We start from the raw sequence: 57671 nt of genomic DNA, 5'->3' as shown, positions 1-57671 counted from the left end.
CTGCTGGCCCCCTTGCTGGCGGCATTGCAGGCGGCGCCGGAGGACAACCGCACGCTGGTGGAGTGGGCCAGGGCGCTGCACACCACGGAGCGCACCCTGGCGCGGCGCTGCCAGAAGGAGCTTGGCATGAGCCTGGGCCAGTGGCGCACCCGGCTGCGGCTGGTGAAGGCGCTGGACTGGCTGCGGGGCGAGATGCCGGTGCAGGAGATCGCCTGGCGCCTCGGTTACGCCTCCACCTCGGCTTTCATCGCCATGTTCCAGCGCGAACAGGGCTGCGCCCCCCAGCGCTATCGCCAGCAGCTGGGCCAACCCGTGGCCTGAACCGCATGAAAAAGGGCGCCTGCAGGCGCCCTTGTGGATCACGGGATGGGCTTAGAAGAAGCCGAGGGGGTTGATGTCGTGGCTCACCAGCAGGTTCTTGGTGTTCTGGTAGTGGTCCAGCATCATCTTGTGGGTCTCGCGACCGATCCCCGACTTCTTGTAGCCGCCAAAGGCCGCATGGGCCGGGTAGGCGTGGTAGCAGTTGACCCAGACCCGGCCGGCCTGGATGCCGCGCCCCATGCGCCAGGCCAGGTTGCTGTCCCGGGTCCACAGGCCCGCCCCCAGCCCGTACTGGGTGTCGTTGGCAATGGCCAGGGCATCCGCCTCGTCCTTGAAGGTGGTGACCCCGAGCGCCGGCCCGAAGATCTCCTCCTGGAACACCCGCATCTTGTTCTGGCCCGAGAAGATGGTGGGCTGGATGTAGAAGCCCCCCTCCAGCCCGCTCACCTTGGCCGGGCCGCCGCCCAGCAGCATCTTGGCCCCTTCGCCGCGGCCGATCTCCATGTAGCTCAGGATCTTGTCGAACTGCTCGCGGGACGCCTGGGCCCCCACCTGGGTCGTGGTGTCGAGGGGGTTGCCCTGCACTATGGTGCGGGCGCGGGCCAGCACCCGGTCCATGAAGTCGTCATAGATGCTGGCCTGCACCAGGGCGCGGGAGGGGCAGGTGCACACCTCCCCCTGGTTGAAGAAGGTCATCAGCATCCCTTCCACCGCCTTGTCGATGTAGCTGCTCTCGTGCTGCATCACATCGGCGAAGTAGATGTTGGGGGACTTGCCGCCGAGCTCCACGGTGGAGGGGATCAGCTTGTCAGCGGCGCAGCGCAGGATATGGGCGCCCACCTCGGTGGAGCCGGTAAACGCCAGCTTCTGGATCCGGTTGCTGGTGGCGAGCGCCTGGCCCGCCTCGGCGCCGAAGCCGTTGACCACGTTGACCACGCCGGGGGGCAGGATGTCCTTGATGAGATCCATCATCAGCATGATGGTGACCGGGGTCTGCTCGGCGGGCTTGAGCACGCTGCAGCAGCCCGCCGCCAGTACCGGGGCCAGCTTCCAGGCGGCCATCAGCAGGGGGAAGTTCCACGGGATGATCTGGCCGACCACGCCGATGGGCTCCTTGAAGTGGTAGCTGACGGTGTTCTGGTCCAGCTCGGCGGCGGAGCCCTCCTGGGCGCGGATGCAGCCGGCGAAGTAGCGGAAGTGATCCACCACCAGGGGCAGGTCGGCGGCCAGGGTCTCGCGCACCGCCTTGCCGTTCTCCCAGGTCTCTGCGACGGCGAGCACTTCAATGTTCTGTTCGATGCGATCGGCGATGCGCAGCAGCAGGTTGCTGCGCTCGGTGACGCTGGTCTTGCTCCAGCTGGCGAACGCCTTGTGGGCCGCGTCCAGGGCGAGCTCGATGTCGGCTGCGTCGGAGCGGGCCACCTCGCAGAACACCCGGCCATCCACCGGCGAGATGTTCTCGAAATAGCGGCCGGCGCGCGGCGCCACCCAGTCGCCACCGATGAAGTTGTCATAACGGGATTTGAAGCTGACCAGGGCACCTGCCTGACCGGGAGCGGTATAAATCATCTCATCATCCTTATGTGTGTGTGGTCCTGACCGGCCTGGCGGGCAGTCCGGTTGCTTCCTGTCATCGCAAGGGGCGTGCCAGCGGGCGGCGCTCTACACAAAAAGGTTGCAAAAACGTTATCAAACGGGGTGCCAAGGGGTATCTTGGTTAACCAGTGCCCCCCAGGACGGCCCCCGAACTGTGCCGTTTCTGAACATCGGGTGTGACACTGTGCCGTTTGTGAACAGGAGACGTGATGAAGGCGCTCCCCCAAGGCGGCCCTATTCGCGAGTGTGTAGAAGGAGGTGTGATGAGCGAGTTGCCTCAATCCGGTGCCAGCCCAATCCAGCGCTCCTGGGAGCGCTGCCTGCATCAGGGGCTGAGCCGCCAGCAGAGCGCCGAGCTGGACTTGCTGCCCCAGGGGGAGCTGTCGGCTCGCCAGGAGCAGCACAGGACGCTCATCGCCTGCTTCCAGCGCTTCGTGCTGCCGCTCTTTGGCCAGTTGCTGGCGGGCAGACCCTGTCGTCTGCTGCTGTGTGACGGCGAGGGGGCCATCCTCGCGGTGAGCGGAGACGACCGGTTTGCCCGCCATGCCGAGCGGATCTTCCTGCGCAGCGGCGCCCGCTGGGGGGAGGCGAGCAAGGGCACCAACGCCATCGGCACCGCGCTGGCCGAGCAGAGCGAGGTGCAGGTGCTGGGGGCGCAGCACTTCTTCGCCCAGCACAGTTTTCTCAGTTGCAGCGCCTGCCCCCTGCTTGGGCCTGACGGGCAACTGCTCGGCGTGCTCGACATCTCCACCGATGCGGCCCATCACGGCGGCGACATGCTGGGCACCGTGCGCCTCCTGGCCATGACCCTGGAAAACGCCCTGCTGGCCCGCCAGCCGGGCTGGCTGGTGGATCTCGATCCCCAGAGTCTCTGGTCTGCCCGCCTGCTGCTGGGGGAGGGGGGCGAGCTGCTCGGGGCCAACCGGGCCGGTCGGCTCTGGCTCGGCCAGCACCCCTTCGACGGTCAGCAGTTGTTGCGTGAGCGCCGCGGCCTGCGGCTGGTGCCGGAGGCGGGGGAGCGCGCCGCCAGGCTCCCCCTGCCGAACGCGGTTGAGGAGGGGGGATCGCAGGCGCAGCAGGTGCCGCTCAAGATGCTGGAGCGGGGCATCTCATTGCTCATCGAGGGGGAGACCGGCAGCGGCAAGGAGCACCTGGTGCGCACCCTGCACGCCAGATCGAGCCGTCGGGAGCGGCCTCTGGTGTGCGTCAACTGCGGCGCCCTGCCGGCGGAGCTGGTGGAGGCCGAGCTGTTCGGCTACGTGGGAGGCGCCTTCAGCGGTGCCCGCAGCCAGGGCAGCCAGGGCTATCTGCGCGCCGCCCACGGCGGCATCCTGATGCTGGATGAAATTGGCGAGCTGCCGCTCCAGGCCCAGACCCGGCTGCTGCGGGTGTTGCAGGAGCGCGTCGTCACCCCGGTGGGCAGCCACAGACCCGAGGCGGTGGATTTCTGGCTGGTCAGCGCCAGCCATCGGGATCTGGCGGCCATGGTGGCGGCCGGCACCTTTCGCGAAGATCTCTACTACCGCATCTGCGGCTGGCGCCAGCAACTGGCACCCCTGCGGGCCTGGTCGGTGCCCGAGCGTCAGGGGCTGATCCTGAACCTGCTCGCCCAGATGGACCCGGCGCTACAACTGAGCCGGGAGGCGGAGCAGCGGTTGCTGGCCCACCCTCTGCCCGGCAACGTACGCCAGCTCAAACAGGCGCTGGAGGTGGCCTGTGTACTGGCAGAGGGGCAGGGCTGGATTGAACCTGCCCATCTGCATCTGCCCGCCGTGGCGGGGGGAACGAGCTCACCTTTGGGAGGGAGTACCCTGCGCGAGCAGAGTCGGCAGCGGGTGCAGCAGACCCTGGCAGAGTGCAGCGGCAACGTGAGCGAGGCGGCGCGCCGTCTTGGCATCAGTCGCACCACCCTCTATCGGGCGCTGCGGGAGGAGGGGTGAAGGGTGTCGCGCCGTCCAGCGCTTGTGTAGACTGCGGTGGCAAGGACGTTTTTTCGTTATGTTTCCATCGCAGGGAGTGCGCAATGACCCATCTTACGACCGACGAGGCCCCCCGCCTCTCTCCCGGCTGCTGGCCGATGCCGCTTGCGCCCCATGGGGCCCGTGCCGGCTAGTCGGCACTCGTCTGCGCCCGGTGCGGCGCGTGTAATAACCTTGGATCTGGATCAGCGCGGTCCGGCGCTTCAAGGTGTAGGGTAAAAGCCCTTTTTCAGGTGTGATACCGATGATCCCTTCCTATTCCCGCATGACGACGCTGTTGTTCTGGTGCCTGCTGGCGGCGAGCCTGCTGGCCATGGTGTTATTCGAATTCGGACCCGAGCGGCGGCTCGACATCCTGAGCCAGGCCGGTTTGTCCGTGCGTGCCCAGGATGACAGGGCCCACAAGGGCTCCTCCGTCGCCACCCTGAGTCAGGGGGGCGACAGACCCGCCATCCAGTGCACCCTGCGAAGCCAATATGCCTATCCTTTTTGCGAGCTGGTTCTGACCCTGACCGACCCCGAGCGGGGGCTGGATCTCTCCGGCTTCACCGGGGTGCGGGTGAGGCTGGATGTAGAAGGGCAGGGGGGACAGGCCTGGCGCCTTTATCTGCGCAACTACGATCCCGTCTACTCGACGCGGGAAGACGAGAGTTCCCACAAGTTCAACGAAGTGCTCTTCACCGCCAGGGATTTTGGCCGCGAGCAGGATGTCCCCCTGAACGTCTTCGCCCCCAGCTCCTGGTGGGTGCAGCAGTACGACATTCCGCTGGTCCAGCAGGGGCCGGATCTGCACCATGTCTACGCCATCGAGATCGCCTCCGATGACAAGATGCTGCCGGGGGAGTACCGGTTGCGGCTCGAGCGGCTGGAGTTCTATGGCCGCTGGTGCAAGCCGGGGGACTTCTATCGCTATCTGCTGCTGGGGTGGCTTGCCTACGGCGTGCTGCTCTTCCTGGTCCAGAATCTGATGTTCGGGGATCGGCTGCGCAAGGCCAGGGAGGCGCGCCTCGCGGCTGAAGCCCTGAGTGCGAGCCTGTGCGAGCAGAACCGGCGCACCGAGGAGGAGGCCCGCTACGATCCCCTGACCGGGGCCCTCAACCGGCTCGGCGGCGAAAAGCTGCTCGGGGAGCTCGGCGAGATGCCGCTCTCCTTCATCTATATCGACATCGATCACTTCAAGGGGGTCAACGACGGTCACGGTCACCCGGTGGGGGACGAGGTGCTCAAGCACATGGTGAGCGAGCTGCTGCGCCATTGTGACAGCCTGTGCCGACTGGTGCGCTGGGGCGGGGAGGAGTTCGTGCTGGTCTGCCTCCATTACGACGAGGGACGGGCCGCCGCCCTGGCGGAGCGGCTGAGAGGGGCGCTGGAGGGGTACAGGCACTGGCCGCTGGGGCTCGGTATCACCGCCTCCTTCGGGGTGGCCGAGCGGCGCAAGGATAGCCTGGAGCAGGCGCTCAAGCGGGCCGACGAGGCGCTCTATCAGGCCAAGCAGAATGGTCGCAACCGGGTGGAGGTGGCGCCCGACTGATCCGGCGCTGGAGCCCATGGCCGGGCGGGGCTATCATGCGCCCCATCATTTATCTGAGGAGAGATGCCATGGCACAACACATTGGCGCCCTGACGCTGCTGGTGGCGGATTACGACGAGGCCATCGCCTTCTTCACCCGGGGAATGGGCTTCGAGCTATTGGAAGACACCCCCCTCGACGAGCCGGGCAAACCGGGCAAACGCTGGGTGCGGGTCGCTCCCAAGGGGGCTCCCGGCTCCGCCCTGCTGCTGGCCCGCGCGGCCAACGAGGAGCAGCGCGCCGCCATCGGTCGCCAGGGGGGCGGTCGGGTCTTCCTGTTCCTTGAGACCGACGACTTCTGGGGCGATTACGAGCGGATGCAGGCCTATGGCGTTCATTTTTGTGAACAGCCGCGCCTCGAACCCTACGGCACCGTGGTGGTGTTCGAGGACATCAGTGGCAATCGCTGGGACCTGCTGCAACTCGCTGCTGCCAACTGAATCTGAAAACGTTTATCATCCCGCCCGTCATAAAGTCATAAAAGTGTCACAGAAAGTTCTAATAATTGGCGCACCCATCTTCACAGAGGAGAGAGAAGGGATATGGCTAAGCGAATTCTGGTGGTCGAGGACGAGGCACCGATCCGCGAAATGCTCTGCTTCGTGCTTGAGCAGAAGGGATATGAAACAGTAGAAGCAGAAGATTACGCCGATGGACTGGCAAAGGTGCGCGAACCCTACCCCGAACTCATCGTGCTGGACTGGATGATGCCAGGTGGCAGTGGTATCCAGTTCCTCAAGCAGCTCAAGCAGGATGAGATGACTCGCCAGATCCCGGTGGTGATGCTGACCGCCCGGGGCGAGGAAGAGGACAAGGTGCGCGGGCTCGAGGCCGGTGCCGACGACTACATCACCAAGCCCTTCTCCCCCAAGGAGCTCACCGCCCGCCTGCACGCCGTGATGCGCCGTGTCTCTCCCACCTCGGTGGACGAGGTGATCGAGGTGCAGGGGCTAAAGCTGGATCCCGTTTCCCACCGGGTCAGTGCCGAGGAGAAGGCCCTCGACATGGGGCCGACCGAATTCAAGCTGCTGCACTTCTTCATGACCCACCCCGAGCGGGTCTACAGCCGCGAACAGTTGCTCAACAACGTCTGGGGTACCAACGTGTATGTCGAGGACAGGACGGTGGACGTGCACATTCGCCGCCTGCGCAAGGCCATCGAAGAGACGGGGCACGACAGATTGATCCAGACGGTGCGCGGGGCCGGCTACCGCTTCTCGACCCGTCTCTAGGTCAGGGCCAGTGCCGCCAGCACCTGCCGGCGGGCATTGGACCCGGCTCTTTGCTGTCTCTAGGAGATCTTAATGTTGCAACCTTACGCCTGGCGGCGACAGTTGTGGCGAATGGCGTTCTTCTACAGCCCCTTCGTCTTGGTAGGTTGGTTAATCGATCATCTCGTTCTCTGCCTGCTGGTGGCCACGGTGCTGCACCTGGTCTGGCACTACCGCTTCCAGAAGCGGCTGTCGGACTGGCTGTGGCACGATCGCAGCCTGGTGCCGCCCCACGGCAGCGGCAGCTGGGAGCACATCTTCAACGGCATCTACAAGTTGCAGCAGCGTCACCGGGCCCGGCGCCGGGAGCTGGCAGGCCTCATCCGCCGCTTTCGGGAAGGGGCGGAGGCGCTGCCCGATGCGGCCGTGGTGTTTCGCACCGACGGCAGCATCCTCTGGTGCAATCGGCTGGCGGAGCAACTGCTCGGCTTTCGCTGGCCCGAGGATGCCGGCCAGCACATCGGCAATCTGATCCGTCACCCCGCCTTCGTCGCCTATCTGGGCAAAGGGCAGTATGACGAGCCATTCGAGATGCACTCCCCCATCAACGAGGAGAAGTTCCTCGAATTTCGCATCATGCCCTATGCGGAGGACCAGGCCATGCTGGTAGTGCGGGATGTGACCCGGCTGCGCAGCCTGGAGAAGACGCGCAAGCACTTCGTCTCCAACGTTTCTCACGAGCTGCGCACCCCCCTCACCGTGCTCAAGGGGTATCTGGAGATGACCGAGGAGCCGCCGCCCCCCGCCATGTGGGCCAAGGCGCACAAGGTGATGATGGAGCAGACGATCCGCATGGACAATCTGGTCAACCAGCTGCTCACCCTGTCGCGCATCGAGGCGGCGCCCACCGTGGATCTCTCCCATCTGGTGGACATGCCCGCCATGTTGGGGCTGCTGGAACAGGAGGCGCGGGCGCTCTCCGGCGAGCGGGCCCACGAGATCGTCTTCATGGTTCAGCCCAATCTGCTGGTGCGCGGGGATCAGGATCAACTGCGCAGCGCCGTCTCCAACCTGGTCTACAACGCCATCCACTACACCCCGGCGGGGCGCAAGATCACCGTGGAGTGGCGCAAGCAGGGGAGCATGGCGCTGTTTGCGGTCCAGGATGAGGGGGAGGGGATCCCCCCCGAGCATCTGGCGCGGCTCACCGAGCGGTTCTATCGGGTCGACAAGGCCCGCTCGCGCCACACCGGAGGGTCCGGGCTCGGCCTTGCCATCGTCAAGCATGCCCTGAGTCATCACGATGCCCATCTCGATATCGAGAGCCGGGTCGGTGCGGGCAGCCGCTTCAGCTTTCTTATTCCCGCCCGCATGGTGCTGGTGAAATAATATTTTGTGTCAATGTGTTAGCAACGAGAGAAGGGCTGCATCGCAGCCCTTTTTTCATCCGGGCCACTCTCGGCCCATGTCATCAAAGTGTCATATAAATTCCATAAATTTGTCACTGCCAGGCCAGATACTGGCGCCGTCTTAAAGAACGGACCTTCTGTAACACTGGAGAAGGAGTGGTGCTGGCCCGCGGATCATTGCGATCGGGTGTCAACCACGTTTATACGTCAACCTGACGATTGCCTTCTGCAACCTTGGACTTGGAGAGATTGGATGAAACTCAACAAACTGGCTGGTGTCATCGGATTCACCGCAGCAACCCTGTTTTCTGTCAGCGCTCTGGCTGCCGGTGTGGATAAAGACCTGCCGGAATACACACCGACCAGCGGCATCTCGGGCAACCTGTCCTCTGTCGGCTCGGACACCCTGGCCAACATGATGACCCTGTGGGCCGAAGAATTTAAGCGCATGTATCCCAACGTCAACGTGCAGATCCAGGCCGCCGGTTCTTCCACCGCACCGACTGCCCTGACCGAGGGCGTCGCCCAGTTTGGCCCCATGAGCCGCGCCATGAAGGCCGGTGAAGAGGAGGCATTCGAGAAGCGCTACGGCTACAAGCCGACCGCCATCCGCGTCGCCGTCGATGCCCTGGCCGTGTTCGTCAACAAGGACAACCCCATCAAGGGGCTGACCATGTCGCAGATCGACGCCATCTTCTCCAGCACCCTCAAGTGCGGCGAAGCCAAGGCGGCCACCAAGTGGTCTGATCTGGGTCTGGACGGCAGCTGGTCCGGCAAGGATCTGCAACTGTTCGGTCGCAACTCCGTGTCCGGTACCTACGGTTACTTCAAGGAACACGCCCTGTGCAACGGTGACTTCAAGAGCGGCGTGAACGAGCAGCCGGGCTCCGCCTCCGTGGTACAGTCCGTCTCCTCCTCCCTGAACGGCATCGGCTACTCCGGTATCGGCTACGTCACCTCCGGGGTGCGCGCCGTTCCGCTCTCCAAGGATGGCAAGACCTTCATCGAGGCGAACTCCGACAACGCCATCACCGGCAAGTACCCGCTGTCGCGCTTCCTGTACGTCTACGTGAACAAGCATCCGAACAAGCCGCTCTCCCCGATGGAGCAGGAGTTTGTGAAGATGATGCTCTCCAAGGCGGGCCAGACCATCGTTGCCAAGGACGGCTATGTGCCGGTCCCGGCCAAGGTGGTTCAGGCCGACCTGAAGAAGCTGGGCATCATGTAACAGAACATGCCCTTGCAGAAAAACGAGCCCCATGCGGGCTCGTTTTCATTGGTGCGCCCCAGGATCTTTTTGGTCGCAGGGCGCAGCGCCCGGCTTGCGCCGGGCGGCGGCATTTCCGAGAATAGGGCAACTTCACGGCAAAGGACCCTCTCATGCGCGCATCTTCCCTCTCCAGACTGGCCCTGACGGCCTTGTGCAGCGCCCTGCTGGCCGGCTGCGCCCAGTCACCGACCGGTCGCAACCAGATGCTGCTCTTCTCCCCCCAGCAGATGAACCAGCTGGGCGCCGACTCCTTCACCCAGATGAAGCAGCAGGAGAAGGTGAGCACGGATGCCAGGATGAATGCCTATGTGGGCTGCGTGGCCAAGGCGGTGACCGCCCAGGTGCCTGCCAGCTATGGCATCACCAGCTGGGAAGTGGTGGTGTTCGACTCCAAGGAGATCAACGCCTTCGCCCTGCCCGGCGGCAAGATAGGCGTTTACAGCGGCCTGCTGAAAGTCGCCAAGAATCAGGACCAGCTCGCCACCGTCATCGGTCACGAGCTGACCCACGTGCTGGCCCAGCACTCCAACGAGCGCCTCTCCCGGGATCAATTGACCGGTATCGGGCTGGCGGTGGCGGACGCCGCCATCGGCAGCAGCGACAGCCTCGGGGGCGCTGCCACCATGGCCGCCCTGGGCCTCGGGGTCCAGGTGGGGATAGCCCTGCCTTATGGCAGAACCCAGGAGAGCGAGGCGGACCGGCTCGGTCTCGAGCTGATGGCCCGCGCCGGGTTCAACCCGGCCGAAGCCGTCACCCTGTGGCAGAACATGAGCGCCGCCTCCGGTGGCAAGGCACCGCCCCAGTTGCTCTCCACCCACCCCAGCGACCAGAGCCGGATCGCCAACCTGCAGGCCCAGCAGGCCGAAGTGCAGCCCCTGTACCAGCAGGCGAAAGCATCAGGGCTGGTTCCCCAGTGCAAGGCGTAAGCCTGCGCCTGGCGCGTCCCGCCGATGCCGCCGCCATGACGGTGATGCAGCGGGCGAGCTGGCTGGCGGCCTACGGGGAGGTGCTGGGGGCCGACATGCTGGCCCAGCTGGCGGTGACCGACCACTTGCAGATCTGGCGACACCGGCTCGCCGAGCCAGGTCCCGTTCCCATGCTGGTCTGCCAGGACGACGTGGTCATCGGCCTGCTCTACTGGCAGCCCTCCCTGGAGGAAGGCTTGATGACGGCGCGGATCCGGGCGCTCTACCTTCATCCCGATCACTGGCGTCAGGGTCATGGCAAACGGCTGTGGCAGGCGGTGGCGGTGCAGATGCGCCGGGCCGGTTGCGAGTGCGTCAGGCTCTGGCTGCTGGATGGCAATCACATCGGCGAGGGATTCTACCTGCGCCGCGGCTTCATGTTCGACGGTCAGGAGCGCACCCTGATGAGCCTCGGACAACCTTGCCAACAACGACAAATGTTCCGTTTGCTTTGAGCTGGCTCCCGTTTTTCGCCCTCGGTCACTTTATTTTTTTTGCGAATTAATACAATGTGCCCCATCTGGACAGACTGAGGTGGCCGGGTCCACCGCAAGGGAGTGTGGCATGTACTACGGATTTGACATTGGCGGCACCAAGATAGCGTTCGCTGTGTATGACGGCGCCTTGAATCTCTGTCACGAGGAGCGCATGAGCACTCCCGGCAATGATTACGAAGGGTTGCAGCAGCTGATCCGCGAGCGGGTCGAGGCGGCGGATGCGCGCTTCGGGGTGAAAGGGGTTGTCGGCATCGGGTTTCCGGGGATCCTCAATCGCCTCGACGGGAGCATAGTGGCGGCCAACCTGCCCGCCATCCATGGCCGCCATCTGGGGGCGGATCTGGCCGAACTGCTGGGCCGACCGGTCAAGGTCGACAATGACGCCAACTGTTTCCTCTGGTCGGAAGTGCATCAGGGGGCCGCAGACGGTGCTGGCAGCGCCCTCGGCGTCACCATAGGCACCGGCATCGGCGGCGCCGTCTACCTGGCGGGCAAGCTCATCCAGGGGCGCAACTGGCTGGCGGGGGAGATAGGTCACTACCCGCTGCCCGCCACCATCCTGATGAAATACCCGGATTTGCCCCGTCCCCGCTGTGGCTGCGGGCGCCTGGTCTGTTTCGAAACCTATGCGTCGGGCACGGGCCTGGAGCGGCTATACCACCATGTTCATGGGGAACGGGTGAGCGGCCACCAGATTGTCGCCCGTGCCGATGCCCGTGAGGCGGCGGCCCTCTCGACCATCGACTGCTGGCTCGAGATCATCGCCGCCGGCCTCGCCACCGCCATCTCGGTGATTGATCCCGATGTGGTGGTGCTGGGGGGCGGCCTGAGCGCCCTGCCAGCCCTCTATGAGGAGCTGCCCAAACGTCTGCCCGGTCACCTGCTGCCCGGTGTCGCCCTGCCGGCGATCCGCGAGGCCCGATTCGGTGGTGCCGGCGGTGTGCGCGGTGCAGCCCTGCTCAATCTGTGAGATCGGACAGAGGGTCTGATCTCCCCGAACAAGGAGTCATCATGACCCGTCTTGAAATCTGTATCGACAACCTCGAATCCCTGTTCACCGCCCAGGCGGCCGGCGCCGATCGCATCGAGCTCTGCTCTGCGCTGGGGCTGGGCGGTCTCACTCCCTCCTATGGTTTCATGCAGCAGGTGGCGCGCCACGCCACCATCCCCGTCTACGCCATGATCCGGCCCCGTGCCGGGGATTTCTGTTTTGGCGAGGGGGAGTTCGACATCATGTTGCAGGATATCGCCGCCGTCCGTGCCGCCGGCCTGCAAGGGGTGGTGGTCGGTCTGCTGGATGAAGATGGACGGGTACCCGAAGGCAAGCTCCGGCAACTGGTCGAGGCGGCGGGGCCGCTTGGCGTCACCTTCCACCGGGCCATCGATCTCTCCTCCGACTGGCGGTTGGATCTCGAGACGATCGTCGCGGCGGGTTGCGAGCGCATTCTGAGCTCCGGCCATGCGCCGACCGCGCTGGCGGGGCTCGAAACCCTGCAGGCCATGCACCAGGCGATGGCGGGACGGGCCAGCCTGATGTCGGGGGCCGGGGTCAACGCCGACAACGTGCGCACCATCATCGAATTCACCGGCGTCAATGAAGTACACATGTCCGGCATGGGCTGGCGCGGCGGCATGGTGCCCCATGGTGTCAACATGGGCACCTCGGACGACGGCCGGGTCAACATCACCGACGGCGCCAAGGTCGCGGCGGTGCGGGCTCTGTTGGATAGGGCCTGATACAAACCGTGCGACTCCATGGTGCTGCTCTCTGTGACGTCAATATGGGCATCTCGGACGATGGCCGGGTCAATATCACAGACGGCGCCAAGGTCGCGGCGGTGATGGCGTTGCTGGACAGGGCCTGATACAGGCCGTGCGGCGCCATGGTGCCTCTCTCTTTGACGTCAACATGGGCACCTCGGACGATGGCCGGGTCAACATCACCGACGGCGCCAAGGTCGCAGCGGTGCGGGCGTTGCTGGACAGGGCCTGATACAGGCCGTGCGGCGCCATGGTGCCTCTCTCTGTGACGACAACATGGGCACCTCGGACGATGGCCGGGTCAACATCACCGACGGCGCCAAGGTCGCAGCGGTGCGGGCGTTGCTGGACAGGACCTGATACAGGCCGTGCGGCGGTATGGTGCTCTGTTTTGCTCCCTTCTCCCCTTGCGGGAGAAGGGGCGGGGATGAGGGGGCCGATGTGAGGCGTCTCCCACCGGCGGGCAATTGAGGGGCGTCTTGGCAGCACGGTGCAAAAAAGTCTGTTATCATCCCGTCTCTTTTACCATCAGGACCCGGAGCAACCTCTCAATGTCCCAATACGATTCTATCGAACAGAAGGCCAGCTACGGCATCGGCCGCAACATGGGCGACCAACTGGCTCAGCAAGCCTTCGCCGGTCTGGATATCCCGGCCCTGCAACAAGGTCTGGCAGATGCCCTGAACGGCCTGGAGTTCGCGGTCAGCCGTGACGATATCAACGATGCCTTCCAGGTCATCACCGCCCGCATGCAGGAAGAGCAGGAAGCTGCCGCCAAGGCAGCTGCCGCCGAAGGCGAAGCCTTCCTGGCCGACAACGCCAAGCGCGCCGAAGTGAAGACCACCGACTCCGGTCTGCAATATGAAGTCATGGTCGAAGGCAATGGCGCCGTGCCGGTTGCCGGTCAGTCCGTGCGCGTGCACTACCACGGTACATTCACCCACGGTGGCGTGTTCGACAGCTCCGTTGCGCGCGGCCAACCGGCCGAGTTCCCGGTGACCGGCGTGATCGCCGGTTGGGTGGAAGCGCTGCAGATGATGCCGGTTGGCTCCAAGTGGAAGCTCTACATTCCGCAGGATCTGGCCTACGGTGCCCGTGGCGCCGGCTCCATCCCGCCGTACTCCGCTCTGGTATTCGAAGTGGAGCTGCTGGACATCCTGTGATCCGGCTGGCGTGATGCAAACGGCGACCCTGAGGTCGCCGTTTGTTTTTGGACCGCCCAAACGGGCCATGTGCCTTCGGCGGGGATTTGGATATAGTCAGAGCGTCGTCCATTCCGGCCATGTGAGGGAGACACGCCATGGCAGCCATCATCGAGGTCGTCGATCTCGTCAAGCACTTCCCCGGCGTCAAAGCGGTGGACGGGCTCAGCTTTGCCATTCCCGCCGGCAGTTGTTTCGGCCTGCTCGGCCCGAACGGGGCGGGCAAGACCACGACCATCGAGCTGCTGGAGGGGATCCTCACCCCGGACAGCGGCCAGATCCTGTTTCACGGCGCCCCGCGCGGCCCGGATTATCGCTCCCGCATCGGCATCCAGTTCCAGCACACGGCGCTGCAGGATTTCCTGACGGTGCGCGATACCCTGCGCCTGTTCGCCAGCCTCTACCCCAATCCCTTGCCACGGGAGCTGCTCATCGATCTGTGCGCCTTGGGCGAGTTCATCGACAGGGACAGTCGCAAGCTCTCGGGGGGCCAGCGTCAGCGCCTGCTGCTGGCTCTGGCCCTGCTCGGGGATCCCGAACTGCTGTTTCTGGATGAGCCCACCACAGGACTGGATCCCCAGGCGCGCCACCACTTCTGGCAGCGAATAGAGGCGATCAAGGCCCAGGGCAAGACGGTGGTGCTCACCACCCACTACATGGACGAAGCGCAGCAACTGTGCGATTTGATTGCCATCGTCGATCACGGCCACCTGCTCAGTCTGGATACGCCGGCGGCCTTGCTGGCGCAACACTTCGATGGCGTGCTGGTGCGCCTTGGGGGGCACCCGGCCCTGGCTGGGCTCGGCTATCCCCTGCGTCCGGTAGGCGATCAGGTGGAGCTCTGTTGCCCCGACGTGGCGACCCTGCTGCCAGCCTTGCTGGATCTTGGTGTGCCGCTCACCGGCATGCAGGTGCGCTCCCCCAATCTGGAAGATCTCTTCCTGAACCTGACCGGCCACAGCCTGCGGAGCGGCGCATGAGAGGGATGACCGAGTTCTGTCTGACCGTGGCCTCCGGGCTGTGGTACGCCTTGCCGACATGTAATCCCGGGAGTGGACGATGAAGGGATCCCTCAAGCGCATCGGGGCGCTCTTCTATGCCCGCACCCTCGAGTTCGTACGCGATCGCGCGGCCCTGGTGTGGAACCTGCTTTTCCCGCTCCTGCTGGTCATCGGCTTCTCCCTCATCTTCTCCGGCCCGCCCAAACCGCTGGTGCAGATCGGGGTGGTGGGGGAACTGCCCGCAACCTATGCCCCGCTGCGCGCCGTGCCGCTGCTCAAGATCATCCCCTATGACGAGGCGTCGAGAGGCCAGCTCAAGGTCCGTCACCATCAGCTGGACCTGCTGCTCTCACCCGCCGGGGGGCGTTACTGGATAAACCCGGACGCCCCTCAGGGGGCCATGGCCGAGTATCTGCTGCGCCAGGCGGTGCAGGAGCCCTTGCAAAGAGAGTCCCTGAGCGGGCGCGCCATCCGCTACGGCGACTGGCTGCTGCCCGGGGTGATCGGCATGAACCTGATGTTCTCCGGCCTGTTCGGGGTCGGGTTTGTCATCGTGCGTTATCGCAAGAACGGGGTGCTGAAACGGCTGCGAGCCACGCCGCTCGGCGCGCTGGAGTTTCTCTTCGCCCAGTTGCTGTCACGGGTGCTGATCACCCTGGTGGTGAGCCTGCTGGTCTTCTGCGCGGCCTACTGGCTGCTGGATGTGCCCCTCATCGGGTCGGGGTGGCTGCTGCTGGTGATCGCCCTGGCGGGAGGAACGGCCATGGCCTCCCTTGGCCTGCTCATCGCCGCTCGCCTGCAGAACGAGGAGCTGGCGAGCGGTTTGCTCAATCTCATCAGCTTGCCCATGATGTTTTTATCCGGTGTCTGGTTCTCGCTGGAAGGCGCGCCCGCCTGGCTGCAGCAGCTTGCGGCCAGGCTGCCCCTCAGCCAGATCATCGAAGCAGCCCGCGCCGTGATGCTGGAAGGGGCGGGATGGCTGGAGGTGGCAGGCCCTCTGGGCCAGGTCATGGTGTTCGCCCTGGTGTGCATCTCGCTGGGAACCATGCTGTTCAAATGGAGTGCAAAATGAAACCTGTTCTGTGGTTGTTGCTGGTGGCGGCCTTGCCTGTGCAGGCAGGTACCCTGCGTTGCAAGAACGCCTTGCTGACCGAGGGAGACACCACGGCAGAGCTGCTGGTTCGCTGCGGCCAGCCGATGCTCAAGGAAGATCTCACCCGCTTCGAGGAGAACGGCTTCGGGGCGAGAGTGACGGTCAAGTATGCCGAACGCTGGACCTACAACTTCGGCAAGCGGGAATTCATGCAGTTTGTCACCGTCGAAAACGGCGTCATCACCGACATTGCGGATGGTCCACGGGGAGGATGACCTCCTGGTTTTCTGAAGCCCAGCCTGCGGGAGATAAGGTCGCTATTTCCCCGCCTTTTACCTCCTTTCTGTTGCTTTTCCCTGCCTGTTATCGCCATTTTTCCATATGGGGTCATGCTGCCTCACTCTGGTGCTTTTGGCATAAAACCGAATCTGATGAGTCAGTTGTCAGCAGAAATGGCTGCCCCAATGCGGTGCAGCCGATTTATTTTCGAAAAATAATCCTCATGCCAAGAAGGGTTTTAAGCAGCAGGCTATTTGGCAAATAAGGGTCTACTTTTGATTCTGAGAGTGCATATTCCCCCGTTTAGATATTTTGTTCTGTTGCACCATGGTTGGGCCGGATTGCACCGATTGACAGGTTTTTCTGCGGCTGGATAAGCTGCCAAAAAGCAGGGAAACGATGGCATCTCGCTAGATTTTGATGCCTGTTCGAATCAAACCACAGGGAAGAGTGACATGAAGCAGATACACAAGGCAGGTATGGTGATGGCGCTGTCGCTGATGGCAGCCAATGCGTGGGCGGACGGTACGCTGGATGCCGTCAAGAAGAAGGGATTCGTTCAGTGCGGGGTCGGTGACGGCCTGCCCGGGTTCTCCAACCCGGATGCCAAGGGAACCTGGACCGGGCTCGACGTGGACGTGTGCCGCGCCGTGGCCGCCGCGGTACTGGGGGACGCCAGCAAGGTCAAGTACGTCTCCCTCACCGCCAAGGAGCGCTTTACCGCCCTGCAGTCCGGGGAAGTGGATCTGCTCTCGCGCAATACCACCTGGACCCTGACCCGGGATGGGTCGCTGGGCCTCACGTTCGCCGGGGTGAACTACTACGACGGGCAGGGGTTCCTGGTCAAGCAGTCCCTCGGGGTCAAGAGCGCCAAGGAGCTTGACGGTGCCGCCGTCTGTATCCAGTCCGGCACCACCACCGAGCTCAACCTGGCTGACTATTTCCGCGCCAATGGCGGCATGAAGTACACCCCAGTGGTGTTCGATACCTCGGATCAAACCGTCAAGGGCTTCGAAGCCGGCCGCTGTGACGTGCTGACCTCGGATCAGTCCCAGCTCTATGCCCTCAAGATCAAGCTCACCAAGCCAGAGGAAGCCGTGGTGCTGCCGGAGGTCATCTCCAAGGAGCCGCTGGGCCCAGCCGTGCGTCAGGGTGACGATCAGTGGTTCAAGGTGGTGCGCTGGAGCCTCAACGCCATGCTCAATGCCGAGGAGGCCGGGGTCACCAGTGCCAACGTGGACGAGATGCTCAAGTCCACCAATCCTGACATCCGTCGCCTGCTGGGGCTGGAAGAGCCCAAAGGGACTGTGCTGGGGCTGGATGACAAATGGGCCTACAACATCGTCAAACAGGTCGGCAACTACGGTGAATCCTTCGATCGCAACGTCGGTGCCGGCTCCCCCCTCAAGATTGATCGCGGCATCAATGCCCTCTGGAACAAGGGCGGTCTGATGTACGCGCCACCCATCCGCTGAGTCGACAGTCACCGGGGGGCCTGGCCCCCCATGTTATCCCTGGCTTTGTCGGAGTCATCCTCATGGCGTTACACGCATCAAACCATAGGAAAGAACAGGGCCGCTGGTGGTATGACGCCAAGGTGCGGGCGCTGCTCTTCCAGTGCCTGGCCATCGCGGCGGTTATCGGGTTTCTGTTCTACATCGTCAACAATGCCCTGACCAATCTGGCCACCCGTGGCATCACCACAGGCTTTGATTTTCTGGGCAACACGGCCGGTTTCGGCATCTTGCAGAGCCTCATCCCCTACGACGAGACCTACACCTTCGGTCGCACCTTCGTGGTGGGCTTGCTCAACACCCTGCTGGTCTCCGTGCTCGGCATCCTGTTTGCCACCCTGCTCGGGTTCGCACTCGGGGTCGCGCGCCTGTCGCGCAACTGGCTGGTGGCCAAGATAGCGGCCGTCTACATAGAGACGTTTCGCAACATCCCGCTGCTGCTGCAGATCTTCTTCTGGTACTTCTCGGTGCTGCGTACCCTGCCTTCCCCGCGTCAGAGCGTGGATATAGGCGGGCTCGCCTTCCTCAACGTGCGGGGCTTCTATCTGCCCAAGCCCCTGTTCGAAGAGGGATTCGGCTACGTGCTCTGGGCACTGGTGCTCGCGGTGCTGCTGAGCTGGGGGCTGGGCCGCTGGGCTCGCCGCCGTCAGGCCCTGACCGGCAGGATCTTCCCGTTCTGGCGCTGTGTGGCCGCCCTGGTCATGCTGCTCCCGGGGATCACCTTCCTGCTGGCGGGCAGCCCGCTCAGCTGGAGCGTGCCTGCGCTGCAAGGGTTCAACTTCCGGGGGGGGCTGACGGTGCTGCCGGAGCTCGCGGCCCTCTTGCTGGCGCTCACCATCTATACGGCGGCCTTCATCGCCGAGATAGTGCGATCCGGCATCCTGGCCATCAGCAAGGGGCAGACGGAGGCGGCTTCCGCCCTCGGGCTCTCGCCCACCAAGACGCTGCGGCTGGTGATCATTCCCCAGGCCATGCGGGTCATCATTCCTCCCTTGACCAGTCAGTATCTGAACCTCACCAAGAACTCCTCCCTGGCGACCGCCATCGGCTACCCGGATCTGGTCTCGGTGTTCATGGGGACGACTCTCAACCAGACAGGGCAGGCCATCGAGGTCATCGCCATGACCATGGGGGTCTATCTCGTCATCAGTATCACCACCTCGGTGCTGATGAACATCTACAACCGCAGAATGACGCTGGTTGAGCGCTAGGGAGCTGTCATGTTCGTGAATGAATTGCAGGAGGCGCTGCCGCCTCCCAACCACCGTCGGGGGCCGCTCGCCTGGATCAGGCAGAACCTTTTCCCCAACTGGTGGAACGGCCTGCTGACCCTGGTGCTGGCCTATCTGTTGCTGCCACTCATCTGGTCTGCACTGGACTGGGCGCTGTTCTCGGCCACCTGGCAGGGGAGCAGCCGCGAGGCCTGCGTCCAGGGCGGTGCCTGCTGGATCTTCATCGAGAGCCGGCTGGGGCAGTATCTCTATGGCTTCTACCCGGCTGATCAGTACTGGCGCATCAACCTGACCTTCGCCGGTCTGGCGGCGCTGCTGGCCCTGCTCATCTGGCCAAAGACCCCGCGCAAGGGGTGGCTGGCGCTCTTCACCCTGCTGGTGTTCCCTGTCATCGCCTTCTTCCTCATCCATGGGGGAGCGGGGCTGGAGGTGGTGGAAACGAACCGCTGGGGCGGGCTGATGCTCACCCTGGTGCTGGCGGTGGTGGGCATAGTCGTAGCACTGCCGTTCGGCATCCTGCTGGCACTGGGGCGTCGCTCCCACATGCCGGTCATCTCCAGCCTCTGTACCGTCTACATCGAGTTCTGGCGGGCGGTGCCGCTCATTACTGTGCTCTTCATGGCGTCCGTCATGCTGCCACTGTTCATGAGTACCGAGGTGGAGCTCGACAAGCTGCTGCGGGCGCTCATCGGCATCATCCTGTTCCAGGCGGCCTATGTGGCCGAGGTGGTGAGAGGGGGGCTGCAGGCGATCCCCAAGGGGCAATATGAGGCGGGGGATGCCCTCGGGCTCTCCTACTGGAAGGTGATGGGCCTCATCATCATGCCCCAGGCCCTCAAGATCACCATTCCTTCCCTGGTGAACACCTTTATTTCCCTGTTCAAGGACACCAGCCTGGTGCTGATCATCGGGCTGTTCGATCTGCTGGCCATCTCCAAGGTGGCCCTGGCGGATCCGGCCTGGCTGGGGTATTCCACCGAAGCTTATGTCTTTATCGCCATGATCTTCTGGATGTTCTGTTTTGGCATGTCCCGCTACTCCATCTATCTGGAGCGCAAACTCAACACGGGCCACAAGCATTAGGAGTCGTTCTGATATGAAAACGGACGCAGTTGTCGAACTGAAAGAGGTCAACAAGTGGTACGGTGAGTTTCACGTGCTGCGCAACATCAACCTGCAGGTGGGCAGAGGGGAGAAGATCGTCATCTGCGGACCATCGGGGTCGGGCAAGTCCACCATGATCCGCTGCATCAACCGGCTGGAAGAGCACCAGAGCGGAGACATCCTGGTCAAGGGCACGGCCCTGACCTCGGATCTCAAGAACATTGAGACGGTGCGCCGGGAGGTGGGCATGGTGTTCCAGCACTTCAACCTCTTCCCCCATCTGACCGTGCTGGAGAACTGTTGCCTGGCGCCCATCTGGGTAAAGCAGTTGCCGCGCAAGGAGGCCGAGGAGATCGCCATGAACTTCCTGCGCCGGGTGCGGATCCCCGAGCAGGCGCTCAAGTACCCGGGGCAGCTCTCCGGTGGCCAGCAGCAGCGGGTCGCCATCGCCCGCAGTCTGTGCATGAATCCCCAGGTCATGCTGTTTGACGAGCCGACGTCTGCGCTGGATCCCGAGATGGTGCGGGAGGTGCTGGATGTGATGGTGGAGCTGGCCCACGAGGGGATGACCATGCTCTGCGTCACCCACGAGATGGGGTTTGCCAAGCAGGTGGCGGACAGGGTGATCTTCATGGACCGGGGGCAAATCATCGAAGAGAACGTGCCGGATCAGTTCTTTGACAACCCCCAGTCCGATCGGACCAAGCTCTTCCTCTCCCAGATCCTGCAGCACTGAGGCAGGGCACAACCTTCAGAAAAACAGCCCGCACGCTCGAATGAGCGGCGGGCAAATGTGTACATGGAAGTCGACGACAGACAGGAGTATGTCAGCCCGGCAACAGGGTGGTGGTGCGCAGATCGCGCACGGCCAGGTTGATCTGCCGGGCCAGGCTCAGCGCCTGATGACAGCTCAACGGCTTCACATCGATGATCCCCCCTTGAAACTCAAACCGCCCCAGTGCTTCAACCATGAAACTTCCATGATGGAAGCTCTTGATATAGCGAGCAATTCGACGGGGAGACCACTGCTTGAACACCTTCATGGCAAGAGACCCTGTTGTTTGGACAGGGCACACTATGCCGACGGACCGTGACACTGATGTGACACTTGATAAAGATTTGTATGAATCTGTCTTGTGATCGACTGGCGTGCAGCCCCGGCGTTGAAAAAGTAGTGAGAGTCCGGGTCCGGGGCCCGATATACTGCGGCCATTGCAGACATGACAAAGGTGCCGCACGTGGAGTGGGTGGACATAGTAGACGAGCAGGACAGGGTGATCGGGGTGGCCGAGCGCGCCAGGGTGCGTCAGGAAAACCTGCGCCATCGTGCCAGCTACATCCTGGTGCTGGATGAGGCTGAGCGCATCCTGGTGCAGCGGCGCACCCCGAGCAAGGATTTTTGCCCCGGCATGCTGGATGCCTGCGCCGGTGGCGTGGTGACCACGGGGGAGGCCATGGCCCTTTCCGCCCGGCGTGAGCTGGCCGAGGAGCTTGGGATCCGCGACGTGCCCCTGCAGGATTACGGCACCTTCTATGCCGAAGGGGAGGCGAGCGGCAGCCGCTACCGGGTCTGGGGCGGCCTGTTCAGTTGTCACTATCAGGGGCCGCTGCAACTGCAGGCCGAAGAGGTGAGCGAGGTGCACTGGATGAGCCTGGGCGAGATAGCCGATCGGGCGGGCGAGTTCACGCCCGACTCCCTGCTCGCCATCGCCACCTGGCAGGCAAGGCGCCTGCCATCAGGCCAGAAATAGGGGCGACAGGCGTTCGCTCCCCAATCGCTTTGTTGCTGCTCGATGGACCCCTTCGCCTTCTGGTGGAATGGGGTAGACTGGGCCTCTTTGAACCACAGAAGGATGCGTCATCATGATCACGGTCGGTCAATCCCTGCCCGCAGGGGAATTTACCTTTATCACCGCCGAGGGCAAGCAGGTGAAGGATACCCGGGCCCTGTTTGCCGACAAGCGGGTGGTGCTCTTTGCGGTGCCCGGCGCCTTCACCCCCACCTGCTCCAACGCTCACCTGCCGGGCTATGTGGTCCTGGCCGATGAGTTCAAGGCCAAGGGAGTGGAACTGTGCTGTCTGTCGGTCAACGACGCCTTCGTGATGAAGGCGTGGCAGGAGGCACAGAACGCCTCTGACATCACCATGCTGGCGGACGGCGACGGCAGCTGGACCCGGGCACTGGGTCTGGCCAAGGAGACCGGGGCCTTCGGCGGCGTGCGGGCCCAGCGTTTTGCCCTCATCGCCAACGACGGTGTGGTGGAGCGGCTCTTCGTGGAGGCGCCGGGCAAGTTCGAGGTGTCGGATGCCCAGAGCCTGCTGGCGGCGCTGTGAAAGATTAATCGGTGTTTGATTACACCTTGAAATAGCAAGCGGCCCCGTTACACTGAGGCCGCGTTTGGATGGAGCCAGGCAACTTGCCTGGCTCTCGTGTTTGCCGTGGATGAGATAGAACAATATGACCCTGGCTTTTGTTGCCCTGATTGCCGGACTGGCGTTGCTGGTCTGGAGTGCCGACAAGTTCGTGGACGGCGCCGCCGCCACCGCCCGTTACGCCGGTATGCCGCCGCTGCTGATCGGCATGGTGATCATCGGTTTTGGTACCTCGGCCCCCGAGATGGTGGTCTCCGCGCTGGCGGCCTCCCAGGGCAATCCCGGGCTCGCGCTCGGCAATGCCTATGGCTCCAACATCACCAATATTGCCCTGATCCTGGGTCTGACCGCCCTGATCAGCCCCATTGCCGTCGCCTCCCAGGTGGTGCGCAAGGAGATCCCCATCCTGCTCGGCATCACCCTGCTCTCCGGCGCCCTGCTCATCGATGGCAATCTGGGCCGGATGGATGCCGCCATTCTGGGGGCCGTGTTCGCAGTGCTGATGGGCTGGTCCATCTGGGCCGGCATGAACGGCAAGGGGGATGCGCTGGATACGGATACCGAGGAGGACATCGTCTCCGAGGGGATGTCTCTCAAGAGCGCCATCCTCTGGCTCATCGTCGGCCTGGTGCTGCTGATCGGGGCTTCCCGTCTGCTGGTGTGGGGGGCGGTGACCATCGCCCAGGGTTTTGGCATCAGCGATCTGGTGATTGGCCTGACCATAGTCGCGGTGGGGACCTCCCTGCCGGAGCTGGCATCGTCCCTCATCGCCATTCGCAAGAACGAGCACGATCTGGCCCTTGGCAACGTGCTGGGTTCCAACCTGTTCAACACCCTGGCCGTGGTGGGCATCGCCGCTGGCATCCACCCGCTCGAGGTGGCGCCCGAAGTGCTTTCCCGCGACTGGAGCATCATGATGGGGCTGACCCTGTTGCTGCTGGTGATGTGTCTGGGCCGCAAGGGGCAGGGGCGCATCAACCGGCTGGAGGGGGGCGTGCTGCTCGCCTGCTTCGTCGCCTACACAGGCTGGCTGCTGACGAGCCAGTTCATCTAGTCTGACGATGAAATGAAAGAGGGGACGCCGCGGCGTCCCCTCTTTTTTGTGCGCGGGTCCTGGTCTCAGGCCACGGCAACCAGCTTCTGCTTCTGGGCGCTGTCAAGGATCAGGATGCTCGCCTTGGGGAAGAAGTTGAAGGTGGAGGCGGAGGCCCAGGTGTAGGCCCCCATCACCCGACCCACCACCAGCTCGCCGATCTCGAGATCCGGCAGCATGATGCTGTCGCGGATGACGTCCACGCTGTCGCAGGTGGGGCCGGAGAGCACTGCATTGTGCAGTTCGCCGTGGGCATAGGGCGTGCTCACCGGGTAGGTGACGTGGTCGTAGAGCTGGCCGTTGTAGCTGCCGTAGAGACCGTCATCCAGGTAGTACCAGATCTTGTCGCCGCGGTGGGCCTTGCCCATCACGCTGGAGACCGAGGTCATGGCCGGCGCGCTGATGAAGCGGCCCGGCTCGGCAATCTTCTGCACCGTGGCGGGCAGCTTGGCCAGGGCCTCGCGGATCGGGGCGCAGAAACCGTCGATGTCGAACTCGCCGCCGTCATAGTCCACCGGGAAGCCGCCGCCGATATCCAGCACCCAGGGCTTGAGCCCGAGCTCCCAGGCCTGCTCCATGATCTCGCGGCAGGCGTCGATGGCCTGCACGTGGCGACGGGCGTGGGGCACCTGGGAGCCGACGTGGAACGACAGCCCCATCACCTTGATCCCCTTGGCCTGGGCCAGTTGCAGCAACGGCAGTGCCTGCTCCGGGGTGCAGCCGAACTTCTTGGAAAGATCGACCTTGGTCTCGGGGTTCGGGAAGCTGACCCGCAGCAGCAGTTTCACTTCATCCTTGTAGGGCAGGAACTTTTCCAGCTCCAGCGGGTTGTCATAGACAAACACGGTGCAGCCGAATTCCAGGGCATAACGGATGTCGCTGTCGCGCTTGATGGGATGGGTATGGATGCAGCGTCCCGGGCGAACCCCTTGGCTGCGCACCAGATCCACTTCGCCATTGGTGGCCAGGTCGAAACAGGCCCCCTCTTCCTTCAAGACAGAGACCACCGCCTCGTGGGGCAGGGGCTTGAGTGCATAGTGCAATCGTACATCGGGCAGGGCGGCCGCCAGGGCCCGATACTGTTTGCGGACGGCTGCCTTGTCGAGCAGCAGCAGGGGGGAGCCGAATTGTTCAACCAACTGACGGTAATCTTGTGCGACCAGGGTCTCGTTCATTCTCTTTTGATAGTCCTTAGGGGGCGTGATATGCCCAAGCCATATGCGATTGAACCGGCGACGGCCGGCTCAGGCGAGCGGTCCGGAGGGACCCACCAGGCACATTGCATAACTCCCTTGCGAAGTGCTTAGTTATGCGCGGGATTATCGGCTTATTGAGTTTGTGTGCAAGCATTTTGATTGGATATGTCGGCAAGTTTTTCTGGTCGAGACGAAACAGGCTCTTGATACGGGGAGCGATCAGGGCCGTGATGGGGAGCTCCTCCGAAGGGAGCTTGATAAGCTGTTGATAGTTAACGAACTAATAACATCAGGCCCGGGGGTTGCGGCCAGGTAAAAAGGGGGGCGCCGGGGCCAGGGAGTGCGAGACAGCTCACATTTTTTGGATTACCATGCCCGCTTCCTGATCCAAACTAGTTCGGATGAAGGTAGCAGGAGAGCGATGGGCAACCATCCACCGAAGAAGTGAATCTTTCAGGTACCGGGCAACCGGTGTGGACTGCTACTGGACGATACTCTGGAGAGACCCGTTGAATCGGGCGCCGAAGGAGCAAGGCACCGTGATTGCATCGCAATCTGGCGCCGGAAACTCTCAGGCAAAAGGACAGAGGGGATGGGATGGTTGTACCTGAGCTTGGAACTGTTCACGGTCTGTAACGAGAGGTCGTCAGCAAGGTAAAGAGCAGCGCAGGAACCGGAGTGTATGTAAATACATGAGGCTTTCGAGCAGCGCATGAGCCTTGATCACGGCCTCGCAGCAAGAGTGTGAACACGTTTTTGGCCCGCATCCGATCGCCTCTGGCCGATCGCGACACCTATGGGAAGATCATCCTTCTCCTCCTTAATCGTTGTTTTTTAAGGAGGATGCATGTCATCAATTCAATCGGCGCTCGCCGCCATCGATAGCTTTATCTGGGGTCCCCCCCTGCTGATCCTGCTGGTCGGGACCGGTATCTATCTCACCTGGCGATTGGGTCTGCTTCAGATCGTGCGTTTGCCGCTGGCCCTCAAGCTGGTCTTTGGCCGCGATCAGGGGCAGGGCAAGCAGGGGGATGTCTCCAGCTTTGGTGCCCTGTGCACCGCCCTCTCCGCCACCATCGGCACCGGCAACATCGTCGGGGTTGCCACCGCCATCAAGCTCGGCGGCCCCGGCGCCCTGTTCTGGATGTGGATGGCCGCCCTGTTCGGCATGGCCACCAAGTACGCCGAGTGCCTGCTGGCGGTCAAATATCGCCAGCAGGACGCCAACGGCCAGATGGCGGGTGGCCCCATGTACTATCTGGAGAAGGGGCTCGGCTCCAGGCCGCTCGCCAAGCTGTTTGCCCTGTTCGGCATCGGCGTCGCCTTCTTCGGCATCGGTACCTTCCCCCAGGTCAACGCCATCAGTGATGCCATGAGCCTCTCCTTCTCGGTACCCCGTGAAGTGACCGCCGTGGTGCTGACCCTGATCGTGGCGCTGGTGACCCTGGGGGGTATCCAGTCCATCTCCAGCGTGTCGAGCAAGGTGGTGCCCTTCATGGCCATCTTCTACATCGTCGCCTGTGCCGGGGTGCTGGTGAACAATGCAGGCGCCCTGCCCGATGCGGTCATGCTGGTGATCGGAAGCGCCTTCACCGGCCATGCGGCCACCGGCGGCTTCGTCGGTGCCGGCATCATGCTGGCGATCCAGTCCGGGGTGGCGCGCGGGGTCTTCTCCAACGAGTCGGGCCTGGGTTCGGCCCCCATCGCGGCGGCGGCGGCCAAGACCGATTCGTGTGTGGAGCAGGGGCTGGTCTCCATGACCGGTACCTTCATCGACACCATCATCATCTGCACCATGACCGGCCTGACCCTGGTGGTCACCGGGGTGTGGAGCGGCGATGTGAGCGGCGCGGCCATGACCAGTCTGGCCTTTGCCCAGGGGCTCGATGCCCACGTCGGCCAGTATCTGGTGAGCATCGGCCTGTTGTTCTTCGCCTTTACCACCATCCTTGGCTGGAACTACTACGGCGAGCGCTGCACCGAGTACCTGTTCGGGGTCAAGGCGATCAAACCCTACCGCCTCATCTATCTGGTGCTGGTGGCGAGCGGTGCCTTCCTCCATCTGGACCTGATCTGGCTCTTGGCCGACATCGTCAACGGCCTGATGGCGGTGCCCAACCTCATCGGCCTCATCGGCCTGCGCCACGTGGTGATTGCCGAGACCCGCGCCTACTTCAGCCGGGACCGGGATGCGGAGTCCGAGCCCGAGCCGCAGACGGCCTGATGAGAAGCGGGCCTGCGGGAAGTCCTGTCACCTGGCCCCTGTCCATGGTGTCAACCGGGATCCGGGCTGGGATGGCAAAACCCGGGGCTTGATCCCGGCTCCTCTGACAATATCTGTGCGAAATACGCAAAAGCCACGACGCTCATCGTGGCTTTTTTGCATTTTACGCAATGAATGGCGGCGCTTGTTGCCCCCAGGGGGTCAGGGGGAGGGAATATCTCCGGTGAGCCGCTGCGCCAGCGCCCTGCTCACCCGGCTCACCAGGGCCGCCTCATCCCCCTGCCAGCCAATGGCGTGGGCCAGGGTGGTGGAGGTGCCCGGAGCAAAGCGCAGCTCGCCCCCGGCCAGTTCGTAGAAGCGGCTCGCCATCCGGGTGCCCTCGTCCACATCCCCCGCCACCAGCAGCATGGCCTGGGCCAGCACGGCGCCGTCGTGATCCCGGCCCGGCGCCAGCCAGCGCTGGGCGGTGCCGGTCACCTTGCGCCCCCCGATCACCAGGTTGTACTGGCCGTCGCAAAACGAGCCGGGCACGAAGTCGTAGCTGCCCGCAAGACCGTGTTCCTCCAGCAGGGCGAGCAGGGGCGCCCCCAGCAGCCGGTAGTAGTGGGCCAGATCCGTGGTGGTGCGGGGCAGCATGAGGGAGAGGTTGAGGATGCCGGCGCCGTGGGGCACGGCGGTGCCGCCGCTGTCGCGCACGAACACCGGCCAGTCCTCGGCGGCCAGCTGCTCGCAGGCGGCCTGGTAGCGGGGCAAACGGGTGTCCTTGCGGGTGACGATGAGGCATTGGGGGCCCTGCCAGAGGAGGGCCCTGGGCTCGCCGTCACCGGCGCACTCCCGCAGCCAGCGCTGCTCCTCGGCCAGGATCTGGTCGGGTGTCTGGTGGGCGGGCGGCGAGGGCAGCAGGGTATAAGGCATGAAAGGCATCCTTTGGCAGAGGCTGCCAAGCACAGTACGCGCGGGGGCAAACAAGGTAAAGCCCCGCATGGCGGGGCTTTGGTGCAAGGATGGCGGAGTGTCAGGCCTGTGCGGCGGCGCGCCTGGGCAGCAGCAGATTGAGCAGGATGGCGGTGAGGCCGCCGGTGGCGACGCCGTAGGAGAGCACGCTCCTGGCCAGCTCCGGCAGGTGTTGCAGCACCTCGGGCACCTGGGCCACTCCGAGGCCCATGGCGAGCGACACCGCCAGGATCATCAGGGCGCGGCGGTCCAGCTCCTCGCGGGAGATGATGCGCACCCCGGCGGCGGCGATGGTGCCGAACATGACGATGGTAGCGCCGCCGAGCACGGGTTCAGGTATTTGTTGCACCAGGCTCGCCACCGCCGGGAACAGGCCGAGCAGGGCCAGCATGGCGGCGATGAAGAGGCCGACATGGCGGCTGGCCACCCCGGTCAGCTGGATGACGCCGTTGTTCTGGGCGAAGGTGGACATGGGGAAGGTGGAGAAGACCGCCGCCAGCATGGAGTTGGCGCCATCGGCCAGCACGCCCCCCTTGATCCGCGCCATGTAGACCGGCCCTTCCAGCGGCTCGCCGGAGATGTCGGAAGTGGCGGTCATGTCGCCGATGGCCTCGAGCGCCGTCACCACGAAGATGATGGCGAGCGGCACGAACAGCTGCCAGTCAAAGCCGAGTCCGTAGTGCAGCGGAACAGGCACCATCAGCAGCGGGCCGTCGAAGGTGGGGACTGCCACCTTGCCCAGCAGCAGCGCCACCGCATAGCCCGCCAGCATGGCGATCATGATGGCGGAGAGGCGCAGCCAGGGGTTGCGACTGCGCTGCATCAGCACGATGAGGCCGAGCACCAGCAGGGAGAGAAAGAGGTTGGTGTGGCTGGCGAAGCTGCCGTCCGCCAGGGCGCCGTAGCCGCCCCCCATGCTGATGAGCCCTACCTTGATGAGGGTCAGGCCGATGAGCAATACCACGATGCCGGTCACCAGCGGGGTGATGATCCGTTTGACCAGGTGCAGGAAGCGGCTCATGACGACGATGGTGAGGGCCGCTGCCAGCATGGTGCCGAACAGGGTGCCCAGCAGATCGTCGGTGGGCATGGCCGCCTGCTTGAGGGCGAGGCCGGAGGCGATGATGGGACCGAGGAAGTTGAAGCTGGTGCCCTGTACCGAGAGCAGGCCGGAACCGAGGGGGCCGAAACGGCGGGTCTGGATGAAGGAGGCGATGCCGGACATGACCAGGGACATGGAGACGATGTAGCGGGTGTCATCGGCAGGGAGGCCGAGGGCGTTGGCGATGATGAGGGGCGGGGTGATGATGGCGACAAACATGGCGAGCATATGCTGCAGGGCGGCGAACAGGGTCTGGGGCAGGGGGGGGACATCCTCGATGCCGTAGACCAGTTCGCTGTGGGCTCGCCTGGGGGGATGGGCCTCTCGGATGGCGCTTGGGGCGGCAGCCTGTTCCATAAATACCTCGAATGTGTGGGGGGATGGGAGAAAATTGGGCGCTATTTTAGTGATTGGTATCGCGCTTTCCAGCGCTAATTGAGCGCAAACTCGTTTATTTCTCGATGGGTTGAAACGTTTTCCTGTGGCGATTAAGATCCGCCGGTTTGTGTGAGACCGATCCCTCACAAAGGGGAGGGAGGCTGATGCATCAGGATGGGGACGGTGTAGAATGAGCCCTCGGTTCGAAGATGGAGACTCTGGATGCTGAAGCTGTCGGAGTTCTGGAGTGCCCGCGCCCACTCCGAAGATTTTACCCTGACCCGGATGGGCTTCATGACGGTGCGGCTGCGGCTGCTCACCTGTCTGCTGATGGCGGGGCTCCCGAGCTGGGCCCTGGTGGACTGGCTGACCCTGCCAGCCATCCAGTTCGAGGCGCTGTTCCAGGTCAGGATCTTCTGCCTGCTGGCCCTCTCGCCCCTCATCCCCCTCTCCTATCTCATCCACTTCAAGCGCGAGCGCATGAAGCTGGCGCTGGGCTACCTGATGGCGGTGATGATGCTCTTCTCCCTCATCTGCCTGCACAGCTTCGGCGCGGATCAGGAGATGCAGGCGGGCTACATGGCCTTCCCCTATCTGCTCATCAGCCTGTTCGCCATCTTCCCCATTCCCCTCTCCCTCAGCCTGCAACTGGCGGGGGGCATTCTGGCCACCATGCTGGCGGGCAACTGGTTGCTGGTGGGCCAGCCTCTTTGGAGCGTGCAGACCCTCAATCAGGTCTGGCTGCTGGGGCTCTTTGCCATCGCCAGCGCCTGGGTGCAGTGCGGCCAGCTCAACATGCTGCTGCAACTCTATCGGGAATCCACCACGGACGAGCTGACCGGCATGATGAACCGCCGCCTGCTGATGAAGCAGCTCGAGAAGGCGAGGGCCGCCATGATCCGCAAACAGGCTCCCTTCGCGGTGCTGCTGCTGGATCTGGACCGCTTCAAGCGCATCAACGACACCTTCGGCCATCTGGCGGGGGATGCGGTGCTCAAGGAGGTGGCGGCCACCCTGTCGGAACAACTGGAGCCCGGCATGGTGCTCGGGCGTTACGGCGGGGAGGAGTTTGCCATCCTGTTGCCCGGTTGCACGGATCTGGCACAAGCCAAGCGGGTGGCGGAGCGGCTGCGGGTCGCGGTGGAGGCGAGGTTGGTGAAAAGCCCCACCTCCGACGAGCTGCTGGAGGTGACGGTGAGCATCGGTCTGACCCTGGCCCAGCGTGGCGAGGGGGTGGAGGATCTGCTCAACCGGGCGGACGAGTGCCTCTACATGGCCAAGATGGCGGGTCGCAACTGCGTGGTGGCCGAGGCCGGCAAACCTGCGGGCGATGCAGGGCGCACAAAAACGGATGCCGCCTGAGGGCGGCATCCGGTGATGACGGGGCTGGCGTCAGGCCAGGGTGTATTTGCCGGAGAGCTGCTGGGCCAGCAGCTTGAACATGTTGAACACCGCCATGGTCTTGCCGGTCGGGGTGCCGTCCTCTGCCAGGAAGAACTCCCCCTTGAACACCAGAATGTCCCCCTTCTGCTCCACCGAGTCGGCGCGCATGCCGTGGATGAAGTCCTCGTGTTCACGAATGATCTTGTTGGCCATCTCCAGCAGGGCAGTCTCGGTGATCCGCTCTTTTTGTGGTTGCATGCTCGCCTCCTTAAACGACTACTGGGCAGGGGCACAAGGGTCGGCATGGCCGGCGCACCCCGCCTCTGATTGAAGAGGGGGCCAGCATACTGCAAAGCGGGATTTTCTGTCATTGATATGACCCCGCATTTTCCCGCTTTGCGCTCTTCCCTTATCCCAGCACCAGATTGCGCAGCCAGCGCCGCTGGCGAATGCGGCGCTGCACCAGCAGCACTTTGGAAAGCTCCTCCAGCAGGACCACCGCCACCACCCAGGAGAGGGGCCAGCCCAGCAGGCTGACCGCCACCCAGGCCAGCGGCAGGCCGATGCACCACATGCCGACGATGTCGATGAAGATGCTGTAGTTGACGTCCCCCCCCGAGCGCAGTACCCCGACGATCCCCACCATGTTGAACACCTTGAGCAGCATGCCCAGACACATGATGGCGAGCACCTGGCCGGCCTCAGTCATCAGCTCGCCCGGCAGGTTGCCGACCCATTGCAGCAGGCTGCCCTGCATCAGCCAGACGGCGGTCCCCACGAGCAGGGCGCCGACGGGGGCCAGCAGCAGGAAGAGCTGGGAGTGCTGCCAGGCCTCGTCATACTCCTCTGCCCCGAGCCGGTGACCGAGCAGGGTGGAGCAGGCCACCGCCAGCCCGAAGAAGAGGGAGATGAGGATGCTCTCCAGCGTGCCGAGGGTGGTCATGATGGCCAGGGCGTCGGTGCCGAGGTGCGCGTAGAGGAAGCCGTAGAGCAGCATGCCGAAGGCCCAGAGCCCGTCGTGCAGCAACAGCGGCAGGGCGATCAGGGTGAAGCGCACCACCTCCTTGCGCCTGAAGGCGGCGAGCCAGTCTTGCTTACGCGGGATGAGACGGGGCTCGGCACGCCACACATAGGCAAGCAGCAGCGCGGTCTGCAGCAGGCGCGAAAGGGTGGTGCCCCAGGCGGAACCGGCTACACCCATGGCCTCGGCGCCGAAATGGCCGAAGATGAGGGCATAGTTGAGGATGACGTTGGCGATGATGGCGATGATGCCGATGCGGGTCGGCGCCGCGGCATTGCCCACCGAGCGCAGGGCCGACTCCAGGGGCACCACCACGGCGGTGCAGAGGATGGTGGCGCCGGTGATCATCAGGAACTCGTCGGCCAGCTCGCGCAGCGCGGGCTCCTGGCTGGCAAACCCGAGCACGCTGCCCGGTGAGAGCACATAGACGAGGGCAAAGGGCAGGCTCACCGCCAGGGCGCCCACCAGGGCCAGGGCCAGGGAGCGGCGCACCCCGGCCATCTCGCCACGGCCGAAATATTGTGCCGCCAACACCGAGACCCCGCCCGAGAGCCCCGCTATCACCAGCAGATTGAAGAAGAAGACCCGGTTGCCCAAGCCGACCGCCGCCACAGCCGTGGTGCCGAGCTGGCTCACCATCATGATGTCGATGAGGCCGAGCAGGGAGAACATCATGGATTGCAGCGAAACCGGCAGGGCCAGTCGCCACAGTCGCGTCATGAACTCGCGATCGGTGGTTTGTTTTAAAATCGCTTGCCAATAATTCATTTATGTTAACCGGGTTGGTAAAAATCAGGGTTTGTCGTGGGTATGATAGGGGTGATATCGGGAGGCTTCACTGTGAGCCTCTCTCGGCTTTCTTGTGCAAAACTATCCTGTTGAGGTGCTATGCCATTTATCAGCGAGTGTCTGGAAATCGCCCCGGCCTGCGAAGAGCGGATGCTGGGACGCGAAGGGCTGCCCCTGCTTGGGGAGGCTGGCGTCTTCCTGACCGGCCTCTCGACGATACGGGAGCACTACCTTATCCGCCGCAACCGACCGGAGTTTCACATCCTGATGGTGAGCCATGACGAGGGGGGCGCCCTGCTCACCGATGGCGGGGAGCAGCCCATCCCGGCGGGAGCCCTGGTCTTTCTCCCGGCCGCCGTGCCGGGGGGCCTCAGGCTGGTGGGGGAAGCCTGGCATACCAGCTGGATCCTGCTGGACGACGTGCCGCGCTGGCAGCATCTGCACCGGCTTGGCCATCGCATCTGGCAGGGGGAGGAGGGGGAGCAGCTCTACCATCTGCTCAGCCTGATGCAGGGGGAGGGAATACGTTCGCCACTCCAGCCCCAGCTGCTGAGCCTGCTGCTGGCGCTCTTGGAGCGGACCCTGCAGGGGGAGGTGCGCGGCACGCCGGAGTTGCGGCTACAGGCGCTGTTTCGGCGGGTGGAGGCGCGTCTGGACGAGCCCTGGAGCGTGGCCCTGCTGGCCGACCAGATGGCCTGCTCGGTGCCCCATCTGCACCGGCTCTGCCAGCAGGTGTTCGGCATGGGCCCCATGGCCTGGCTCACCGGACTTCGCATGAACAAGGCGCGCCAGTTGCTGCTCTACACCAACTGGCCGCTGGCCGAGCTGGCGGCCCGGGTCGGATACAGCGACGGCGCCAACTTTGCCAACCGTTTTCGCCGCCTGACGGGTCAGACTCCGGGGGCCTTTCGTCGACTGGGTCGCAAACCTTTCGCAAGGGAGGTGCAAACCCTTTGAAATTGTTGGCTCAAGCCCATAGGATCGACGGGCCACACAGTCAAGGTACAGATCCATGTTTGAAGATAATAATCAGAAACGTCCCCTCTACATTCCCTACGCAGGTCCAGCCCTGCTGGAGACGCCGTTGCTCAACAAGGGCAGCGCCTTCACCAGCGAAGAACGCAGCAGCTTCAATCTGGAGGGTCTGCTGCCCCAGAACATCGAAACCATCGAAGAGCAGGCAGAGCGTGCCTATCGCCAGTTCATGGCGTTTGGCAACGACATGGACAAGCACATCTATTTGCGCAACATCCAGGATACCAACGAAACGCTCTTCTACCGCCTGCTGAACAACCACCTCACCGAAATGCTGCCGGTCATCTACACCCCGACGGTCGGCAAGGCGTGCGAGGAGTTCTCCAACATCTATCGCCGCGCCCGTGGCCTCTTTATCTCCTATCCGGACAAGGACAGGATCGATGACATGCTGCAAAACGCCACCAAGCAGAACGTCAAGGTGATCGTGGTCACCGATGGCGAACGCATCCTGGGCCTCGGGGATCAGGGCATCGGCGGCATGGGCATTCCCATCGGCAAGCTCTCCCTCTACACCGCCTGTGGCGGCATCTCCCCGGCCTACTGCCTGCCGGTGGTGCTGGATGTGGGCACCAACAACCAGCAGCTGCTGAACGACCCCTTCTACATGGGGTGGCGCCATCCGCGCATCTCCGGCGAAGAGTACGACGAGTTCGTCGATGCCTTCATCCAGGCGGTCAAGCGCCGCTGGCCGGACATCCTGCTGCAGTTCGAGGATTTCGCCCAGGGCAATGCCACCCCGCTGCTCAACCGCTACAAGGATGAGCTGTGCTGCTTCAACGATGACATTCAGGGGACCGCCGCGGTGACCCTGGGCAGCCTCATCGCCGCCTGCAAGGCCTCCGGTGCCAAGCTCTCCGAGAAGCGGGTCGCCTTCCTCGGGGCGGGCAGTGCCGGGTGCGGCATCGCCGAGCAGATCGTGGCGCAGATGAAGGCCGAAGGGCTGACCGACGCCGAGGCGCGGGGCCGGGTCTTCATGGTGGACCGATTCGGTCTCATCACCGACAAGATCCCCAACCAGCTCGACTTCCAGCGCAAGCTCTCCCAGCCGGTCGAGCGGATCAAGGAGTGGCCGGTGGGGGACAACATCTCCCTGCTGGAGGTGATGGAGCACGGTCGCCCGGACATCCTGATCGGGGTCTCCGGCCAGCCGGGTCTGTTTACTGAAGAGGTGGTCAAGACTATGCACAAGCACTGTGCCCGTCCCATCATCTTCCCGCTCTCCAACCCCACTTCCCGGGTGGAAGCCACCCCGGCGGATCTCATTCGCTGGACCGACGGCCAGGTGCTGGTCGCCACCGGCAGCCCGTTCGCACCGGTGGAGTACAAGGGCAAGCGCTACGTCATCGCCCAGTGCAACAACTCCTTCATCTTCCCGGGGATCGGCCTTGGGGTGATCGCCTCCGGTGCCAACCGGGTGACCGATGCCATGCTGATGTCGGCCAGCCGTGCCCTGGCGGATTGTTCACCCCTGGTGAAGGGGGAAGAGGGCTCCTTGCTGCCGGATCTGGCGGACATCCATCAGGTCTCCCGCTACATCGCCAAGATGGTGGCCAAGACCGCCATGTTGCAGGGCAAGGCGGTGCAGACCCCCGATGATGTGATCGATCAGGCCATCGAGGCGAACTTCTGGCGCCCCGAGTACCGCCGCTATCGTCGTACTTCCTTCTGATCCCAAGGGGACAGACATGCAGAAGGGATGCCTCGGCATCCCTTTTTTGTGCACGGCTGTGAAGGAAGAGGAGGTTATTGTGCCGGTTGCTCGGCGGGGGCGGGCTCGGCGGGATTGCTGACGCCGGTGACCCGGATTTCGACCCGGCGATCCGGGGCCAGGCAGTCGATGAGGGCAGCCCTGGCCTTGATGGCATCACACTGGGTGCCGGTGACCGGGTTGCTCTCGCCATTGCCCTGGATGCTCACCTTGTCTGCGGGCAGCCCCTTGCCAATCAGGAAGTTGGCGACCGTGCTTGCACGGGCCTCCGACAGTGCCTGGTTGTTGGCATCCGAGCCGATGCGGTCGGTGTAGCCCATCACCACGGCGCTGCCATCCTTGGGTTTGACGTCGACGATCTGCTGGTAGAGGGCGTCGAGTGCCTGCATCCCCTCCGGTTTGAGCTCCGCCTTGCCAAAGGCAAACAGCACATCAGAACTCAGGTTGAAGGTCTGATCCACCGGCTCGGGAGCCGGGGGCGGCGGTGCCACGACCAGAGGCGCGGCCGCCGGCACTGCGGCGACGGTGCGATTGGGGTGAAGCACCAGCTCGATGGTGGCGGTACTGATGTTGCTGACCCAGCGTTTGGTGCCGCTGCCCACCTTGTCGTTGTCAGGATCGTCCCCGACTCGCACCATGTAGCGGTAGCGGGTCTGGATGTCTACCCAGTCGCTCAGTCTGGCGGTCAGTCCCAGACCCGCCAGGGGAGCCAGGTTGTCATCTCCCCCGTTGACGGAGTCGACGTGATAGAGATAACCGCCCCCTTCGGCAAAGACAGAGAAGATGTCCCCCAAGGGCAAACGGCCAATGACCGACAGGGTGGCCCCCTTGCTGTTGAAGTCCTGGCCGGCGATATCCCAGTCACCGGTGGAGAGGTAACCGAGTTCGGTCCCCAGGTTCTCGTTGTAGTTGTAGCCGACAAAGGCGTTGATGGCGGTCGCGTCCTTGCCGACACCCTGGCTGAAATCATCGATGTCATGGGCAAAGGCCCAGCCACCCCCAGCCCCCACATACCAGTCGTGAACAGGTGCCGCCTGGGCGGCACTCGTCGCCAATGCCAATGCAATCCACACAGGTTTCAGTCTTATGTTCATCGCGTATCCTCGTCGATGTTGGGTGTTATAGGGCTCCCAGCCCTTTGCTATGTATAGCCAACATTATGTATAGGCGATGTGAGCGCATTAACCATTTAAGTGACGCATCTGTATGGAAAATCGGTGAGACAGGCTGGTGGGCTGCCCGCGCTGGCGGTGCCGTCCGGGCATTAAAAAAGGGGCCTGAATGGCCCCTTTTTGCAACAGGTGGTTGTCCCCTTATTGCTGCACTTCCTGTACGCCGGTGACGCGCACTTCGACGCGGCGATCCGGTGCCAGGCAGGCGATCAGCTGAGCCTTGGCCTTGATGCCGTCACACTGGGTGCCGGTGACCGGGTTGGCTTCACCACGACCTTCGATGGATACCTTGCCAGCCGGCAGACCCTTGCCAACCAGGAAGTCGGCCACGGTGCGGGCACGGGCTTCAGACAGCTTCAGGTTGTAGGCATCGGAGCCGATGCGGTCGGTGTAACCCACCACCACGGCGCTGCCATCTTTCGGCTGGACGTCGACGATCTGCTGATACAGGGTGTTGAGCGCAGCAGCCCCTTCCGGCTTCAGGGTGGATTTGCCGAAGGCAAACAGCACGTCCGAGCTCAGGGAGAAGTTCTTGTCGACCATGACGGGCTCGGGAACCGGCTCGGGAGCCGGTGCCGGGGCCGGTGCCACATAGGTGGTGCGGTTCGGGTGCATCACCAGTTCCAGGGTGGCGACGCTCATGTCGGTTTTCCAGGTTTTCTGATCGTCACCCAGATCCCACATGTAGCGGTAGCGGGCCTGCAGGTCGATAAGGTCGGAGAGCTTGGCAGTCAGACCCAGACCCGCCAGCGGCGAGGTGCCGTTGTCGCTCTGGCCGTTGCCGTTGACGTGGTTGAAGTAGGCACCCCCTTCGGCGAAGACGGAGAAGATGTCATTCATGGGCAGGCGTGCGATACCGGACAGGGTGGCACCCTGGGTTTTGAAGTCGACGCCATCGACGCCAGCCTTGCCGGCATAGAGATAGCCGAGCTCGGCGGCAAAGTTCTCGGTGAAGTTGTAACCGCCGAACAGGGAGAGCGCGGTGGCGTCCTTGTCAGCATCCTGGCCGAAGGTATCCAGGTCGTGGCCATAGGCCCAACCTGCACCCATACCCGTGTACCAGTCGTCGGCCGCCTGAGCGGTGGTGGTTCCCATGGCTGCAATGGCCAGAGCAATCAGGGTTGGTGCCATTTTCATTTTCATCGTTTTATCCTCGTTGAGTTGCCGTGCTATGGGCGTACTGCGCACTCTTTGTTATACCGGTCGCAGATGACACTTCATGTGCGACACCGTGAGCGGATCACGGACGGCTTGAATAAAAAATGGATGGAAACCTGGATTCTCATGAAGCTGTTTCTCCATGGACAACTAACCGGGCACTGAGCACTTTTAATAGTTCATCCAATGTCTTACAAGCGTTGCTACTGTATTCTTTTGAATCAGCGTGATCAAGTTTCTGCACAGATATGCAGCGCTGACACCGGTGTCGCGGGGCCGCAATACGGGAGCAAAGGGGAGAAAAGGTGAGACAGAGAGTGTCGCTGGGGGGAGGAGAGAGACAGCAAAAGGGGATGCCGTGGCATCCCCTTTTTACGTTTTTTACGTTACCTGAGCGAAGTCAGATTACTTTTGAACTTCTTGTACGCCGGATACGCGAACTTCTACGCGACGGTCCGGAGCCAGGCAGGAGATCAGCTGAGCCTTGGCCTTGACGCCGTCACACTTGGTGCCGGTGACCGGGTTGGCTTCGCCGCGACCTTCGATGGCAACCTTGCTGGCAGCCATACCCTTGCTGACCAGGAAGTTGGCAACGGTGCGGGCACGAGCTTCAGACAGCTTCTGGTTGTAAGCGTCGGAACCGATACGGTCGGTGTAACCAACAACAACGGCGTTGCCGTCTTTCGGCTGGAACTCAACGATTTGCTGGTACAGAGCGTTCAGGGCTTGCACACCTTCGGCCTTCAGGCTGTCTTTGCCAAAGGCGAACAGCACGTCGGAGTTCAGGGCGAAGTTCTTCTCAACGATTTGCGGAGCCGGGGCCGGTGCTTCTTCAACAACCGGGGCCGGAGCAGGCGCTACGTAGGAAGTACGGAACGGGTGGTAAACGGCTTCCAGGGTCGCAACGCTCTGGTTGGACTTGTAGCGTACGTTGTCGGCGTGCAGGTCAGCCACGTCCCACATGTAGCGGTAGCGAGCTTGCAGATCCAGCGCGTCGTTGACCTTGTAGGTCACACCGGCACCGGCCAGCGGGGATACTTTGGTATCGCTGGTACCCAGACCGTCGGTGTGGCCCCAGTAGGCGCCAGCTTCACCGAACAGGGAGAAATCGTTGCCCAGCGGCAGACGAGCGATACCGGACAGGGTGGCACCCTGGCTCTCGTAACGGTTGCCGTCGGTGTTGCCACGGCCGGTGTACTGGTAGCCCAGCTCGGAACCGAAGTATTCGTTGAAGTTGTAACCAACGAAGGCATTGGCAGCAGCCGCATCTTCTTCGCCAACGTTCACGCCTTCGATCTTGTTCAGACCGTTGAAGTGAGTTGCACCAACACCGGCGCCGAAGTAGATGTCGTCAGCGGCGTGAGCTGCAGTTGCACCCATGGTGGCCATAGCGATGGCGATCAGGGAAGGAGCCATTTTCATCATAAAATAATCCTCGTTGAGATGGCACGTTGTTCACGTGCTTCGCACTTTGTAATTTATGTAAGCTGCTGGCTCTGTCGACCAACGACGTTGGTGCGAACAGGGATCCTAGATCCATCCAGGAGGCACGTATCTGGGTGCACAAGTGTGCGGGTTGCACTGTCGACAATGCATACTCCGCCACGAACAGCCGACGTCATTCCGATGACGTGGCGCACTTTATGCCCATTTCAAAACATGATCAAGCTCACAGATAAGGGATGGGGCAAATTGTGTCGTAGGGATAACTGGCTGTTTCTTGGGATTTATTAGTGATCCAAGTAGGCGCGATGCAGTTTCTTCTCAAGCTTCATATAAGCCTCAGCCCAAGCGTGCCGCGGGGTGGCGTCACCCGCCCTGACCGAGAGGACAGCAAGATAGTCCGCCTCAGTTGCTTCGCACAGCAAGGGTGTGAAACTGAGCAAGAAGTGACGGGCGAGGTAGGGATCGAGAGGCCAGATGTTGAGGATGGCCCGCGCCACGGGCTGGACGGCGGTGGAGCAGATGAAGTGCCGATGACCCGCTTCCAGCCATTGGGCCATCTCGGCGAGGCTTTCTTCCGGCACGATGCCGCCATCGCCTTTCTCCCTGGCCAGCGTCATCGTATGACCATTGCCCAGTGCCAGGGTGCCGTTTTCTGCCACGACGCCGTCGTGGCTGCGCAGGGGAAGCGTCGCCTGGCCTTCAAGATAGAGGCTGCAGCTGTCCGGGAGGGCCGCCAGCACGGTGGCGGCGTCCCCCTGCATGGCCATGGGCAACCAGAACGCTTCGGCCCGGGTCTGCAGACCCTGGGCGAGCTGACGGGGGAGGGAGTCCGGGTCGGAATGAAGACGGGAAATGATGCCGGGAAATGCCATGTTGATGACTCTCTTGGAAATAACCGGCGAATTATACGAGGGATGGCCGGGCAACAAGAAAGGTTTCTTTTCGAGACTGTTTACCTGAGGCGACGCAGCGATTACCATCCCCGAGGTTTGTGAAGGGTTGTCGTCGAAAGACGCTGATTATAGATAGAGGCTCGACCATAACGAGTCCGTTCAAAACTGATACACTTGACTACGAGTCGTCGCGAAAAATAAAGGTGGAGTCAATCCGCCGAACGGAGTATGGAACACATGAATTCAAATATCGTAACTGTTGGCAAGAAGATCCGTCAGATCCGCGAAGCGGTAGGCCTGAGCCGCCCCAAGTTTGCCGATCTGCTGGGCGTCCCTCCAACCACCCTGAAGAACTATGAACTGGGTTACCGTGAAGTCGGAGGCGCCTTCCTGGTTGCCCTGGCCCACCACCCCGATCTGCACAAGTTCACCCTCTGGCTGCTGGCTGACAAGAAAGTCGCCGAAATCGGCCAGATCGGTCCGGACGATATTGCCAAGGCTTGATTCAGTTCAACCTTGATAAAAATGCCGCCCTCGAGGCGGCATTTTTTATTTGTCAAAATGGAAAATTATTTAATTAAATAATGCGTTGTGTGCGGCCAGCGGCGATTTTCACTAAATCATCTTGTCGGGATGGATTAATCCACGGAACACTCCGACCCTTTTAATTCAGGCGGTGATCCACACAGCGAGACAACGATGAGCCAATCCATTACCAAAGCCAGAGATGGGTTTACCAGCACCTTTGGCGTGCTGGCCGCGACCCTGGGGTCTGCCGTCGGGCTCGGCAATATCTGGAAGTTTCCCTATCTGACCGGTGAGAACGGTGGCGCCGGTTTTCTGCTGGTCTATGTCATCGCCACCCTGCTGGTGGGATTGCCGGTGATGATCTCAGAGATCATGCTGGGGCGCGAGGCCAGGACGGATGCGGTCAGCGGGCTCATCAAGCTGGCTCCGAAGGGGCAACCCTGGTGGCTGATAGCCGCCATGGGGGTGAGCGCGGCCTTCCTCATCATGTCGTTCTACTCCGAGGTGGCGGCCTGGGTGTTTGCCTACATCTTCAAGGCGGCCAGCGGCGAGATCCTCTCCACCGATCCCGCCGTCACGGGTGCTGCCTTCAATTCGCTCATCACGGATCCCTTGCAGAGTCTGCTCTGGCAGTGGCTGGTGCTGGCCCTGATGGGGGGGATCTTGCTGATGGGGGTCTCCAGGGGGATCGAAGCGGTCACCAAGCGGTTGATGCCACTGCTCTTCATCCTGCTGCTGGTGATAGGCGTGCGCAGCCTGACTCTGCCCGGAGCGAGCGAAGGACTGCATTTCCTGTTCTCGCCGGATTTCTCCAAGGTGACCGCAGGCGTCGTGCTGACGGCCATGGGGCTGGCGTTCTTCAAGCTCTCCATCGGGATGGGCTGCATGATGACCTATGGCAGCTACTTTCGGGACGATCAGCACATCCCTCTCACCACGGTACGGGTGATGTGCGCGGATCTCTTCGTCTCCATGCTGGCGGGGATCGCCATCTTCCCGGCGGTGTTTGCCTTTGGCTTCGAGCCGAGCGCAGGCCCCTCCCTGCTGTTCATCACCATACCCGCGGTCTTTGCCAGCATCCCGTTTGGACACCTCTTCATGGTGCTCTTCTTCGTGCTCTCCGCCATCGCAGCCACCGGGGCCATGCTCTCCATCCTGGAGGTGCCGGTCTCGGTGCTCTCCGAGCGCTTTCACATGAGCCGCACAAGGGCAACCCTGATCAACCTGTTGGTGCTGGGGGCGGTCGGCTCGACCTGTGCGCTCTCGAGCAGCACGCTGGCGGATGTGCAGGTTGGCGGGAAAACCTTCTTCGATCTGTTCGACTTCGTCTCTTCCAACGTGCTGATGCCCCTTGGCGGCATCTTCCTCTGCCTCTTTGTGGGCTGGGTATGGGGATTCGAGCGGATGACGACGGCGCTGACCAATGGAGGCAAGCTGGCGCTGCCCATCCTCAGCCCCCTGTTTTTCATCATCCGCTATGTGTCGCCGCTGCTGATCCTGGTGGTGATGCTCAAGGGGCTGGGGCTGTTCTGAGCCGCGTCGCCCGAAACAAAAAAGCGCCTATTGGCGCTCTTTTTGTCTTTTACCCCGATATGCCTTCATATCAGGCAGAGTCGTGACAGCTCCTCCCTGAGCTGCTCCAGGTTGCGCTCGACACAGGCTTCCCCCTCGTTGATGGCGTCGCTCGCGCGGTGGAAATCCATGATGGAGAGGTTGCCAAGGCGCGGGCAGAGCTGGATCTCGGGGGGATCCCCGGCCATCCGGGCACGGGTGATGCGCTCCTGCATGATGTTGATGGAGCCCGTCATCACCCCCCACATGCCGGGGGTACTGGGTTCGCGCTCGCCCCGGTTCAACCACTGGCTGAGCAGCCCCCCCTGCACGGGCTCGTCCGGTTCGTCGGTCCAGGGCTGGTGCATGTCGGTGTTGAGGTTGACGGCGATCACCACCTCGGCTCCCATGGCGCGGGCCAGGGAGATGGGGACCGGGTTGACCACGGCCCCGTCTACCAGCCAGCGATCCTCCACCCGGGTCGGGGTGAGCAGGCCGGGCATGCCGCAAGAGGCGCGCACACACTGGCGAAGCGGCCCTTCCTGCAACCAGATCTCGCGGCCGGTATCGAGTTCGGTGGCGACGCAGGCAAAGGGCAGCGGCAGGCTTTCGATGGCGGGATCCCCCAGATGGCCGGCGGCGATGCCAAATACCTTGTCACCGCGAAACAGGCCGCCGGAGAGGGCAGGATCGAGCAGCCCCATGACCTGCAGGCGGCTGAAGCCGCGCACCCAGCTCTCCAGCTTGTCCAGTTCACCAGCGGCATAGGCGGCGCCGACAAAGCTGCCGATGGAGCAGCCAGCCACCAGATCCGGCTTGACGCCCAGTCGCTCCAGGGCACGGATGATGCCGATGTGGGCCCATCCTCGGGCCGCACCGCTGCCCAGGGCCAATCCCAGACGGGGTTTTCGTGACACAGTTGCGTCTCCTGACATGAAGTGGGAGTCCAGCTTACTCCGGCTTCTCCTGTCCGTCATCCCGCCACGCTTCGCTGCGATTGCGGCCGTTGGCCTTGGCCTGATAGAGGGCGATATCGGCGCGGCGGATCACCTCCTGCAAGGAGATGGCTGGTGATTGACGACAGTGGCCCAGGCTGACGGTCACCTTCAGCTCGGCCGCGATGGCGCTCCAGGGATGCTCTGCTATGCACAGGCGAAGCCGCTCGGCCAAGGGGGCCAGAGGGATCGCTTCATCGGCGACGAGCAGCAGGAACTCCTCGCCACCCCAGCGGATCAGGTGGCACTCCCGTGTCAGCAGGGACTGGCAGAGCTGCACCAGACGGATGAGGACCTGATCGCCCACCCCGTGGCCGAAACGGTCGTTGATCTGTTTGAAGTGATCGCAGTCAAACATGATGGCGCCGATACGTTGGCGGCCTGCCAGAGCCTGGCGGTGTTCGAAGGCATCGAAGTAGTGGCGGTTGAAGGCGCCGGTCAGGGCATCGTGGCGCGACAGGTAGTTGAGACGCCGGTTGAGGCGCTGGGCACGCAGGCTGGAGACGGTCGCCACCACCAGACAGAGAATGGTGATGAGCGCCGTTGCCGATTGCCACAACAGCGTCTGCAGCAGAGGCAGCAGCGGGATGCGATGGATGAGGGAGAGCGGTGTCTCCGGGATGGGATAGACGAGCTGCAAGGCGCCCTGTTGCCACTCATATTCCGCTGACTGCGCCGTCCTGACCGGGGGCGGCGCGGTTCCGGACTGGCTGCTGGCGAGGATCTGCTGATGGGCGTTGAGCAGGAACAGGGTACCAATCCGGGGGGCGAGGCGGTGCAGGGTCTGCGCCAGCGTGACGGTCTGGATGTCGATGCTGAGCAGGCCAATGATCTGGCCTCCCTGGGTAATGGGCTGGGAGAGGGTGATCATCTGCCCTCGTCCGGCAAAATCCTGGTAGGGGCGCGAGAGCATGGCGTGCTCCAGGTGGGGATACCTGGCCATCGCCTCCTGCCAGTAGGCCTTGCTGTAAATCACGGGATCGAAGCGAAACTGGCTGGATGGCACCCAGGGATAGAGGTAGATGAAATTGTCCGTACCGGTGAAGTAGATCCAGGCCACGTCCCTGTCCAGCAGCTTGCTGGCGGTGGCGAGCAAGGGGGAGAGGCTGAGGGCGAGATGTATTCTGGCTTGCCGCTCGCTGCCGTCGTGGGGCAGCGGGCCCTGCCCGGTCAGGTTGCCGATGAGGGCGGGGGGCAGATCGACGGGGATGCGATCCAGGTTGATGCCGTGCTCCCCGTCGGATTGCAGCGCCTGATAGAGCTGGCGAGAGAGCACGGACTGGGGATTGCTGCGCAGGCGCTCCTCCGCCTGGCCGCGCATGGCCTCAAGGAAGGTCTCCATCCGCTGGTGCTGGCTGCTGAGCTGGGTCGCGGCGTTGATGGTGTCACGCTTGTTGATCTCGGTAACCTGGCGAAACGCATGTTGCAGGGCGAGCAGCAACAGCAGCAGGCCGAGGCCCAGCAGCAGCCACTGCAATCGGTATCTGGCAAAGGCGGGGGAGGGAATGGACATGGGCGTACCGGAAGATGGCGAGAGTCGGCATCAGTGTAAGGCAGAACCCTGACGCGCGTGCCGACAAGATGCGTTTTTGATGATCTTCTCACCGGACTGTTACGTTTTGTCACATTTATACATAGTCACGGCATAGTCAGGGGGTAACATGGTGCCATCCTTGATGAAGCTATCTCTTCTTCCTCTCTCTTTGACTGCATGGATCTTGTGATGAAAACGCGCGTGTGGCTGTGGCTTTTCCCTCTTCTACTATTGCTGGCGGCGGGCGCCTGGCATCTGCGGCAGGCTGAACCCGCCAGCAAGCCTGCACCAAGAGAGATCAACATCAGGGCCGAAACCGTCAGGCAGAGTCTGGCCGAGCCCTCCATCAAGCTGGTGAGCAAGCTTGCGGCCAATCGCTCCGTGGCCATCAGTCCCGAGGTGACCGGCCGCATTGCCACCATCGCGGTGAGTTCCGGCCAGCAGGTCAAACAGGGGCAGACCCTGATCGCCCTGGATGCGGGCAAGCAGCAGGCGGAGCTGGCCGAGCAGAGCGCCAGCGTGCGCGACGAGGCTCGCAAGCTGCGGGACATGCGCAAGCTGGTGGCGCGAGGCGCCGTCACCACCTCGGAGCTGGAGGGGCAAGAGGCGACTGTTGCCCAGGCCCAGGCCCGGGTCGATGCGGCCCGTTACGAGCTCTCCCTGCGCACCCTGGCGGCCCCCTTCGACGGCACCGTCAGCCTCATCGATCTCAGCGAAGGAGCCCTGGTCAACAGCGGCGACGTGCTCTTGCATCTGGACGAGCTGGCAAAACTGCGGCTCGATCTGGCGGTGCCCGAGCGCTACCTCTCCCTGCTGCGCCCCGGCATGGCGGTGACGGCAACCAGCTCGGCCTGGCCGGATCAATCCTTTTCCGGCGTGCTGGAGACCCTCGACAGCCGGATCTCCAGCGACACCCAGAACATCAAGGCCCGCGTCATCCTGCCCAACACCGGTGGCCAGCTGCGTCCCGGCATGCTGATGAACGTGGATCTCTCTCTGCCACCCCAGAAGATGACCCTGATCCCCGCCCAGTCGGTGGAGTATGCCGGCGAGCAGCGCTTCGTCTATCGCCTGGAGGCGGACGGACGGGTGAAGCGGGTGCCGGTGGAGCTTGGCGACACCCATGGCGAGGCCGTCTGGGTGCTCAAGGGGTTGAACGTCGGCGATCGCATCGCGGTGGAGGGGCTGGTCAATCTGCGCGACGGCGCCCAGGTACGTGATCTGGGCGAGGTGAAAGGCTGATGTGGCTCTCCGATATCTCAGTACGCCGTCCCCTGGTGGCGGTGGTCATCAGCGCCCTGCTCACCGTGTTCGGCCTGGTGGCCTTCAGCAAACTCACCGTGCGGGAGATGCCGGATGTGCAGACCCCGTCCGTCTCCATCACCACCACCTATGAGGGGGCGGCCCCTGAGGTGATGGAGAGCCAGGTCACCAAGCCCATCGAGGATCAGCTCTCCGGCATCAGCGGCATCAAGAACATCAACTCGGTGACCCGCAAGGGGCGCTCCTCCATCACGGTGGAGTTCAAGCTCGGCTGGAACATGCTGGAGGGCACCTCCGACGTGCGTGATGCCATCTCCCGGGCCAGACCCAAGCTGCCAGACGGGGCGGACGAGCCCATGGTGACCAAGGACAACGGCAACGGGGATGTGGCCATCTGGCTCAATTTCAGCAGCACCCAGATGGACCGTACCGCCATGACGGATTACGCCAATCGCATGCTGGTGGACCCCTTGAGCCTGGTGGACGGGGTAAGCGAGGTCTCCCTCTCCGGGGACCTGACCCAGGTGATGTACGTGCGGCTGCGCCCCGCCGACATGGCGGCCCGCGGCATCACGGTGGCCGACGTGCAGGATGCCCTCAAGCGGGAGAACATCGAGCTGCCGGGCGGCGAGATCCGCAACAACACCATGGCCATGGCGGTGCAGATTGCACGGCTCTATCACAGTGCGGAAGATTTTCGCACCCTGCCGGTGAAAACCGCCACCAATGGTCAGAGCATCTATCTGGCGGACATTGCGGATGTGGAGGTGGGGGCCAAGAACGAAGACAGCGCCTATCAGCGCAACGGCCGCGAGAGCCTGGGGATTGGCATCGTCGCCCAGTCCACCGCCAATCCCCTGGCGGTGGCCCAGGGCATCGAGAAGAAGCTCGTGGAGATGCAGCGCTTCCTGCCGGAGGGGGCCACCCTTGAGGTCGACTACGACTCCACCATCTTCATCAAGCAGGCCATCGACGAGGTGTATGAGACACTCGCCATCTGCGCCCTGCTGGTGGTGGCCGTGCTCTATCTCTTCCTCGGGCAGGGGCGCACCACCCTCATTCCGGCCATCACGGTGCCCGTCTCCCTGATTTCGGCCTTCATCGGTGCCTGGTATCTGGGCTTTTCCATCAACCTCATCACCTTGCTGGCCCTCATCCTCGCCATCGGCCTGGTGGTGGATGACGCCATCGTGGTGGTGGAGAACATCCACCATCACCTGCAACGGGGCGAGTCCCCCTTGATGGCGGCCTGGCACGGCACCCGGGAGGTGGGCTTTGCCGTCATCGCCACCACCGCCGTGCTGGTGATGGTGTTCGTTCCCATCGCCTTCATGGACGGCATGGTGGGGCGCCTCTTCACCGAGTTCGCCATCCTGCTCTCCCTGGCCGTGCTCTTCTCCTCCCTGGTGGCGCTCACCCTGACCCCGGCCATGGGCTCCTGGCTGATGCGTGCCGTGGACAAGCCCAACGCCCTGACCGCCACCCTGGACAAGGGACTTGGCTGGGTGGAGGAGCGTTATCGCCGCGTGCTGGGGTCCGTGCTGCGCCGCGCCGTCTGGATGCCCCTGGTGTTGCTGCTCTGCCTTGGCGGCATTGGCGCCCTCTTTGGCAAGCTGCCCGCGAGCCTCACCCCGACCGAGGACAGGGGCGTGCTCTATGTGTTCGTGAAAGGGGCGGAGGGCACCAGCATCGAGCGGATGAAGCGCAACATGCAGCAGGTGGAGGCCGCCATCCTGCCGCTGCTCGGCAAGGGGGTGGTGCAGGCCATGAGCTTTAGCACCCCGGCCTTCGGGCGCGGCGGCGATCAGACCGGCATGGCCATCATTCAGCTCAGCGACTGGGCGGTGCGGGACGAAACGGCCACCGAGTTTGGCCGCTCCCTGAGCGGTCGCCTCGCCGGCATCCCCGACGTGATGATCCGCACCTTCCAGCCGGGGTTCAGAGGCGGCTCCACCGCGGCGGTGCAGTTCGTGCTGCAAGGCTCCGATTACGGTGAGCTCAACCAGCAGGGGCTGGCGCTCAAGGAGGCGGCGGCCCAAAGCGGGCTGATGCAGAGCCCGGATCTCGACTATGCCGAGAAGACCCCGGAGCTGCAGGTGACCATAGAGCGGGAGCGAGCCACCCAGCTCGGCATTCCGGTCTCCACCATCGCAAGCTCCCTGCAGGCCCTGCTCGGCGGCGTCAGCCAGACCACCTATGTGGACAGGGGCGAAGAGTATGATGTCTACCTGCGCGCCAACCAGACCCAGTTCAACGGCATCTCCGACATCAGCCGCATCTATTTGAAGGCCGCGAGCGGCGAGATGGTGAGCCTCTCCACCCTGGCGACCGTCACCCAGGTGGCCAGCCCCCAGCGCCTCAACCACTACCAGCGCCAGAAGGCGGTCACCCTCACCGCGGACGTGGCCCCCGGTCACACCCTGGGGGAGGCGCTTGACTTCCTGGATGGCTGGGCCGCAGATCACCTGCCCACCGGCATGTCGGTGGATTATGCCGGCGAGTCCAAGGACTATCGCGACAACCAGGGGGAGATGGCACTGGTGTTCGGCCTGGCCCTGCTGGTGGTCTATCTGGTGCTGGTGGCCCAGTTCGAGAGCCTGCTGACCCCGGCGGTGGTGATGATGACGGTGCCGCTCGGCATCTTCGGCGGCCTGCTCGGCCTCTGGCTCACGGGGCAGGAGCTCAGCATCTACAGCCAGATAGGCATGATCATGCTCATCGGCATGGTGACCAAGAACGGCATCCTCATCGTCGAGTTCATCAACCAGCTGCGCCAGCGGGGTGAAGGGTTCGAGGAGGCGATCATCAAGGGGTCGGTGCGCCGCTTGCGCCCCATCTTGATGACCTCGCTCACCGCCATCATCGGCGCCGTGCCCCTGATGCTCTCCATGGGGGCGGGGTACGAGAGCCGGATGGCCGTGGGAACCGTGGTCTTCTTCGGCTTGTCCTTGGCGACCCTGGTGACCCTGCTGGTGGTGCCCGCCATCTATCACCTGATCGCCAGACGCGCCGGGATGACGGGGGCGCGGGACCGACTGGTGGACGAGGTACTGGCCACGGCAACCCCGGCCAGTCCCTCCACGGTGCCGGGGGCTGTGGCCCCCGAGGGGCGTGACAAACCGGCGGCCTAGCGTGCCGACCCGGATGACAGCAAGCAGGGCGCCAATGGGCGCCCTGCTTGCTGATGAGATCGGAGTCTGTCACGCCGACCTGTCGCGCCCGCTCGAAGGCGCCCCTTCCCCTCGCGTTCTGTAGGGGCAAAAAGCCGTCGCCCCCGCCTTGCTCTGCCGGTATAATGCGCGACCCGAATTGTTCCAGGTGGTCAAAATGCAGCCGGTTACCAACCTCTTCTCCTATCCCCGTTACTGGGCCGAGTGCTACGGCACGGCGCCCTTCCTGCCCATGTCCCGCGCGGAGATGGACAAGCTCGGCTGGGACAGCTGCGACATCGTGCTGGTGACAGGCGACGCCTACGTGGATCACCCGAGCTTCGGCATGGCGGTGATCGGCCGCATGCTCGAATCCCAGGGTTTTCGGGTCGGCATCATCGCCCAGCCAGACTGGTCATCGAAAGATGACTTCATGCGTCTGGGCAAGCCCAACCTCTTCTACGGGGTGACGGCGGGCAACATGGACTCCATGATCAACCGCTACACCGCCGACAAGAAGCTGCGCCACGATGACGCCTACACCCCGGGGGATGTGGGCGGCAAGCGGCCGGATCGCGCCACCCTGGTCTACACCCAGCGCTGCAAAGAGGCCTATAAAGAGGTGCCGGTGGTCATCGGCGGCATAGAGGCATCCCTGCGCCGCATCGCCCACTACGACTACTGGTCCGAGACCATCCGTCGCTCCATCCTCATCGACGCCAAGGCCGACATCCTCATCTACGGCAACGCCGAGCGCCCCCTGGTGGAGGTGGCTCACCGCATCGCAGGCGGCGAGACCATCGACACCATGCAGGACATTCGCGGCACCGCCGTCATCCGCAAGGAGCCGCTGCCGGGCTGGCGCGGGGTGGATTCGAGCAAGCTCGACCAGATTGGCCGCATCGATCCCATCCCCAACCCCTATATGGAAGGGGCGCCATGCAGCGATGACGAGGGTACCGCGCCGGTGGAGCAGGAAGCCAAGCCCATCCTGGTGCAGCCCCCTAAGCAAAAACCGTGGGAGAAGACTTACGTCAAGCTGCCGGCGTTCGAGCGGGTGAAGGAGGACAAGGTGCTCTACGCCCATGCGTCGCGCATCCTGCACCACGAGACCAACCCGGGCTGCGCCCGCGCGCTCTCGCAGGCCCACGGCGATCGCATCATTTGGGTCAACCCGCCTGCCTTCCCCCTCGAAACCGACGAGATGGACGGGGTGTTCGGCCTGCCGTACCAGCGGGTGCCGCACCCGGCCTATGGCAACGAGAAGATCCAGGCCTACGACATGATCAAGACCTCGGTCAACATCATGCGCGGCTGCTTCGGTGGCTGCTCCTTCTGCTCCATCACCGAGCACGAAGGGCGCATCATCCAGAGCCGCTCGGAAGAGTCGATCTTGAAAGAAATCGAAGAGATCCGCGACAAGGTGCCGGGCTTTACCGGCGTCATCTCGGATCTGGGCGGCCCCACCGCCAACATGTACAAGCTGCGTTGCAAGAGCCCCAAGGCCGAGCAGACCTGCCGCCGCGCCTCCTGCGTCTGGCCGACCATCTGCCCGCACATGGACACCGACCACAGCCCGACCATCAACCTCTATCGCAAGGCACGCGACCTCAAGGGCATCAAGAAGATCCTGATCGCCTCCGGCGTGCGCTACGACATCGCGGTGGAAGATCCGCGCTACATCAAGGAGCTGGCCAAGTACCACGTCGGCGGCTACCTCAAGATAGCGCCGGAGCACACCGAAGAGGGCCCGCTCTCCAAGATGATGAAGCCGGGTATGGGCAGCTACTACAGCTTCAAGGAGCTGTTCGACAAGTACTCCAAAGAGGCGGGCAAGCAGCAGTACCTGATCCCCTATTTCATCTCCGCCCATCCAGGCACCACGGATGAAGACATGGTGAACATGGCGCTCTGGATTAAAGCAAACCGCTTCAAGCTCGATCAGGTGCAGAACTTCTACCCGTCGCCGCTCGCCAACGCCACCACCATGTATTACACCGAGAAAAACCCGCTCAACAAGGTGAGCCGCCAGGGCGGGGACGTGTTCGTGGTGAAAGGGGAGCGTCGCCGTCGCCTGCACAAGGCGCTGCTGCGCTATCACGATCCGGCCGGCTGGCCGATGATCCGCGAAGCCCTGCTGGAGATGGGCAAGGGTCACCTCATCGGCAACGGCCCCGACTGCCTGGTGCCGCCGGAAGGTCGCGGCGAAGCCAAAGCCGAGCGCAGCCGCAGCAAGGGCCTCAAGCCCGCGTTGACCCGCCACAGCGCCATCACCCATCAGCGCAGCAACGGGGCGGGCAACAAGGCCGCCCGCAGCGAGGCCGGTGCAGCCAATGCCTCTGCAGCCAGCAAACATGGCGGCAAGGCGGGCAATGGCAAGCCAGTAGGCTCCCAGCTCCAGAAAGGGGCGGGCAACGGCAAGCCCAGTTCGCAAGGTACAGGTCAGGGCGCAGGCCAGAGTGCTGGTAAGAGCAAACCGGCCGGCAAACCCGCCCACAAGGGCAAGGCGCCGACCCGTGCCGGCTCTGCCAAGCCGGGCGCCAAACCTGCCACTCAGGGAGGCAAGCCCGCGGCAAAAGGCAATGGTACCAAGCGACCGGCGCGGTGATATTTTCTGATTGGAAAGTGATAGAAATAAAAAGGCGACCGGATGGTCGCCTTTTTTATAAATTAAAATACTTGTTTTAAATAAAATTTAACTTTCGTAAAAGTTACTTAGTGATGCTTTTGGTGTTATTTTACTTTCGCCGAGAATTTCACTCATTGCATCGACAAATATTTTAATTAGTTCATTTGTATCAAAATCTTTTGGATGCTGAACTAGTAATGCATCATGCATAGGAAGAATGATTTTAATATTTATATTTTGGGAAATATTTATAATAGCCTTTTTAAAAATCAAGGAGCCCGTACCTTGTATGACTTGACTCACACAAGATCGCTTTTCACTGGATGTTAATGGGCCCGTATTCTCTCTCTTCAAATAGTTACCTAGCTGAGTTGGAATTTTTCCATTTTTATGAAAAATTGTTGCAATTTCTTCCCTCCATTCCTCCAGCCTTGAAAAATTAGCGAAAAATATCTTCGCTTGCTCTTTATTACCATTGTTTTCTGTAACAGCCCTTAATAAGTTATCTAGAGTCATTCCATATATAAATGAAAGGAAAATCATTTTCGCAATTTTCCTTTTATCCGGCGTTCCAAACGCTTGAGATGAAAACTCGGAATATATATCATGACCAGAATACATAGATATTAGATTTTCATCTTGACTATAATGTGCCATAATACCAATTTCGAATTGATCGTAGTCAATATAGCTGAGTTCTTTTCCTTGAGATGGAATCAATATATTTCTGTATCTTTTTGATATATTTTGAAGGCTTGGTGATTTTATATATATTCTAGATGTTATTGAGCCGTTTAAATCTACATATGGGGTTATAGATTTCTTTGAATGAGGAATACCAAGTAAGGTATTTCTTGTTGCATTTGTCTTCTGTAGTTGCCCAACTATTTTACCAAAGTTATCAGGCATTGGAATAAAGTTTAAAATATAATCTAATGACTCGTTTTCAATATTATAACCTCTTAATGATAAATACTCTGAAAGTTCAGCTTCGGATGGTATTTCATACATGAAATCAAAGGTTTCAGCGAAAAATTTAAGTTCTTTAAAGTATCGCTCATTTATCTCGTTTTTATGTGCTTTTAATATCTCGCAATCTATTTCTATGCCTCGTGATAGATGGTTGTAAATAATGTTGTAAGTTGGTATTTCAATGTCAAAATATCTATTTATTTCATCAAGTCCCTCGGCCTCTATTAGCAGTTTTTCAAATGCACTTGAAAGTTTATGAGAAAAAAGCATATAAACTTCGGAAGTGAAACTTTCTTTCCTATAGTAAATCTCAAAATACGATTTCAGATCATTGATATCATCATATTCATCTTTCATTATCTCTTTTGTCTTAAAGTATTCTTTATTTTCATTAGTTACTTTTTGCTGTAAAAGATAGCGTTTGAAGTGAGTGATATCTATGACTGATCTCGGTAGTTGACCGACGCATTTATAAATGCTGTCTGTTATTGTGTAATAGTCATGCGTGATCAGATGGCAATCTAAATCTAGTAATTCCTTCGCGTTTACCTCATGAAAAAAATTGTCTAGTAATAAAAAATAGCGATCATCACCATTAAGTTTAAAGTCTTTTAAATATAAGAAGACACAATATTCTTTAGTCATATGGGCTAAGCTCATTGTAAATTTCTGAGAATGATAATGAATCATTTTTTATATAAATGAATTCATCTCTCAAATATTTTTTAGAATTAATGCCATTGATTGTTCCCTTTACCATTGGAGATATTTTATTCACAAGGATGGGAGATTTATTAATAGGGCGGCTTTTTATGGCTATTAAATAATGTCTTTGAATTTGAAATGGCCAATTAGATTCTATTTTGTCATGAAGTGACTCAAGGAAAGGAAATTCATCATGAGTAGCGAGGTAAATAAGGCAGAAAGCCACCTCGGGTCTGGTTGGGGTTTCTAGACATAAGTATTTGGCCCTTTCAATTAGTTTTGGTCGATGTAGTTTTTTATATGATAGCATCATCCATATGTGATAGTTTTGCCAATCGTAAATGCAGTATTCTTCATCTGTAATAAAGTTTTCTATTTGTGATAAATGTTCATCTTGAAGATCTAGGTCGAGCAAAAGTCTACAAAACTGGTCAGATGATGCAGGTTGGTCATATAGCGCCTCTATTAATGTTTTGATAATGTCATTTGATATAAGAGAGTTGGTTTTGAATAGTTCTGCAGTAACTAATGTTTTTATTCTATTGATGCAGAATCTAAAGCGCCTGCTCTGTGTTTCATGATTTATCACAAGCTCCTTGAGCATGCTAGTTAGTTCGGGAATGGATCTTATAATGACCCCCTTACTTTTTGATTTCCACATGTTATCTATTGTAATACTTTGCTCATCAGAACCGGGAAATAAATCGTCTATATCCTTCTCGCTAGAATCTTTGCTATAAATGTTTGTTTTCTTTGAATTTATATTCATTCCAATCTTTCTTAATTCAAAAATTAAATCATTCAGTGCCTTTTTTGCGCGAAATCTATTTTTACAAATTATTCTTATATCATCTACGTATCGAAAGTAATCATATTTACGGTCAATCATTGCTTGATCAACAGAAGTTAATACAATGTTTGCTATAAATGAAGATGCATCCCTGTTTTGTGGTAAACCATGGAGGTCATTGAAGCACCATTTATGTAATAGTCGACACAATGTATAAATGGCACTTCTGATTTTAGTCTTGATCTTTCCTGGCGCCTTTACTTTTGGTAATAAGTTTATAAATGCATGTTCTATATTTTTAATAGAAATATGTTCAAAGTAGTTAAGCAAATCAGTGACCAACAAAAAATTATCATCAGTAATGCCTAGTTTTGTTATACCCTCAAAAGTATTCCAGAGTTCAATTCTATTCTTGAAAATATATTTTTCCTTGGAGCGATTTGCGTTGTAGCGGTGACTGAAAACACGGTTGGATATTAGAGGATCATAGTATGGTAGTAAAAAACTACAAATGGCTTGATATAAAAAGCGATCGTAGAAATCAGTTTCTAATGAGTAACGTAGTCCTAAGTTGCTTTTAGGTACATCATATATGAATCGGTCGCTTGGAGTATATGAACCATTCCCTTCATCTATTTTTACTTCTATTTTATCCAGTAGAGGTTGTTTTCTAGAAAGTAGGTCCTCGTAATTTAATGAGTCGATAAACCAGTCATCACGCATGTCTTGCCTTAAATGAAGAAGAACTGCGTCAGTACGTATGGGAAAATGGAAAAACTCATTGTTTAAATCTTCAGTGTTATTTTCTTCTGTCATTAAAAAATCCTGTTATCAATGAATATCAAATATTTTTCATGTAAAATATACTATGAATATATTAATTTGATACATGGTGATGTGTCATACAACATCATCAAATGATAAATACGCTACCGCCCGTGGATTACAGCTTCCAATATGCTCCCTTGACCTGCGCTTGCAGCAACCCATCGCAGCTCAACAGGTTCTGAATGGCCATAGTAAGCCAAACGAAACTGTCGATGTGAGCATCAAATTGACTTAATGGTCAGGAGGAATCTGGGACACCCACCTTTTTGTATGGGGCGTAACGCCACCAAATCCCACGCTACCGCCCATGGATTACAGCTTCCAATATGCTCCATTGACCAGCGAGGGCAGTGGCCCATCGCAAAATCTGGGACACCCACCTTTCTGTATGGGGCGTAACGTCACCAAATCCCACGCTACCGCGCATGGATTACAGCTTCCAATATGCTCCATTGACCATCGAGGGCAGTGACCCATCGCAGTTCAACAGGTTCCAGATAGCCACTGTAAGACAAACGAAACTACCCAAGCGAGCCTTAAAATGATGTAACCATCGGAATCACATCGTTTTTTGAACTTGATCAGCAAATTGTGCAATCTGGGGGTGAAATCTGGGACACCCACCTTTTTGACAGCGGCGTAGTCCTGTACTTGGCTTGAGGTGTCACAGCCCAGGGGGCGAAAATCTGGGACACCCACCTTTTTGACAGCGGCGTAGCCCTGTACTTGGCTTGAGGTGTCACTGCCCAGGGGGTGAGCCATGACCATTGCCCGTTCACGTCAAATCAGTTTGCAGGATACGCCTTACTATCATGTGGTCAGTCGCTGTGTGCGGCGGGCGTTTCTGTGCGGGGAAGATGCCCACTCCGGCCAAAGTTACGAGCATCGGCGTCAGTGGGTAGTGGACAAGTTGGGCCAATTGTCGCGACTGTTTGCCATCGGTGTGTGTGCCTATGCAGTGATGAGCAATCACTATCATCTGGTGCTCAAGGTTGAGCCGGATACCGCTGCCAATTGGAGCGAGCGAGAGGTGGCCGAGCGTTGGGAGGCGCTGTTCCAGTGGCCGCTGCTGGTGCGACGCTGGTATCAGGGGGAGTCCCTGATTGAGCCTGAACTCGCTGTGGTGCAACAACTGATAGGACAGTGGCGGGAGCGCCTGCATTCCATCAGCTGGTTTGTGCGGCTGCTCAATGAAACCCTGGCTCGGCAGGCCAATCGGGAAGATGGTTGCAAGGGCCATTTCTGGGAAGGGCGCTTCAAGAGCCAGGCCTTGCTCACCGAATCAGCCCTGCTGGCCTGCATGGCCTATGTTGATCTCAATCCTATACGAGCGGGATTGTCCGACCGGCCTGAACAGAGCGATTACACCAGCCTCAAGCAGCGTCTCGATGGCGAGCAGTCCGCCGCCCCATTGCCGCCGTTGCTGTTGCCATTCGCGCACGAAGCGCGACCCGATAGCCTGCCATATACCTTTGCGGATTACCTGATGCTGGTGGACTGGACAGGCCGCGCCATCCGAGTGGACAAACGGGGCCATATCCCAGTTTGTCTTGCCCTGTAGTGGTCTAATCATCCCGGACACCGTTTTAGGTGGTACAGTCGCCACCATTATTTGAGGTGTTCAATGACAAGATTACGTCGCTCATTTACTGCCGAGTTCAAGCTGGAAGCCGCATCCCTGGTGCTCGACCAAGGCTATTCAGTCCCCGAAGCCAGCCGTTCACTGGATGTCGGCGAAACCGTGCTGCGTCGATGGGTTCAGCAACTTCAATCAGAACGAAGTGGCGCTACACCTGCTAACCGGGCGCTGACCCCTGAGCAGCAAAAAATTCAGGAGTTGGAAGCCCGCATCAACCGGCTTGAACGCGAAAAGGCCATTCTAAAAAAGGCTACTGCTCTCTTGATGGCGGACGAACTCGAACGTACGCGCTGATAGACCGATTAAGGGAGCAAGCCCCCACCACCCTGGTCTGTTGCGCTTTCGGTATACCAACCGCCTGTTTTTACGACTATCTGGCTCGCAGGCGCACAATTAACCGTGAACGGGTGCAGCAGAGAAGTGAGTTACGGTGTTTGTTCAAAGAGAGTAGAGGCTCAGCTGGCAGCCGGGCCTTGATGTCAATGATGCGGGCACTGGGGCATCAGATTGGTCGGTTCAAGGTGCGTCGCCTGATGAAGGAGGCCGGGCTGGTCTCCAAACAACCGGGAGCTCATCGTTATCAGGTCGCGCGGTCTGAACGACCGGATATTCCCAATCTTCTGGCGCGTGAATTTGATGTCCAGCAACCCAATCAGGTGTGGTGCGGCGACATCACTTACGTATGGGCAGGTGGCCGCTGGCATTACCTGGCCGCGGTGCTCGACCTCCACACCCGACGGGTCGTGGGCTGGGCGATGTCCGGCAGGCCTGATGCTGAGTTGGCCGTGAAAGCGCTCGACATGGCGTATCAGCAACGGGGCTGCCCGTCTGGCGTGCTGTTTCACTCCGACCAGGGCAGCCAATACGGCAGCCGGGTATTTCGGCAACGGCTGTGGCGCTATCGCATGACCCAGAGCATGAGTCGGCGTGGCAACTGCTGGGATAACGCGCCGATGGAGCGGCTGTTCAGGAGCCTCAAGACGGAATGGCTTCCGACCACGGGGTACATGAGCCTGCGGGAAGCCAAGCGGGATATCAGCTACTACCTGATGGATTACTACAACTGGCGGCGCCCGCATCAACACAATGATGGGATACCGCCAGCAGAGGCCGAAAATCGGCTTAACTGTGTGTCCGGATTTAGTTGACCACTACA

Annotated in this window: 48 protein-coding genes, 3 pseudogenes and 1 riboswitch (1 of these 52 running past the window's edge); of the genes and pseudogenes, 36 read left to right on the top strand and 15 right to left on the bottom strand. The window is 61.1% G+C overall.

The genetic code is table 11. The features are described 5' to 3' along the window. Positions 1-321, top strand: the final stretch of a protein-coding gene (locus tag AB5Y59_RS12155) for a helix-turn-helix transcriptional regulator (protein ID WP_010673466.1). The gene continues 474 nt to the left of window position 1, outside the view; the window shows 321 of its 795 coding nt (coding positions 475-795); its start codon lies beyond the left edge, outside the window; the stop codon is at positions 319-321. A gap of 51 nt (positions 322-372) precedes the next feature. On the opposite strand, the gene AB5Y59_RS12150 is transcribed toward AB5Y59_RS12155, so the two are convergent. Further along, complete coding sequence (locus AB5Y59_RS12150; protein ID WP_139700619.1) at positions 373-1890, bottom strand: aldehyde dehydrogenase family protein; 1518 nt, start codon at positions 1888-1890, stop codon at positions 373-375. Positions 1891-2180: 290 nt separating this feature from the next. Between AB5Y59_RS12150 and AB5Y59_RS12145 the strand changes: the two genes are divergently transcribed. The 21 genes and pseudogenes from AB5Y59_RS12145 to AB5Y59_RS12045 all read left to right on the top strand — a co-directional run bounded on the left by AB5Y59_RS12145 (position 2181) and on the right by AB5Y59_RS12045 (position 20740). Next, a complete protein-coding gene (locus AB5Y59_RS12145; protein WP_368212036.1) occupies positions 2181-3857 on the top strand; it encodes a sigma-54-dependent Fis family transcriptional regulator in 1677 nt (558 codons plus the stop codon). A 283-nt stretch (positions 3858-4140) separates the two neighbouring features. Then, a complete protein-coding gene (locus AB5Y59_RS12140; RefSeq protein ID WP_103244453.1) occupies positions 4141-5427 on the top strand; it encodes a diguanylate cyclase in 1287 nt (428 codons plus the stop codon). Positions 5428-5495: 68 nt separating this feature from the next. Next, positions 5496-5906 carry a VOC family protein gene (locus tag AB5Y59_RS12135; RefSeq protein WP_010673470.1) on the top strand — a complete coding sequence of 137 codons (411 nt, stop codon included), beginning with the start codon at positions 5496-5498 and terminating at the stop codon, positions 5904-5906. Positions 5907-6008: 102 nt separating this feature from the next. Then, on the top strand, positions 6009-6698 hold the full coding sequence (gene phoB, locus AB5Y59_RS12130) for a phosphate regulon transcriptional regulator PhoB (RefSeq protein ID WP_010673471.1): 690 nt from the start codon (positions 6009-6011) through the stop codon (positions 6696-6698). Between the two features lie 72 nt (positions 6699-6770). After that, positions 6771-8066, top strand: coding sequence for a phosphate regulon sensor histidine kinase PhoR (gene phoR, locus AB5Y59_RS12125; protein ID WP_042014623.1), 1296 nt, complete (start codon positions 6771-6773; stop codon positions 8064-8066). Positions 8067-8339: 273 nt separating this feature from the next. After that, positions 8340-9314, top strand: coding sequence for a PstS family phosphate ABC transporter substrate-binding protein (locus tag AB5Y59_RS12120; protein WP_010673473.1), 975 nt, complete (start codon positions 8340-8342; stop codon positions 9312-9314). 152 nt (positions 9315-9466) lie between these two features. After that, positions 9467-10282: a M48 family metallopeptidase gene (locus AB5Y59_RS12115; RefSeq protein WP_010673474.1), complete on the top strand. Its 816-nt coding sequence runs from the start codon at positions 9467-9469 to the stop codon at positions 10280-10282. Then, positions 10270-10776, top strand: coding sequence for a GNAT family N-acetyltransferase (locus AB5Y59_RS12110; protein ID WP_039039287.1), 507 nt, complete (start codon positions 10270-10272; stop codon positions 10774-10776). Before AB5Y59_RS12115 ends, AB5Y59_RS12110 begins: the two co-directional genes overlap by 13 nt. Before the next feature lie 109 nt (positions 10777-10885). After that, entirely contained in the window at positions 10886-11788 is a 903-nt protein-coding gene (locus AB5Y59_RS12105) for an ROK family protein (protein ID WP_041214715.1), read from the top strand. Between the two features lie 41 nt (positions 11789-11829). Then, positions 11830-12555 (top strand): copper homeostasis protein CutC, encoded by a 726-nt coding sequence (locus AB5Y59_RS12100; RefSeq protein WP_368212034.1) that lies wholly within the window; start codon positions 11830-11832, stop codon positions 12553-12555. Between the two features lie 38 nt (positions 12556-12593). Continuing rightward, positions 12594-12683, top strand: a pseudogene (locus tag AB5Y59_RS12095) (copper homeostasis protein CutC); the annotation flags it as partial. Positions 12684-12721: 38 nt separating this feature from the next. Next, a pseudogene (locus AB5Y59_RS12090) lies at positions 12722-12811 on the top strand (copper homeostasis protein CutC); the annotation flags it as partial. Between the two features lie 41 nt (positions 12812-12852). Further along, positions 12853-12939 (top strand): annotated as a pseudogene (locus AB5Y59_RS12085) (copper homeostasis protein CutC); the annotation flags it as partial. Positions 12940-13130: 191 nt separating this feature from the next. Further along, positions 13131-13742: an FKBP-type peptidyl-prolyl cis-trans isomerase gene (locus tag AB5Y59_RS12080; protein WP_010673478.1), complete on the top strand. Its 612-nt coding sequence runs from the start codon at positions 13131-13133 to the stop codon at positions 13740-13742. Between the two features lie 137 nt (positions 13743-13879). Beyond that, on the top strand, positions 13880-14761 hold the full coding sequence (locus AB5Y59_RS12075; RefSeq protein ID WP_042015023.1) for an ABC transporter ATP-binding protein: 882 nt from the start codon (positions 13880-13882) through the stop codon (positions 14759-14761). A gap of 79 nt (positions 14762-14840) precedes the next feature. After that, entirely contained in the window at positions 14841-15854 is a 1014-nt protein-coding gene (locus tag AB5Y59_RS12070; RefSeq protein WP_263308899.1) for an ABC transporter permease, read from the top strand. Continuing rightward, on the top strand, positions 15839-16150 hold the full coding sequence (locus AB5Y59_RS12065; RefSeq protein WP_029313965.1) for a DUF2845 domain-containing protein: 312 nt from the start codon (positions 15839-15841) through the stop codon (positions 16148-16150). The genes AB5Y59_RS12070 and AB5Y59_RS12065 overlap by 16 nt, the downstream gene beginning before the upstream one ends. Positions 16151-16609: 459 nt before the next feature. After that, positions 16610-17629, top strand: coding sequence for an amino acid ABC transporter substrate-binding protein (locus AB5Y59_RS12060; protein ID WP_010673482.1), 1020 nt, complete (start codon positions 16610-16612; stop codon positions 17627-17629). Positions 17630-17691: 62 nt separating this feature from the next. Then, a complete protein-coding gene (locus AB5Y59_RS12055) occupies positions 17692-18879 on the top strand; it encodes an amino acid ABC transporter permease (protein ID WP_048208147.1) in 1188 nt (395 codons plus the stop codon). Positions 18880-18888: 9 nt separating this feature from the next. Beyond that, complete coding sequence (locus tag AB5Y59_RS12050; protein WP_010673484.1) at positions 18889-19983, top strand: amino acid ABC transporter permease; 1095 nt, start codon at positions 18889-18891, stop codon at positions 19981-19983. A 13-nt stretch (positions 19984-19996) separates the two neighbouring features. Further along, positions 19997-20740, top strand: a complete 744-nt coding sequence (locus AB5Y59_RS12045) for an amino acid ABC transporter ATP-binding protein (protein WP_010673485.1) — start codon at positions 19997-19999, stop codon at positions 20738-20740. 91 nt (positions 20741-20831) lie between these two features. On the opposite strand, the gene AB5Y59_RS12040 is transcribed toward AB5Y59_RS12045, so the two are convergent. Continuing rightward, positions 20832-21047 carry a DUF1107 family protein gene (locus AB5Y59_RS12040; RefSeq protein WP_010673486.1) on the bottom strand — a complete coding sequence of 72 codons (216 nt, stop codon included), beginning with the start codon at positions 21045-21047 and terminating at the stop codon, positions 20832-20834. 177 nt (positions 21048-21224) lie between these two features. On the opposite strand from AB5Y59_RS12040, the gene yfcD reads away from it, so the two are divergent. The 3 genes from yfcD (at position 21225) to AB5Y59_RS12025 (ending at position 23431) form a co-directional block, all read left to right on the top strand. Beyond that, the gene (gene yfcD / locus AB5Y59_RS12035; RefSeq protein ID WP_080769921.1) at positions 21225-21755 is read left to right on the top strand and encodes an NUDIX hydrolase YfcD; all 531 of its coding nucleotides are present in this window, start codon (positions 21225-21227) and stop codon (positions 21753-21755) included. Positions 21756-21867: 112 nt separating this feature from the next. Then, positions 21868-22338, top strand: a complete 471-nt coding sequence (locus AB5Y59_RS12030; protein WP_124812857.1) for a peroxiredoxin — start codon at positions 21868-21870, stop codon at positions 22336-22338. Between the two features lie 124 nt (positions 22339-22462). Next, complete coding sequence (locus AB5Y59_RS12025) at positions 22463-23431, top strand: calcium/sodium antiporter (protein WP_010673489.1); 969 nt, start codon at positions 22463-22465, stop codon at positions 23429-23431. A gap of 65 nt (positions 23432-23496) precedes the next feature. Here AB5Y59_RS12025 and AB5Y59_RS12020 read toward each other — a convergent pair whose 3' ends face one another. Then, positions 23497-24645, bottom strand: a complete 1149-nt coding sequence (locus AB5Y59_RS12020) for a type III PLP-dependent enzyme (protein WP_010673490.1) — start codon at positions 24643-24645, stop codon at positions 23497-23499. A 507-nt stretch (positions 24646-25152) separates the two neighbouring features. Continuing rightward, positions 25153-25263: riboswitch (glycine riboswitch) on the top strand. A 250-nt stretch (positions 25264-25513) separates the two neighbouring features. Here AB5Y59_RS12020 and AB5Y59_RS12015 point away from each other — a divergent pair. Next, a complete protein-coding gene (locus tag AB5Y59_RS12015; RefSeq protein ID WP_124812861.1) occupies positions 25514-26890 on the top strand; it encodes a sodium:alanine symporter family protein in 1377 nt (458 codons plus the stop codon). 201 nt (positions 26891-27091) lie between these two features. On the opposite strand, the gene AB5Y59_RS12010 is transcribed toward AB5Y59_RS12015, so the two are convergent. Both AB5Y59_RS12010 and AB5Y59_RS12005 read right to left on the bottom strand, forming a co-directional pair. After that, positions 27092-27805, bottom strand: coding sequence for a protein ligase (locus tag AB5Y59_RS12010; RefSeq protein ID WP_124812863.1), 714 nt, complete (start codon positions 27803-27805; stop codon positions 27092-27094). A 100-nt stretch (positions 27806-27905) separates the two neighbouring features. After that, positions 27906-29303 carry a nucleobase:cation symporter-2 family protein gene (locus AB5Y59_RS12005; protein ID WP_128272630.1) on the bottom strand — a complete coding sequence of 466 codons (1398 nt, stop codon included), beginning with the start codon at positions 29301-29303 and terminating at the stop codon, positions 27906-27908. A gap of 243 nt (positions 29304-29546) precedes the next feature. Between AB5Y59_RS12005 and AB5Y59_RS12000 the strand changes: the two genes are divergently transcribed. Next, positions 29547-30686 carry a diguanylate cyclase gene (locus AB5Y59_RS12000; RefSeq protein ID WP_010673494.1) on the top strand — a complete coding sequence of 380 codons (1140 nt, stop codon included), beginning with the start codon at positions 29547-29549 and terminating at the stop codon, positions 30684-30686. Positions 30687-30716: 30 nt separating this feature from the next. Here the strand turns inward: AB5Y59_RS12000 and AB5Y59_RS11995 are convergent, their stop codons facing one another. Beyond that, a complete protein-coding gene (locus AB5Y59_RS11995; protein WP_010673495.1) occupies positions 30717-30965 on the bottom strand; it encodes a YciN family protein in 249 nt (82 codons plus the stop codon). Between the two features lie 151 nt (positions 30966-31116). Continuing rightward, entirely contained in the window at positions 31117-32496 is a 1380-nt protein-coding gene (locus tag AB5Y59_RS11990; RefSeq protein ID WP_041213343.1) for an MATE family efflux transporter, read from the bottom strand. Between the two features lie 120 nt (positions 32497-32616). Between AB5Y59_RS11990 and AB5Y59_RS11985 the strand changes: the two genes are divergently transcribed. Both AB5Y59_RS11985 and AB5Y59_RS11980 read left to right on the top strand, forming a co-directional pair. Beyond that, the gene (locus AB5Y59_RS11985) at positions 32617-33474 is read left to right on the top strand and encodes an AraC family transcriptional regulator (RefSeq protein ID WP_041213342.1); all 858 of its coding nucleotides are present in this window, start codon (positions 32617-32619) and stop codon (positions 33472-33474) included. Between the two features lie 55 nt (positions 33475-33529). Next, positions 33530-35224 (top strand): NAD-dependent malic enzyme, encoded by a 1695-nt coding sequence (locus AB5Y59_RS11980; RefSeq protein WP_039039301.1) that lies wholly within the window; start codon positions 33530-33532, stop codon positions 35222-35224. Positions 35225-35298: 74 nt separating this feature from the next. Here AB5Y59_RS11980 and AB5Y59_RS11975 read toward each other — a convergent pair whose 3' ends face one another. The 4 genes from AB5Y59_RS11975 to AB5Y59_RS11960 all read right to left on the bottom strand — a co-directional run bounded on the left by AB5Y59_RS11975 (position 35299) and on the right by AB5Y59_RS11960 (position 39911). Further along, positions 35299-36357, bottom strand: a complete 1059-nt coding sequence (locus tag AB5Y59_RS11975) for an OmpA family protein (protein ID WP_368212032.1) — start codon at positions 36355-36357, stop codon at positions 35299-35301. Between the two features lie 219 nt (positions 36358-36576). Beyond that, positions 36577-37578 (bottom strand): porin OmpA, encoded by a 1002-nt coding sequence (gene ompA / locus AB5Y59_RS11970; protein WP_039039303.1) that lies wholly within the window; start codon positions 37576-37578, stop codon positions 36577-36579. A 420-nt stretch (positions 37579-37998) separates the two neighbouring features. Next, positions 37999-39018 (bottom strand): porin OmpA, encoded by a 1020-nt coding sequence (ompA, locus tag AB5Y59_RS11965; RefSeq protein WP_010673501.1) that lies wholly within the window; start codon positions 39016-39018, stop codon positions 37999-38001. Positions 39019-39323: 305 nt separating this feature from the next. Beyond that, entirely contained in the window at positions 39324-39911 is a 588-nt protein-coding gene (locus AB5Y59_RS11960) for a hypothetical protein (protein ID WP_124812837.1), read from the bottom strand. Positions 39912-40169: 258 nt separating this feature from the next. On the opposite strand from AB5Y59_RS11960, the gene AB5Y59_RS11955 reads away from it, so the two are divergent. Both AB5Y59_RS11955 and AB5Y59_RS11950 read left to right on the top strand, forming a co-directional pair. Continuing rightward, positions 40170-40436 carry a DNA-binding transcriptional regulator gene (locus tag AB5Y59_RS11955; protein WP_010673503.1) on the top strand — a complete coding sequence of 89 codons (267 nt, stop codon included), beginning with the start codon at positions 40170-40172 and terminating at the stop codon, positions 40434-40436. Between the two features lie 195 nt (positions 40437-40631). After that, entirely contained in the window at positions 40632-41993 is a 1362-nt protein-coding gene (locus AB5Y59_RS11950; protein ID WP_102948779.1) for a sodium-dependent transporter, read from the top strand. 65 nt (positions 41994-42058) lie between these two features. On the opposite strand, the gene rssA is transcribed toward AB5Y59_RS11950, so the two are convergent. Further along, positions 42059-42928 carry a patatin-like phospholipase RssA gene (gene rssA / locus AB5Y59_RS11945; protein ID WP_124813475.1) on the bottom strand — a complete coding sequence of 290 codons (870 nt, stop codon included), beginning with the start codon at positions 42926-42928 and terminating at the stop codon, positions 42059-42061. Positions 42929-42962: 34 nt separating this feature from the next. Beyond that, positions 42963-44519 carry a sensor domain-containing diguanylate cyclase gene (locus tag AB5Y59_RS11940; protein WP_041214728.1) on the bottom strand — a complete coding sequence of 519 codons (1557 nt, stop codon included), beginning with the start codon at positions 44517-44519 and terminating at the stop codon, positions 42963-42965. Positions 44520-44729: 210 nt separating this feature from the next. Between AB5Y59_RS11940 and AB5Y59_RS11935 the strand changes: the two genes are divergently transcribed. The 3 genes from AB5Y59_RS11935 to AB5Y59_RS11925 all read left to right on the top strand — a co-directional run bounded on the left by AB5Y59_RS11935 (position 44730) and on the right by AB5Y59_RS11925 (position 51560). After that, complete coding sequence (locus AB5Y59_RS11935; RefSeq protein ID WP_039039307.1) at positions 44730-45782, top strand: efflux RND transporter periplasmic adaptor subunit; 1053 nt, start codon at positions 44730-44732, stop codon at positions 45780-45782. Beyond that, positions 45782-48934 (top strand): efflux RND transporter permease subunit, encoded by a 3153-nt coding sequence (locus AB5Y59_RS11930; RefSeq protein ID WP_124813477.1) that lies wholly within the window; start codon positions 45782-45784, stop codon positions 48932-48934. Before AB5Y59_RS11935 ends, AB5Y59_RS11930 begins: the two co-directional genes overlap by 1 nt. A 196-nt stretch (positions 48935-49130) precedes the next feature. After that, the gene (locus tag AB5Y59_RS11925; protein ID WP_368212030.1) at positions 49131-51560 is read left to right on the top strand and encodes a YgiQ family radical SAM protein; all 2430 of its coding nucleotides are present in this window, start codon (positions 49131-49133) and stop codon (positions 51558-51560) included. Between the two features lie 87 nt (positions 51561-51647). Here AB5Y59_RS11925 and AB5Y59_RS11920 read toward each other — a convergent pair whose 3' ends face one another. Together AB5Y59_RS11920 and AB5Y59_RS11915 are read right to left on the bottom strand one after the other, a co-directional pair. Continuing rightward, the gene (locus tag AB5Y59_RS11920; protein ID WP_346199445.1) at positions 51648-53198 is read right to left on the bottom strand and encodes a DNA polymerase; all 1551 of its coding nucleotides are present in this window, start codon (positions 53196-53198) and stop codon (positions 51648-51650) included. Beyond that, positions 53191-54864 carry an RNA-directed DNA polymerase gene (locus AB5Y59_RS11915; RefSeq protein ID WP_346199446.1) on the bottom strand — a complete coding sequence of 558 codons (1674 nt, stop codon included), beginning with the start codon at positions 54862-54864 and terminating at the stop codon, positions 53191-53193. The genes AB5Y59_RS11920 and AB5Y59_RS11915 overlap by 8 nt, the downstream gene beginning before the upstream one ends. A gap of 772 nt (positions 54865-55636) precedes the next feature. Between AB5Y59_RS11915 and AB5Y59_RS11910 the strand changes: the two genes are divergently transcribed. Both AB5Y59_RS11910 and AB5Y59_RS11905 read left to right on the top strand, forming a co-directional pair. Next, positions 55637-56437 carry a transposase gene (locus tag AB5Y59_RS11910; RefSeq protein WP_368212028.1) on the top strand — a complete coding sequence of 267 codons (801 nt, stop codon included), beginning with the start codon at positions 55637-55639 and terminating at the stop codon, positions 56435-56437. Between the two features lie 63 nt (positions 56438-56500). Beyond that, positions 56501-57663 (top strand): IS3 family transposase gene (locus AB5Y59_RS11905; protein ID WP_103243192.1). Its coding sequence is split into 2 segments (ribosomal slippage): positions 56501-56756 and positions 56756-57663, totalling 1164 coding nucleotides; the frame shifts between segments, so codons are not numbered across the junction. The last annotated feature ends 8 nt before the right edge of the window (positions 57664-57671 follow it).

Source organism: Aeromonas sp. s10, assembly GCF_040907975.1.
GTDB lineage: Bacteria > Pseudomonadota > Gammaproteobacteria > Enterobacterales > Aeromonadaceae > Aeromonas > Aeromonas caviae.
The sequence above is the reverse complement of the archived record's forward strand: the minus strand, read 5'-3'. Positions and strand labels throughout refer to the sequence as shown.

Bases quoted from the DNA above. Each gene is read 5' to 3' on its own strand.
- AB5Y59_RS12100 (WP_368212034.1), top strand. From the start codon at position 11,830: ATGACCCGTCTTGAAATCTGTATCGACAACCTCGAATCCCTGTTCACC.
- AB5Y59_RS12040 (WP_010673486.1), bottom strand. From the start codon at position 21,047: ATGAAGGTGTTCAAGCAGTGGTCTCCCCGTCGAATTGCTCGCTATATC.
- AB5Y59_RS12005 (WP_128272630.1), bottom strand. From the start codon at position 29,303: ATGGAACAGGCTGCCGCCCCAAGCGCCATCCGAGAGGCCCATCCCCCC.
- AB5Y59_RS11935 (WP_039039307.1), top strand. From the start codon at position 44,730: ATGAAAACGCGCGTGTGGCTGTGGCTTTTCCCTCTTCTACTATTGCTG.
- AB5Y59_RS12075 (WP_042015023.1), top strand. From the start codon at position 13,880: ATGGCAGCCATCATCGAGGTCGTCGATCTCGTCAAGCACTTCCCCGGC.
- AB5Y59_RS12115 (WP_010673474.1), top strand. From the start codon at position 9,467: ATGCGCGCATCTTCCCTCTCCAGACTGGCCCTGACGGCCTTGTGCAGC.
- AB5Y59_RS12045 (WP_010673485.1), top strand. From the start codon at position 19,997: ATGAAAACGGACGCAGTTGTCGAACTGAAAGAGGTCAACAAGTGGTAC.
- AB5Y59_RS12080 (WP_010673478.1), top strand. From the start codon at position 13,131: ATGTCCCAATACGATTCTATCGAACAGAAGGCCAGCTACGGCATCGGC.
- AB5Y59_RS11920 (WP_346199445.1), bottom strand. From the start codon at position 53,198: ATGACTAAAGAATATTGTGTCTTCTTATATTTAAAAGACTTTAAACTT.
- AB5Y59_RS12065 (WP_029313965.1), top strand. From the start codon at position 15,839: ATGGAGTGCAAAATGAAACCTGTTCTGTGGTTGTTGCTGGTGGCGGCC.
- AB5Y59_RS11930 (WP_124813477.1), top strand. From the start codon at position 45,782: ATGTGGCTCTCCGATATCTCAGTACGCCGTCCCCTGGTGGCGGTGGTC.
- AB5Y59_RS12150 (WP_139700619.1), bottom strand. From the start codon at position 1,890: ATGATTTATACCGCTCCCGGTCAGGCAGGTGCCCTGGTCAGCTTCAAA.
- yfcD (WP_080769921.1), top strand. From the start codon at position 21,225: ATGACAAAGGTGCCGCACGTGGAGTGGGTGGACATAGTAGACGAGCAG.
- AB5Y59_RS12050 (WP_010673484.1), top strand. From the start codon at position 18,889: ATGTTCGTGAATGAATTGCAGGAGGCGCTGCCGCCTCCCAACCACCGT.
- AB5Y59_RS11910 (WP_368212028.1), top strand. From the start codon at position 55,637: ATGACCATTGCCCGTTCACGTCAAATCAGTTTGCAGGATACGCCTTAC.
- AB5Y59_RS12010 (WP_124812863.1), bottom strand. From the start codon at position 27,805: ATGCCTTATACCCTGCTGCCCTCGCCGCCCGCCCACCAGACACCCGAC.
- AB5Y59_RS11985 (WP_041213342.1), top strand. From the start codon at position 32,617: ATGCCATTTATCAGCGAGTGTCTGGAAATCGCCCCGGCCTGCGAAGAG.
- AB5Y59_RS12120 (WP_010673473.1), top strand. From the start codon at position 8,340: ATGAAACTCAACAAACTGGCTGGTGTCATCGGATTCACCGCAGCAACC.
- AB5Y59_RS12015 (WP_124812861.1), top strand. From the start codon at position 25,514: ATGTCATCAATTCAATCGGCGCTCGCCGCCATCGATAGCTTTATCTGG.
- AB5Y59_RS11975 (WP_368212032.1), bottom strand. From the start codon at position 36,357: ATGAACATAAGACTGAAACCTGTGTGGATTGCATTGGCATTGGCGACG.
- AB5Y59_RS11915 (WP_346199446.1), bottom strand. From the start codon at position 54,864: ATGACAGAAGAAAATAACACTGAAGATTTAAACAATGAGTTTTTCCAT.
- AB5Y59_RS12135 (WP_010673470.1), top strand. From the start codon at position 5,496: ATGGCACAACACATTGGCGCCCTGACGCTGCTGGTGGCGGATTACGAC.
- AB5Y59_RS12060 (WP_010673482.1), top strand. From the start codon at position 16,610: ATGAAGCAGATACACAAGGCAGGTATGGTGATGGCGCTGTCGCTGATG.
- AB5Y59_RS11995 (WP_010673495.1), bottom strand. From the start codon at position 30,965: ATGCAACCACAAAAAGAGCGGATCACCGAGACTGCCCTGCTGGAGATG.
- AB5Y59_RS12145 (WP_368212036.1), top strand. From the start codon at position 2,181: ATGAGCGAGTTGCCTCAATCCGGTGCCAGCCCAATCCAGCGCTCCTGG.
- AB5Y59_RS12030 (WP_124812857.1), top strand. From the start codon at position 21,868: ATGATCACGGTCGGTCAATCCCTGCCCGCAGGGGAATTTACCTTTATC.
- ompA (WP_039039303.1), bottom strand. From the start codon at position 37,578: ATGAAAATGAAAATGGCACCAACCCTGATTGCTCTGGCCATTGCAGCC.
- AB5Y59_RS11980 (WP_039039301.1), top strand. From the start codon at position 33,530: ATGTTTGAAGATAATAATCAGAAACGTCCCCTCTACATTCCCTACGCA.
- AB5Y59_RS12020 (WP_010673490.1), bottom strand. From the start codon at position 24,645: ATGAACGAGACCCTGGTCGCACAAGATTACCGTCAGTTGGTTGAACAA.
- AB5Y59_RS12140 (WP_103244453.1), top strand. From the start codon at position 4,141: ATGATCCCTTCCTATTCCCGCATGACGACGCTGTTGTTCTGGTGCCTG.
- AB5Y59_RS11990 (WP_041213343.1), bottom strand. From the start codon at position 32,496: ATGAATTATTGGCAAGCGATTTTAAAACAAACCACCGATCGCGAGTTC.
- AB5Y59_RS12025 (WP_010673489.1), top strand. From the start codon at position 22,463: ATGACCCTGGCTTTTGTTGCCCTGATTGCCGGACTGGCGTTGCTGGTC.
- ompA (WP_010673501.1), bottom strand. From the start codon at position 39,018: ATGATGAAAATGGCTCCTTCCCTGATCGCCATCGCTATGGCCACCATG.
- AB5Y59_RS11925 (WP_368212030.1), top strand. From the start codon at position 49,131: ATGCAGCCGGTTACCAACCTCTTCTCCTATCCCCGTTACTGGGCCGAG.
- AB5Y59_RS11950 (WP_102948779.1), top strand. From the start codon at position 40,632: ATGAGCCAATCCATTACCAAAGCCAGAGATGGGTTTACCAGCACCTTT.
- AB5Y59_RS12055 (WP_048208147.1), top strand. From the start codon at position 17,692: ATGGCGTTACACGCATCAAACCATAGGAAAGAACAGGGCCGCTGGTGG.
- AB5Y59_RS12000 (WP_010673494.1), top strand. From the start codon at position 29,547: ATGCTGAAGCTGTCGGAGTTCTGGAGTGCCCGCGCCCACTCCGAAGAT.
- AB5Y59_RS11940 (WP_041214728.1), bottom strand. From the start codon at position 44,519: ATGTCCATTCCCTCCCCCGCCTTTGCCAGATACCGATTGCAGTGGCTG.
- AB5Y59_RS12070 (WP_263308899.1), top strand. From the start codon at position 14,841: ATGAAGGGATCCCTCAAGCGCATCGGGGCGCTCTTCTATGCCCGCACC.
- AB5Y59_RS11960 (WP_124812837.1), bottom strand. From the start codon at position 39,911: ATGGCATTTCCCGGCATCATTTCCCGTCTTCATTCCGACCCGGACTCC.
- AB5Y59_RS12105 (WP_041214715.1), top strand. From the start codon at position 10,886: ATGTACTACGGATTTGACATTGGCGGCACCAAGATAGCGTTCGCTGTG.
- phoR (WP_042014623.1), top strand. From the start codon at position 6,771: ATGTTGCAACCTTACGCCTGGCGGCGACAGTTGTGGCGAATGGCGTTC.
- phoB (WP_010673471.1), top strand. From the start codon at position 6,009: ATGGCTAAGCGAATTCTGGTGGTCGAGGACGAGGCACCGATCCGCGAA.
- AB5Y59_RS11955 (WP_010673503.1), top strand. From the start codon at position 40,170: ATGAATTCAAATATCGTAACTGTTGGCAAGAAGATCCGTCAGATCCGC.